General features: G+C 51.7%; 39 protein-coding genes, 1 tRNA gene, 6 pseudogenes, 1 riboswitch and 1 other annotated feature. Of the genes and pseudogenes, 17 read left to right on the top strand and 29 right to left on the bottom strand.

Annotation, left to right across the window (positions count from 1 at the left end; genetic code table 11):
- Nucleotides 1–231 precede the first annotated feature (231 nt).
- From DXH47_RS08055 to DXH47_RS08045, 3 genes and pseudogenes are all read right to left on the bottom strand, one after another.
- Nucleotides 232–1,371, bottom strand: coding sequence for a glycerate kinase family protein (locus DXH47_RS08055; protein ID WP_129032841.1), 1,140 nt, complete (start codon nucleotides 1,369–1,371; stop codon nucleotides 232–234).
- A gap of 23 nt (nucleotides 1,372–1,394) precedes the next feature.
- A pseudogene (locus DXH47_RS08050) lies at nucleotides 1,395–2,903 on the bottom strand (AMP-binding protein).
- Entirely contained in the window at nucleotides 2,839–4,059 is a 1,221-nt protein-coding gene (locus DXH47_RS08045; protein WP_129032840.1) for an acyltransferase, read from the bottom strand. The pseudogene DXH47_RS08050 and the gene DXH47_RS08045 overlap by 65 nt, the downstream one beginning before the upstream one ends.
- Before the next feature lie 325 nt (nucleotides 4,060–4,384).
- Here DXH47_RS08045 and DXH47_RS08040 point away from each other — a divergent pair, with 325 nt between their 5' ends.
- On the top strand, nucleotides 4,385–6,124 hold the full coding sequence (locus tag DXH47_RS08040) for an aryl-sulfate sulfotransferase (RefSeq protein WP_137975626.1): 1,740 nt from the start codon (nucleotides 4,385–4,387) through the stop codon (nucleotides 6,122–6,124).
- A 161-nt stretch (nucleotides 6,125–6,285) separates the two neighbouring features.
- Here the strand turns inward: DXH47_RS08040 and DXH47_RS08035 are convergent.
- The 4 genes from DXH47_RS08035 to DXH47_RS08025 form a co-directional block, all read right to left on the bottom strand.
- Nucleotides 6,286–6,357: transfer RNA gene (locus DXH47_RS08035), tRNA-Gln, on the bottom strand.
- A 98-nt stretch (nucleotides 6,358–6,455) separates the two neighbouring features.
- Complete coding sequence (locus DXH47_RS11885; protein ID WP_225423533.1) at nucleotides 6,456–6,812, bottom strand: hypothetical protein; 357 nt, start codon at nucleotides 6,810–6,812, stop codon at nucleotides 6,456–6,458.
- Between the two features lie 7 nt (nucleotides 6,813–6,819).
- Nucleotides 6,820–7,086 (bottom strand): hypothetical protein, encoded by a 267-nt coding sequence (locus DXH47_RS11880; protein ID WP_225423532.1) that lies wholly within the window; start codon nucleotides 7,084–7,086, stop codon nucleotides 6,820–6,822.
- On the bottom strand, nucleotides 7,083–7,514 hold the full coding sequence (locus DXH47_RS08025; RefSeq protein WP_170954985.1) for a MarR family winged helix-turn-helix transcriptional regulator: 432 nt from the start codon (nucleotides 7,512–7,514) through the stop codon (nucleotides 7,083–7,085). The genes DXH47_RS11880 and DXH47_RS08025 overlap by 4 nt, the downstream gene beginning before the upstream one ends.
- Nucleotides 7,515–7,711: 197 nt before the next feature.
- Between DXH47_RS08025 and DXH47_RS08020 the strand changes: the two genes are divergently transcribed.
- Nucleotides 7,712–8,719 (top strand): LacI family DNA-binding transcriptional regulator, encoded by a 1,008-nt coding sequence (locus DXH47_RS08020; RefSeq protein ID WP_129032838.1) that lies wholly within the window; start codon nucleotides 7,712–7,714, stop codon nucleotides 8,717–8,719.
- A 65-nt stretch (nucleotides 8,720–8,784) separates the two neighbouring features.
- Here DXH47_RS08020 and citC read toward each other — a convergent pair.
- The 4 genes and pseudogenes from citC to citD all read right to left on the bottom strand — a co-directional run bounded on the left by citC (nucleotide 8,785) and on the right by citD (nucleotide 12,610).
- Nucleotides 8,785–9,845, bottom strand: a pseudogene (citC, locus tag DXH47_RS08015) ([citrate (pro-3S)-lyase] ligase).
- A 26-nt stretch (nucleotides 9,846–9,871) separates the two neighbouring features.
- Nucleotides 9,872–11,420 (bottom strand): annotated as a pseudogene (gene citF / locus DXH47_RS08010) (citrate lyase subunit alpha).
- Nucleotides 11,417–12,316 (bottom strand): aldolase/citrate lyase family protein, encoded by a 900-nt coding sequence (locus tag DXH47_RS08005; RefSeq protein WP_129032837.1) that lies wholly within the window; start codon nucleotides 12,314–12,316, stop codon nucleotides 11,417–11,419. The pseudogene citF and the gene DXH47_RS08005 overlap by 4 nt, the downstream one beginning before the upstream one ends.
- Nucleotides 12,317–12,610: a citrate lyase acyl carrier protein gene (gene citD, locus DXH47_RS08000; RefSeq protein ID WP_129032836.1), complete on the bottom strand. Its 294-nt coding sequence runs from the start codon at nucleotides 12,608–12,610 to the stop codon at nucleotides 12,317–12,319.
- 172 nt (nucleotides 12,611–12,782) lie between these two features.
- Here citD and DXH47_RS07995 point away from each other — a divergent pair, with 172 nt between their 5' ends.
- Nucleotides 12,783–13,646 (top strand): LysR family transcriptional regulator, encoded by an 864-nt coding sequence (locus DXH47_RS07995; protein WP_170954984.1) that lies wholly within the window; start codon nucleotides 12,783–12,785, stop codon nucleotides 13,644–13,646.
- 67 nt (nucleotides 13,647–13,713) lie between these two features.
- Here DXH47_RS07995 and DXH47_RS07990 read toward each other — a convergent pair whose 3' ends face one another.
- On the bottom strand, nucleotides 13,714–14,679 hold the full coding sequence (locus DXH47_RS07990; RefSeq protein WP_129032834.1) for a beta-galactosidase small subunit: 966 nt from the start codon (nucleotides 14,677–14,679) through the stop codon (nucleotides 13,714–13,716).
- Entirely contained in the window at nucleotides 14,660–16,552 is a 1,893-nt protein-coding gene (locus DXH47_RS07985; RefSeq protein ID WP_129032833.1) for a glycoside hydrolase family 2 TIM barrel-domain containing protein, read from the bottom strand. The genes DXH47_RS07990 and DXH47_RS07985 overlap by 20 nt, the downstream gene beginning before the upstream one ends.
- 277 nt (nucleotides 16,553–16,829) lie before the next feature.
- On the opposite strand from DXH47_RS07985, the gene DXH47_RS07980 reads away from it, so the two are divergent.
- Nucleotides 16,830–17,537: an MIP/aquaporin family protein gene (locus DXH47_RS07980; RefSeq protein WP_129032832.1), complete on the top strand. Its 708-nt coding sequence runs from the start codon at nucleotides 16,830–16,832 to the stop codon at nucleotides 17,535–17,537.
- Between the two features lie 71 nt (nucleotides 17,538–17,608).
- On the opposite strand, the gene DXH47_RS07975 is transcribed toward DXH47_RS07980, so the two are convergent.
- Nucleotides 17,609–18,985 carry an NAD(P)/FAD-dependent oxidoreductase gene (locus tag DXH47_RS07975; RefSeq protein WP_129032831.1) on the bottom strand — a complete coding sequence of 459 codons (1,377 nt, stop codon included), beginning with the start codon at nucleotides 18,983–18,985 and terminating at the stop codon, nucleotides 17,609–17,611.
- Nucleotides 18,986–19,079: 94 nt separating this feature from the next.
- Nucleotides 19,080–19,598 (bottom strand): hypothetical protein, encoded by a 519-nt coding sequence (locus tag DXH47_RS07970; RefSeq protein ID WP_129032830.1) that lies wholly within the window; start codon nucleotides 19,596–19,598, stop codon nucleotides 19,080–19,082.
- 403 nt (nucleotides 19,599–20,001) lie between these two features.
- Between DXH47_RS07970 and DXH47_RS07965 the strand changes: the two genes are divergently transcribed.
- The 7 genes and pseudogenes from DXH47_RS07965 (at nucleotide 20,002) to DXH47_RS07935 (ending at nucleotide 28,082) form a co-directional block, all read left to right on the top strand.
- Complete coding sequence (locus tag DXH47_RS07965; protein WP_129032829.1) at nucleotides 20,002–20,955, top strand: phosphate/phosphite/phosphonate ABC transporter substrate-binding protein; 954 nt, start codon at nucleotides 20,002–20,004, stop codon at nucleotides 20,953–20,955.
- A gap of 82 nt (nucleotides 20,956–21,037) precedes the next feature.
- On the top strand, nucleotides 21,038–21,799 hold the full coding sequence (gene phnC / locus DXH47_RS07960; protein WP_129032828.1) for a phosphonate ABC transporter ATP-binding protein: 762 nt from the start codon (nucleotides 21,038–21,040) through the stop codon (nucleotides 21,797–21,799).
- Between the two features lie 18 nt (nucleotides 21,800–21,817).
- Nucleotides 21,818–22,612, top strand: coding sequence for a phosphonate ABC transporter, permease protein PhnE (phnE, locus tag DXH47_RS07955; protein WP_129032827.1), 795 nt, complete (start codon nucleotides 21,818–21,820; stop codon nucleotides 22,610–22,612).
- Nucleotides 22,612–23,402 (top strand): annotated as a pseudogene (phnE, locus tag DXH47_RS07950) (phosphonate ABC transporter, permease protein PhnE). The gene phnE (DXH47_RS07955) and the pseudogene phnE (DXH47_RS07950) overlap by 1 nt, the downstream one beginning before the upstream one ends.
- Nucleotides 23,402–24,955, top strand: a complete 1,554-nt coding sequence (locus DXH47_RS07945; protein WP_129032826.1) for a bifunctional metallophosphatase/5'-nucleotidase — start codon at nucleotides 23,402–23,404, stop codon at nucleotides 24,953–24,955. The pseudogene phnE (DXH47_RS07950) and the gene DXH47_RS07945 overlap by 1 nt, the downstream one beginning before the upstream one ends.
- A gap of 172 nt (nucleotides 24,956–25,127) precedes the next feature.
- Nucleotides 25,128–25,841, top strand: a complete 714-nt coding sequence (locus DXH47_RS07940; RefSeq protein ID WP_129032825.1) for an N-acetylmuramoyl-L-alanine amidase — start codon at nucleotides 25,128–25,130, stop codon at nucleotides 25,839–25,841.
- A gap of 213 nt (nucleotides 25,842–26,054) precedes the next feature.
- Nucleotides 26,055–26,304: a binding site (T-box leader), on the top strand.
- Between the two features lie 128 nt (nucleotides 26,305–26,432).
- Nucleotides 26,433–28,082, top strand: a complete 1,650-nt coding sequence (locus tag DXH47_RS07935; RefSeq protein WP_129032824.1) for a peptide ABC transporter substrate-binding protein — start codon at nucleotides 26,433–26,435, stop codon at nucleotides 28,080–28,082.
- Between the two features lie 145 nt (nucleotides 28,083–28,227).
- Here DXH47_RS07935 and pyrE read toward each other — a convergent pair whose 3' ends face one another.
- Together pyrE and pyrF are read right to left on the bottom strand one after the other, a co-directional pair.
- Nucleotides 28,228–28,872, bottom strand: coding sequence for an orotate phosphoribosyltransferase (gene pyrE, locus DXH47_RS07930; protein WP_129032823.1), 645 nt, complete (start codon nucleotides 28,870–28,872; stop codon nucleotides 28,228–28,230).
- Nucleotides 28,869–29,585, bottom strand: a complete 717-nt coding sequence (gene pyrF / locus DXH47_RS07925) for an orotidine-5'-phosphate decarboxylase (protein ID WP_129032822.1) — start codon at nucleotides 29,583–29,585, stop codon at nucleotides 28,869–28,871. The genes pyrE and pyrF overlap by 4 nt, the downstream gene beginning before the upstream one ends.
- Before the next feature lie 285 nt (nucleotides 29,586–29,870).
- Here pyrF and DXH47_RS07920 point away from each other — a divergent pair, with 285 nt between their 5' ends.
- Together DXH47_RS07920 and brnQ are read left to right on the top strand one after the other, a co-directional pair.
- Nucleotides 29,871–30,764 (top strand): hypothetical protein, encoded by an 894-nt coding sequence (locus DXH47_RS07920; RefSeq protein ID WP_129032821.1) that lies wholly within the window; start codon nucleotides 29,871–29,873, stop codon nucleotides 30,762–30,764.
- Nucleotides 30,765–31,363: 599 nt separating this feature from the next.
- Complete coding sequence (brnQ, locus tag DXH47_RS07915; RefSeq protein ID WP_170954987.1) at nucleotides 31,364–32,743, top strand: branched-chain amino acid transport system II carrier protein; 1,380 nt, start codon at nucleotides 31,364–31,366, stop codon at nucleotides 32,741–32,743.
- Between the two features lie 398 nt (nucleotides 32,744–33,141).
- On the opposite strand, the gene DXH47_RS07910 is transcribed toward brnQ, so the two are convergent.
- Entirely contained in the window at nucleotides 33,142–33,882 is a 741-nt protein-coding gene (locus DXH47_RS07910; protein ID WP_129032819.1) for an SDR family oxidoreductase, read from the bottom strand.
- Nucleotides 33,883–33,967: 85 nt separating this feature from the next.
- Between DXH47_RS07910 and DXH47_RS07905 the strand changes: the two genes are divergently transcribed.
- Nucleotides 33,968–34,216 (top strand): MerR family transcriptional regulator, encoded by a 249-nt coding sequence (locus DXH47_RS07905; RefSeq protein ID WP_129032818.1) that lies wholly within the window; start codon nucleotides 33,968–33,970, stop codon nucleotides 34,214–34,216.
- 2,454 nt (nucleotides 34,217–36,670) lie between these two features.
- A complete protein-coding gene (gene murI, locus DXH47_RS07900) occupies nucleotides 36,671–37,453 on the top strand; it encodes a glutamate racemase (RefSeq protein ID WP_129032817.1) in 783 nt (260 codons plus the stop codon).
- Between the two features lie 120 nt (nucleotides 37,454–37,573).
- Here the strand turns inward: murI and DXH47_RS07895 are convergent, their stop codons facing one another.
- From DXH47_RS07895 to DXH47_RS07885, 3 genes and pseudogenes are all read right to left on the bottom strand, one after another.
- Nucleotides 37,574–38,533 (bottom strand): zinc-binding dehydrogenase, encoded by a 960-nt coding sequence (locus DXH47_RS07895; RefSeq protein ID WP_129032816.1) that lies wholly within the window; start codon nucleotides 38,531–38,533, stop codon nucleotides 37,574–37,576.
- 18 nt (nucleotides 38,534–38,551) lie between these two features.
- A pseudogene (locus DXH47_RS07890) lies at nucleotides 38,552–40,072 on the bottom strand (ABC transporter permease/substrate-binding protein).
- Between the two features lie 3 nt (nucleotides 40,073–40,075).
- Nucleotides 40,076–41,011: an ATP-binding cassette domain-containing protein gene (locus DXH47_RS07885; RefSeq protein WP_129032815.1), complete on the bottom strand. Its 936-nt coding sequence runs from the start codon at nucleotides 41,009–41,011 to the stop codon at nucleotides 40,076–40,078.
- A 327-nt stretch (nucleotides 41,012–41,338) separates the two neighbouring features.
- Between DXH47_RS07885 and DXH47_RS07880 the strand changes: the two genes are divergently transcribed.
- Complete coding sequence (locus tag DXH47_RS07880; RefSeq protein WP_129032814.1) at nucleotides 41,339–41,701, top strand: winged helix-turn-helix transcriptional regulator; 363 nt, start codon at nucleotides 41,339–41,341, stop codon at nucleotides 41,699–41,701.
- 99 nt (nucleotides 41,702–41,800) lie between these two features.
- Here the strand turns inward: DXH47_RS07880 and arsC are convergent, their stop codons facing one another.
- The 6 genes and pseudogenes from arsC to DXH47_RS07850 form a co-directional block, all read right to left on the bottom strand.
- On the bottom strand, nucleotides 41,801–42,226 hold the full coding sequence (gene arsC / locus DXH47_RS07875) for an arsenate reductase (thioredoxin) (protein ID WP_129032813.1): 426 nt from the start codon (nucleotides 42,224–42,226) through the stop codon (nucleotides 41,801–41,803).
- A 47-nt stretch (nucleotides 42,227–42,273) separates the two neighbouring features.
- Complete coding sequence (gene ribH, locus DXH47_RS07870) at nucleotides 42,274–42,753, bottom strand: 6,7-dimethyl-8-ribityllumazine synthase (RefSeq protein ID WP_129032812.1); 480 nt, start codon at nucleotides 42,751–42,753, stop codon at nucleotides 42,274–42,276.
- A 6-nt stretch (nucleotides 42,754–42,759) separates the two neighbouring features.
- A pseudogene (gene ribA / locus DXH47_RS07865) lies at nucleotides 42,760–43,954 on the bottom strand (GTP cyclohydrolase II).
- Nucleotides 43,941–44,546: a riboflavin synthase gene (locus tag DXH47_RS07860; RefSeq protein ID WP_129032811.1), complete on the bottom strand. Its 606-nt coding sequence runs from the start codon at nucleotides 44,544–44,546 to the stop codon at nucleotides 43,941–43,943. The pseudogene ribA and the gene DXH47_RS07860 overlap by 14 nt, the downstream one beginning before the upstream one ends.
- Nucleotides 44,546–45,592 (bottom strand): bifunctional diaminohydroxyphosphoribosylaminopyrimidine deaminase/5-amino-6-(5-phosphoribosylamino)uracil reductase RibD, encoded by a 1,047-nt coding sequence (gene ribD, locus DXH47_RS07855; protein ID WP_170954986.1) that lies wholly within the window; start codon nucleotides 45,590–45,592, stop codon nucleotides 44,546–44,548. Before ribD ends, DXH47_RS07860 begins: the two co-directional genes overlap by 1 nt.
- A 122-nt stretch (nucleotides 45,593–45,714) precedes the next feature.
- Nucleotides 45,715–45,852: riboswitch (FMN riboswitch) on the bottom strand.
- Between the two features lie 233 nt (nucleotides 45,853–46,085).
- On the bottom strand, nucleotides 46,086–46,277 hold the full coding sequence (locus DXH47_RS07850) for a hypothetical protein (protein WP_129032809.1): 192 nt from the start codon (nucleotides 46,275–46,277) through the stop codon (nucleotides 46,086–46,088).
- Nucleotides 46,278–46,443: 166 nt separating this feature from the next.
- On the opposite strand from DXH47_RS07850, the gene map reads away from it, so the two are divergent.
- Nucleotides 46,444–47,235, top strand: a complete 792-nt coding sequence (gene map / locus DXH47_RS07845; protein WP_129032808.1) for a type I methionyl aminopeptidase — start codon at nucleotides 46,444–46,446, stop codon at nucleotides 47,233–47,235.
- Nucleotides 47,236–47,311: 76 nt separating this feature from the next.
- On the opposite strand, the gene DXH47_RS07840 is transcribed toward map, so the two are convergent.
- Together DXH47_RS07840 and DXH47_RS07835 are read right to left on the bottom strand one after the other, a co-directional pair.
- Entirely contained in the window at nucleotides 47,312–48,289 is a 978-nt protein-coding gene (locus DXH47_RS07840) for an aldo/keto reductase (RefSeq protein WP_129032807.1), read from the bottom strand.
- Nucleotides 48,290–48,313: 24 nt separating this feature from the next.
- Nucleotides 48,314–49,689 (bottom strand): ABC transporter permease (locus tag DXH47_RS07835; protein WP_137975625.1); only part of this gene is annotated, 1,376 nt, incomplete at its 5' end.

Here is a 49,689-nt window from a genome sequence, read left to right as displayed (position 1 = left end):
TCGCGAAGTTTGTCAGGAATTTAAATAATCGCCCCCGTAAGGTCTTAGGCTGGAAGACACCATCTGAAGTTTTCTTCGGTAAAAAGTTACACTTGATTTGACAATTCGTCGGATAAAAATAACCCGGGAAATGTGTCCACATTTCCCGGGTTATTTTTTCGTTTTATGGCTTGCTACCCACTACAACTAAATCAAGCATTACTCGCGGTAACAAGTCACTTGGTTCTTACTTTATTTTGCATCATCACGACTAGCCAAGTACGTCAACATGGCTTTAGCTCCCGCCGACGTCAGGAGGGCTGGCGTCTGGCGCATGGCGTCGGCCACCGGCATATCCGCCGGGGTGGACACCACCACGTCATCCACGCCAGCGGCATGAATCGCAGCGACATCACCCAGGACACTACCGGCTACTAAGGCGGTCGGAACGTTTTGAGTTCGCGCCAGTTGAACTACCGCAATCGGGGCCTTGCCCCGCAAGGATTGTCCGTCGACCCGGCCTTCGCCGGTAATCACCAGGTCGGCACCGTTTATCCGCTGCGCCATGTGGGTTAGTTGCTGGACCGCTTGGGCCCCAGATTGTAACTGACCGCCCAGAGCCAGGAGACCAAAGCCGGTCCCACCGGCTGCGCCAGCCCCCGGCGTACGACTGAGTGCTAAGGCATTTGGAATCGGGACGAAGGTGCGCAAGCGCGCCAGACCTTGATTCAAGCGAGCCACCATTTCGTGTTCAGCGCCCTTTTGTGGGCCAAACACCGCGGCGGCGCCTTCCGGTCCGGTCAACGGGTTCGTCACGTCGGTCAACCCAATCAAAGTGGTCTGTTTCAACCGCGGGTCAAGTCCCAAGAAGCTGACGTGCCCCAGGCGCATCAAACTCCCGCCACCCAGGTCGAGCTTCTGTTGGTTACTGTCGATGATGCCGGCCCCTAAGGCCGCCATCATCCCCGCACCACCATCGGTAGTCGCACTGTCACCTAAACCCACGTAGATCGTGGTCGCACCCTGGTCCAGAGCGGCACTAATCAATTGGCCCACCCCGAAGGTACTCGAGGAGACCGGGGCCAGATTAGGTTGGGCCAATGTCAAGCCCACGGCCGCCGATACTTCGATGATGGCCGTGTGAGCATCTAATAGCCCCCACTGAGCCTCAACGGGTTGGCCTAACGGGCCCAAGACTTGGGTCGTCTTGAACTGGCCTCCCACGGCATTGATCACCGTTTTCACGGTGCCCGCACCGCCATCGGCAATCACCGCTTTTTCCACGGTCGTTCCCGGAGCGACCCGGGTCACGCCCGCGGCTAAATAAGCATTGACCTCATTGGCCGTTGCACTACCCTTGAATGAATCCGCCGCAATTACTACTCGCGTCATATCGTCACAATCCTTTAATCAGATTAGCCGGCGTTCCCCTGGGCAACCACTTGTTGTCGTAACTGGGGCCGGACGACTTTACCGGTGGCGTTGCGTGGGTAATCACGGACGAACAAGACCCGCTTAGGCTGCTCATATGGGGCTAAGGTCTGCTTAGCTTGGTCCAAAATGGCCTGTTGTTGTTCCGTCTGGTCACCAGGTTGACTGATGACTACCGCGGTCACCGCTTAACCATAGAGGTCGTCCGGTGTGCCAATTACCGTGACTTCCTTAACGAATGGTAACTGACTCAATACATTTTCCACGTGAGCCGGGGCGACCTTTTCACCACCTACACTAATAATATCCTTTTTCCGGCCATTAATAAATAAGTACCCGTCTTCATCGAAGTACCCTAAATCACCGGTCAAGAACCAGCCCTTGTAAAAGGCATCGGGATGTGGATCCAGGTAAGACTGAATCACGTGGTCTCCACGAACGGCGATTTCGCCGCTGACCCGGGCAGCGTGGCTCACGTTGCCATCCACTAAGATTCCAACGTCGGTCCCCACGGGTTTGCCCACGGAACCAACTTTCGGTGCATCAAACGGATTCAATGTGCATTGGCTAGCGGTTTCCGTCATCCCATAGCCTTCAAGGATACGGGTGTGATACGTTTTTTCAAACTGCGTTAATTTGTCGAGGGGTAAGGAGAACGATGAGCAACGAACGAACCGCAAATGGGTCTTACCCGTGTAGCTCTCCCGGGCCGCCGTGTTCAACAATAGAATGTTGATGATCGTTGGCACAGCGGAGACCCAAGTCACGTTGTTCTCCTGAATTTGCGGCCAGAACCGGTGCGCCGAGAACTTCGGTGTGATGACGATTTTCCCACCAGACAAGCGGGTCGAAAGGACCGAGACCACTTGCGCGTTGATGTGGAATAGCGGCATCACAATCATTGTCGTGTCCCGTTCCGTCAACCGGTGACTGTCAATATCGTGTTGCGCCCCGTTGCGCAAAAGCTCATGGGTCAAACCGACCCGCTTAGGCTTCCCGGTCGTCCCCGACGTGTTGAGAATCAACGCCAGGTCCTTTTCGGTTGGGGTCGCGGCGGCATGCCCAGTCACATCAAGGTCCCGAATCAGACTTAGATGGGGCGCAGTATTGAGTTGTAATGCTGCCACCGTGGTGTTCCGGTCAGTCATGACCGCGTCAACTAAAGTTGGGGTCACAACACTGGCAGCGTAATCGTGTTCGGCTAGTGCCGCTTGTAATTCGGCAGCTGGCGTCTTAGCGGCGATGGGATGCATGATTGCGCCGACTTCCCAGATAGCCTGGGTCAAAACGGGGTAAAGTGCGGTGTTGGGTAAGCAGACCAGAACCACGTCACCGGATCCGACATTGAGACTCCGGAAATGGTCAGTCAACTGATCCACGTCGGCGGCTAGTTCGCCGCCGGTAAACCAACGATCTTGCGTGGTATCTTTAATGGTTTTCTGATTTGTCATTCGCTGCAATTGCTGCGTGAGGCTTAGTGTGATTTTGGACATAAGCATAAACTCCTTTCAACGGGTGCCATTGTGGCCGATCAATTAAGGCGCCAAATGGTGGGACCCGGTAACAGAACCAAGAAATAGCAAATGAGCCGCCTAATACCCAGGCATAACCCACAGGTAACAGAATCAATAAGAGCCAGGCTGGCAGATGAATCAATGGGAGCACGGCGTCAAGGACGAACAAGGGCAAGCTTTGGACCAGATACAACCCAAAGGACACTTTGGCTAAGGACCTAATGCCCCGGTCCAAACCGGCCGGCAAGCCATGCTCACGGGCATAGGCGTACCGCCGACCGATCCAGAAGACGAAGGCGATCATAAAGAGGTCGTAAACCATAATGTAAGGTTGGTGCACCGAATGCGTGGCAGCCATGCTGAGGTGCAAAATCTTTTGGTCGCCAAAGTACAGGGCGATGGTCCCCAACGCGAGAAGCCCGGTAAAGCGCCCAATCAACTTAGCGTGCGCTTTAATCCAGTTATCGACTTCGTGGTAGTGAATGGCCACGAAAGCCCCCGCCAAGAAGTAGACCTGGTAAACCAAGACGTTGTTGCCGTAGTAACGGAACAAATACCACCACTGGGTCCGATCAACCGATGGCAACCAGTACTTCAAGTAGATCAACAGGAAGAACTGGAGGGCAATACTGACCCCCATGATGACCTTGTGCCCGTCCGGAAAACATTTAAACAGGGCAATCAATAACGGGAAAATCAAGTACAGCTGGAAAGTCACTAAGATATAGTACATATAGTAGCGATTCCCATACTGAATGGCATTACCGAGATGCGACCAGTAAGCCGGCCAATTGATAATCCCCCCAGCGCCCAGGGTCGCCACCAACATAATGATGGCGTTCCACCCGACGTAAGGAATACCGACACTGATATAGCGCTTCTGCCAGAAGTACAACCAGTGTTGATCACGATGGTAGTAATTCAAGACCAGTACCAAACCGGTCATGAACATGAAACCCATCCGGGTAAAATGAAGCATCAGATGGGTCATTTCCAGAAACAAGTGACTATTACTCGTGGCCGCCAAACGTTGCGTGAAGGCGGTCGTGGTGTGGTTCAATAGCACCCCACGGATGAAGATAACTCGCATCAAGTCCACTTCATATAGGTAGGGGCGTTTCTTTGTGGAGGTCACCCACTCACCTCTTTTTCTAAACTCGTTGCTGAAAATCAAACAACATGGTTTCGTTATAGCACCAGTCTCCGGCGCCGTCTTAACGATCCTCTAAGCGTCAAATATGAATTTCTTAGAAAGCGTTACCAAAAAGTCAAGTGTTTAGCCGGTGTTGCTAAGTTTTCCTGCCAAACTTCATAACTTCATCACACTTTCTCCCCAAAAATGTCGAGCTTTTGTAATCGCTCTGATTTATAGGCATGGTATATTATATGTGTTACGGATTCTGGGGGGAGTGCGGCGAAGGCCGCAATACCCCTTTTTTTGACTCAAATTTATTAAGGAGATGGATTTCTTGCAAACAACTCATCGGCGTTGGCGGCGGCTCGTCATTGCTTCCCTCGCCCTAGTCACGGTCGGCTTAGCAGGCTGCTCTGCCAACAGTTCAGAGGCGGATAAGTCTTACGGTATCAAGGACAACAAGGTAGCGTTAAGTACGGCTCAAATCAAAAAGAACCTGGACGTTAAGGTTCTGACGACGCGACAGGACAAACAGAAGAAGGCAACCGCGACCTATAAGGCGGCGGCCCAAAATTCGAAATACACGTTGGACGACCCCTACGTCAAAGTTAATCCTTACGGAACGTCACCCCTTTCGGCGTTAGTGACGTTCAGTACGGATGACGCTGAGAAGGTTTCCTATACAGTAGTAGGAAAGACGGATCACACATCAATCACCAACACGGTTAAGGGTGGCTACACTAAGAGTCACCAAGTCCCAGTTGTGGGCCTGTACGCGGACACCACCAACAAGGTCAAGATTACGATGACCAACAAGAACGGCAACACTAAGACCAAGACGTTATCCATGAAGACCGGTGAACTTCCGAAGTACATCAAGAGCGCTAAGCTGACGGTCTCCAAGAACGATAAGGATAAAATGAGTATTGGGAAGAACAAGTTGACGATCATGAATCGGACCACCAAGGAACCTTTCGCTATCGATGCGGACGGTGAAGTTCGGTGGTACGACACGAATTACTCCCAACACACTATTGAACAATGGCAAAATGGGCACATCATGATTCTGTCCAAAAAGAATGTGAAGTCCGAAGTTTACAACGACTTGTTGGAAACCGACTACTTAGGTCGGGTTTACAAGGAATACAGTTTCTCTAGCAAAACCAGTAGTACCGATGCCGGAACTGGACAAGGCAGTAAAAAAGCAGCTAAGTCCAAAAAGGAAACTACGGTTATTCACCATGACTTGCTTGAATTACCCAACCATAACTTCTTAGCCACGGTCTCCGACGGATCGAAGTACAAGGAAGACACTATGATTGAGGTCAACCACAAGACTGGGAAGATCGTGAAGGTCATCGACATGAAGAAGCTCTTGCCGAAGTCCATGTGGTCTTCTTACAAGAAGGGATCCGATGGTAAGGTCGATTGGCTCCACCAAAACGCCGTCGATTATGATAAGAATGACAAGAGTATCATTATCTCCAGTCGGAATCAAGATATGATTATGAAGCTCGATTACAAGACCAACCACATCAAGTGGATTTACAGTGGGAAGAAGAAGTCGAGCTGGCCAAAGGCTTACCGGCAATATCTCTTGAAGCCTACTAAGGGGACGACCATCACCGGTGGTCAACACGGGTTATACCTGTTGAACAACGGTAACGGCGCCAAGGCTTCCAGCGAAAACATCATGTTGTACGATAACAATATCGATGTTACGAACGGGAACAAGAAGACGTCAGGTAAATACTCTCAAGCGGTTGAGTATCACGTTAACAGTAAGAAGATGACCATCGACCAAACTTGGGCCTATGGGAAGTCTCTGGGCAAGGACAACTTCACGTCCGTTATCGGGTACGCTGAAAAGCAACCAAACAACAACGTCTTAATCGACTTTGGATACAAGCACAAAGGTGCTGAAAGTAACGTCATCGAAGTCACCAAGTCAGGCAAGCAAGTCTTCAACGTCACGATGAAGAATGCCAGTTCCAAGGCATACGCTTACCGGGCTTACCGGGTACCGTTCTACAGCTCCAGTTACCAATTTGACGCCACAAAATAACAAGGTTCGTTAGCTCAAAAAGCTAACTAGCGCCTTAAAAAGGACCACCCGCAACTGTTGCGGGTGGTCCTTTTAGGTCTGGGTTGGCATCAGACAGCGGTTAAAAATGGCTAAAAAAAAACGCTCAAGGAATTTTCCTCGAACGGCATCTCTCGCTTTGATTGGGCTAGCTGGGTTCGAACCAGCGCATCACGGGATCAAAACCCGTTGCCTTACCACTTGGCTATAGCCCAATGAGTGTGCGTCATCACTGACCCAACAGATAATAATTTTAGCATTGAACCCATGAGTGGCGCAACCCTTTTTTGTATTTTTTTCTAAATGAGTCCCCTTAATCTTGGACCCACGCGGTCAGGCGGGGAAAATACGTCGTGATTCCATTGACCAAGCGTCCGGTGAGAATGGCGGACAACACGGTCCCTTCCCGCACGCCAATCAAGCTGTGCGCGCCCAATAACACCAACGCCACGGCCCCCACCACCATGGCCAGGTCACAGCGGACCTTCATGGTGCCAAACGGGCGGTGAGTCCGCAAGGAAACGGCCGCCGCGATGCCCTCACCGGCCATTACCAACGTCCGCGAGTTGACCTCTAAGAAGACGCCCAGGGCCAGAACTACCAGGCTGATGAGGGTAAGCCCTAGCTGTTGCCAGTAGACGACCGGTTGCAGGGCGTGAAACAACCGCATACAGCCGTCAATCAGCGTGCCGAACACTGCCGAGGGTAGTGTTCCCCCAGCCAAACTCACGGCGTAAGATCGCCCATTCTAAGGCGATAAGCACCACCATAAAGATGATGGTCACCTGACCAATCGTCAGCGGCGTCAAGAGGCTGCCCACGTTGGGGATACTTGAGATGGGCGACGTTCCCAATCCTGCCAACTTCGCTAACTCGACGCTAGCTGCCATTAAGAAGATCCCCAGTAACAATAGAATGATGTGTTTCAGATACCACCGGATCATACGTCACGCTCCCGGGCAATCAAGGTCCGATAAACCGTGGCAAGTTGTCGGTCAAGTTCCGGCGCCGCTACCCCGGCAGCTTGCATCAGTTGTTGCCACCAAGCCGTCATGGTTGTAGTCAACTGGGTCGCGACACGTTGCCCCGTCGCCGTCAGGGTGATTTCCTTGGCCCGCCCATCCGTAGTCGACGGGGTCCGGGTCACCCAGCCTTTTTGGGTCAGAACGGTCAGATCACGGGCCAATAAGCTCGCATCCACGCTCATTTCTCGAGCGATTTGTTGCTGTTGCCGTCCAGGGTGCTCCGCGATGAACATCATCAGGTCACTTTGCGTGGCGCGGATATTCAAGGCTGTCAGTTGCCGATTGGTCTCGTTTTTCGACCGCCGATAAATTCCTGCGATGTACTGGCTAAAATGCATATCCGGCATCGAAATTCCTCCTTAAATTTAATGGACTTATCCACCTTACGCGTTCCTGGCAACCATTGTCAATCCCCAGTTCCCCTGAGTTGACGTTACCGTCCTTGGCACGCTACCATAGAGGTTGTGCACCAGTGATCAACTAATACGCACTTATTTTATGCATTTTTATAATTAGTTATTATTAATAACAAGGAGGTAGTCCTATGGCACCTAAAGTCACCATTAAAACGGTCGCGGCTCAAGCTGGCGTTTCCGAAGCGACCGTTTCGCGGGCCCTAAACGATAGTCCCCAAGTCAAACCCGCGACGCGTCGACGAATCCGCCAACTCGCACAGGATTTGGGCTATCATCCCAACGGGTTGGCCCGCAGTATTCGTACGCAACGCACCAATACCTTGGGTGTGATCATTCCCGACATTCTCAACAACTTCTTCACCAAAATCAGCCGTGCCATCGAAGACACGGCTGCCCAAGCCGGATACAACGTCCTGCTGGTCAACACCGACGAACACTTGGACCGCGAAGCCGATGCCATTGATCTGATGCTCGAAAAACAAGCGGCCGGTATCATCATCGCCAGTGCGGGAGACGCCACCGACTACGCGACACGGTTGGGCACCACCCCCGCCGTCTTCGTTGACCGCATGCCGCCCGCCCAACTTGTGCCGCACTTTGACCGCATCTTAGTCGATAACATCCGTGGGACGCAAGAGCTGGTCAGCGAGATGCTAGCCCAGGGCGCTCAACGCATCGGCATCCTCAACAGTGCCGTGTCCACGACCGCGACCGAACGACTGACTGGTTACCACCAGGCTTTGAAGCGCGCCGGCATTGCGTTTGACCCCGCCATTGAGGTAGCCGCCCGTAGTGACAACAGCAACGTGGCGCAGATGACGCGTCAACTGCTAGTCAACCAACAATGTGACGGCTTGTTAGCAGCGGACAACACCATCGCTAACGGGGTCCTGCGTAAGTTGCCTGACCTCCACCTGCATGGGGTGCATCTGGGGAGTTTCGACGACCAGGACTGGTTCGATTTTCTCCCCCAGCCCATCGTCACTGCCAAGCAACCCATCGCGGCCATTGGCCAAACCGCGGTCGAACGCCTCATTGCCCGCATCAATGAGCCCACCCTAGCTCCTGAAGAATTCCGGTTAACGGCCCAAATCATTACCCACCGACTGACCGCGGACCAAGTTCAAACCGATTAAATAGACCCCAAAACGAGCTGTTCAAGACCTAAAATCCGTCTTGAACAGCTCGTTATTGTTAGTTGTTAATTTCCAGCGACCTTGGCTCCCTGGTCAATTCGGGTCGTTAGGTCAGCTTGATGGGCTTTAATGAAACTTAGTGTCGTAGGCGGAACCAACTGGTCTAATCCCGTCAGATTATGTGCCGCAATGGCCCGCCGCACTTGAGTTGCTGTGATGATTTGCTGACTTGTTTGGGTCGTCTGACGCTCAACGATTTTCACCGCCACTTTGGGGGGCAGTTCCCGTTGAAGGACCTGGTTATAAGTCGCCGTGGTCGTTGAAAACGGCTCGGCACCCAGATACCGGGTGGTGATATTCAAGGCTGGCGCAATCTCATCCCGAAAGAGGCGCGCATCCAAGGTCGTCTGGTAAGTGACCGTTTGGGTCGTCGAAGGTAGGAAGTACGCCGGAAAGGTGGCGTAACTCACCATGTAGTCCCCACCGTTGACGACTACGACGTTATCAAACGCCGCGGTGCCTTGCTGGACGAGCTTGACCCGCTCAGTGGTCCGAAACAGGGACGCATCCGTGTTGACCACGAAAACGTAAACCAGGTCATTTTCGTGGGCGGCTTGATCGATTAGGGCATAGTGCCCGTAGGTAAAAGGGTTGGCATTCATCACGATGCCGGCGACCTTAGCCGTTTTGCTCAACGACGCCGGGGGACGCTCTGCAGGTAATCCTGCACGGTGGGACTACCGGTCTCCAATAAGGCGGCTACCGCAGAGTGCGTTAGCTCGGTGAAACCCACGTGCTGAAAGCTCTGCGAATACTTCAACTTTGTGAAGACCATCAGGTGGAAGATTCCCCGCCGAAAGAGGCGGGTCGTCAGTTCACTGACGATTTGGTTGAAACGCGCCCCGTTGGTCACATCCTGGTTGCAGACGCCGATGTATTTCAAGACGTTGCCCGCTGCAGAGCCCGTCGCGACTAACCGGTCCCCCTCGTAAATACCAATGGTGAAATCGATCTGCTGGACCTCTTTGGCCGAAAAATTCGTAATCCCCAACGATGTGAGAAACGTTTGCCACTCGTTTTTCACCGCTGGATCGGTCAAGAAGAGATCTACGGTACTTGCTGCCATTTTCTAATTCCTCCCGTTCAACGGTCTTAATCTAAGCTTTTCGGTTTCCGAATCGCATCGATGATGGTCCCGTCACGGTATTCGACTAAGGCAACGACCTGGTCGGTAAATTCGACTGGCTTTGGCTTTGCCGGCATATTGGTAAGCCAAATCACGCAGTTCTTCGATGGTCTTCAATGGAATGTTGGTATCCTTGAAGGCGGCTAACAAATCCTTGCGCCGTGGGTTGACTGCAACCCCGTAGTCCGTGACCACGATGTCGATACTTTCACCTGGCGTGGTGACAGAAGTCACCTTGTCCCGCACCGTTGGCATCCGGCTCCGAATCAAGGGCGCAACGATGATGGAGACTGAAGCCCCGGCAGCCGTGTCTGGGTGACCACCTGGAGCGCCCCGTAAGATGCCGTTGGACCCTTGAACCACGTTGACGTTGAAGCCCGTATCAATTTCCAACGCCCCTAAGATGACGAAGCTTAATTGGTTAACGAACGCGCCCTTGTTGAATGGGTTGGCGTACTGAGACGCCGAAATTTCAAAGTGATTTTGCGTGTGGGCCGAGGCAACCGCCGCCAAGTCAAAGGACTGGTCGTCCAAGATTTCATTGACGTAGCCGGCTTTGAAGAGGTCTACGATGGGTTCAGTGACCCCACCCATGGCCCAACCGCACTTGATGTGATCCTTTTCCATGTATTGCTTGAGGAAGGTCGTCGTGGCGAGTGATGGGCCACCGGCACCGGTCTGGAAACTAAAGCCGTCTTTGAAGTAGCCGGAGTAGTATATGCATTTCGCCACTTCTTTGGCCATGTTGAGTTCTCGGGTGTCCTTGGTCAACCGCAGGGCACCGGTCGCAATCTTTTCGGGATCCCCGATGGAGTCGACCTTGACCACGTAGTCCACGTCGACACCTTCGATGCTGGCTGGGAAGTTCGGCCCATCGACCAAGGTATCGGTGATGACCACGACCTTATCGGCGTACTTGGCATCGCCGTCCGCGTAAGCTAAGACCCCGGTATCAGACTTACCACCTTTCCCGCTGGCATTACCGTACGCATCACTAGTCGAGGCCCCGATAAAGGCCACGTCGATCTTGACGGTGCCGTCTTCAATCGCGCGGGCCCGACCACCGTGCGACCGGATCACAGCCGGGTGTTTGAGCTTACCTTCGGAGACCACTTCCCCGATTTCGTCACGAATCCCACTGGTGGAGATGCCCGTGACCGTGCCATCTTCAATGCAGGTGACTAAGTAATTATGCGCTTTCCCTAAACTCGTGGCACAAACGGTCAGGTCCTTGATGCCTAACTTATGGATTTCCTTCATGACCATGTTGACCACGTAGTCCCCATCACGTAAATGGTGGTGGAATGAAATCGTCATGCCGTCCTTTAAACCGGACTTCACAACGGCATCATGGATCGAGTCGACCAACTTGTTGCCATCAGGCTTAACGTAGGCCCGAACCGTTGGTGCCGCCTTCTTGTATTGATAACCGTCACGGTAATAGATGCCTTGGAACGGTTCCACACCATTCTTTAAATATTCATCTGGGATGTCGCGTCCGATTTTGTTAATCATACTAGTGCCCCCTTGTAAATGCCGGCCGCTTTAGCCAGCTTTAAGTTCCGTTGTGCACCTTCGACCCATGCCACGTCGACCATCTTGCCGTCGACCGTTAAGACCCCGACACCATTTTCCTTGCTGTCGTTGACCGCTTGTAACACGTGTTCCGCGTGCTTGATCTCGGCAGCCGATGGGTTGAAGATTTCGTGGGTGATTCCGATTTGCTTGGGGTTGATGCAGGATTTACCATCAAAGCCCATATCCTTAATCAGTTGTAATTCTTTCTTGAAGCCCTCTTCGTTGTCGGTATCGGTGTAGACCGTATCGAAGGCCATGACCCCGGCTGCCCGAGCGGCAATCAACATCTGCGAACGGGCGCCAAAGAGTTCGGTCCCGGCAACGGTCCGCTTAGCGTGCATGGTCCGGGTGTAGTCCCCGGCACTGAGCGCGATCCCCATCATCCGGTCATCGGCCGTGGCGATTTCGTAAGCGTTCATCACGCCTAATGGCGATTCCAACGCCGCCATCAGCATGGTACTGCCGACTGGCCGGTCAAATTCTTTTTCGGCCGCGGTGATCTTTGCGGACGCTTCTTTGACTTCCGCCGCCGTTTCGGTCTTCGGTAACCGAATCCCTTCGGTTCCCCCGGCAACGGCCGCGCGAATATCTTCATTGACGAGGTCCGAATCCAACGCATTGACCCGCACCCAGCGTTCAACACCCTGATAATCCACGTGCTTCAACGTTTGGTAAAGTTGGATCCGAGCTGAATCCTTTTCTCCTTCAGCCACAGCATCTTCCAAGTCGAAGATGACACAGTCCGGATGGTAGACGAACGCGTCCTTAACCAGGGCTGCCCGTTGGGTATTCAAGAAAATCATGGACCGGCGAATACGATTTGTTACAGCCATTTAGAGCACCTCCCAAGGTAAATCAGCCGTTTGGCCTGTCATCCGGTAAAAGGCCGTTTCAATCCGGGCCTTAATCGTGCAGTCCAACGCCCCTTTATCGACAATCTTAATCAGGCCATCTTCCAGGCCCAACGTCTTCGCCGTGTCCTTGGCGAGTGCGATGATGTGATCACCGTACTGGTCAAACACGCTACTGGTCAATTCCACTTTCACACTTCCGGAATGCGGTAAAATCATGACTTGTGCGTCACTTGATTCCAGCGTTCCAGCAATGGCTTGCGTCGTTACTTTCATCTTGTTCCCTCCCAAGTTAATTTCTTTACAACTTTATCTTAGCCACCGGTCGTTGCTGCTGTAAAAGGTTAAAAAAGCATTGGCGCCATGCACAAACCGCCTGGCGGTAAAACTTGATTAGGCCGATTTGCAATGGCCGGGTATAATGAACCATAAGAAGGGATGGGTTTGTATGGATGCTAAAGATATCGAAATGTTGCTGGCCCTCGATCGGACCCACAGCATTACCCGCGCGGCCGAGTTGCTCTTCATCAACCAATCGTCACTCTCCAAACGCCTCAAGCACTTGGAGACCAGTCTCCACCGAACATTGGTCATCCGGTCGAACCAGGGCATCACGCTGAGCCCCGCGGGAAACTTAGCGGTCAAAACAGCGAAGCAAATGCGCCAACTCGATACCGAACTACGCCAGACTTTAGCGACTCCAAACGACCTGCCCATGCAAGGGACTTTAAATCTAGGGTGTTCCGTCAATTATGCTCAATATGGGTTACCAGACCTGTTGGTAGCGTTTCGGCGGGCCTATCCGCAGGTACAATTGAACATCACCATTGACTACAGCCGAACCATCTTTCAACGGCTGCAGGCCGATGACATCGACATCGGCATCGTACGCGGCGAATTCACGGGGCACCTCTATAAACAGGTGATGACCCGCGAACCCATCGCCCTGATCTGCAAAGAAGAACGGGACCTGACCCGGTTGGGAGAGCTCCCGTTCATCCACCGAAAAACGGACTACCATTTCCAAGGCCAAATGCACCGTTGGTTGGCGGCCCATCACATTTCCGCCATCACCCACCAGACCATCACGGTCGATAGCCTGTCCTCGTGCGTGGCGTTCGTGGCCCACGGTCTCGGTTGGGCTTTGGTCCCAAACATTGCGTTGCACCACTTCACCGGCTACCGTCAAATCCTCACGTTAGATGGCCAACCCTTCACCCGGCAGACCTACTTGATGGTCAAACCGGCCCGGGCCAACACGCCCATCGTGAGTGCGTTTCGCGCCCTCGTCCCCCCGGTCTCAGCGGGTTAATCAAAAAAGCTGCCACCTCTCATGCGTTGATACGCGTGAGAGGTGGCAGTTTTTACAAATAAGAGGACTAGTCTTTAGGCCCCATGATTTCAAATTCAAAGTCGTAATCCCGGTCGGCGGGCAACCGGTACTGCGGTTCGATGTCGGCGCCCCAACTGTCGATGCCGCCAACACCCCGGACGGCCCCGAAAACGGTCAGAACCGTCCGCCGCAGCGGTGGCAATTCCTCGATATGGGTCGCATTTTCCAATTCTTCGGCCGTGTACGGCAAACAACTGAAATTGAACGGTTGACTGGTCTGTTGCACGGTCAGGGTAAATGGGTCGTCATCCGGATCCGCGTTGTTCAGCGTGGTCGTCCGGGTCACCGTGACCTGACTGTTGGTCATGTGCATCCCGCATTCCTGCGGCACTAAGTAAGGCGTGACCGGTAAACCCGTGACGTCATAAGTCCCAGGTTGGCCGCCAGCTAGCCGGTCCGGGTAGGTTTCTCCAGACAGGCCCTGGTACTGAAAGCCCTGAGCAGCGGTCGGCATGATGACTCGCAACCCTAACGCCGGTAACGCGGGCAAGCGGTCTTGCCCCGTAAAGTGAGCGTGGACCACGATAGTTCCCGTCCCATCGACGCGGTAGCTGACCGTCATGGTGGTCTGCGGTTGGGTGGCCGTGGTGTAGGTGAAGGTCACGGTCACGCTGTTGGCTTGTTCGTGGTCGGTGTACTGGTTGTTGACCGGCGCAATCGGCAGTGGAATCGGTTGATCATCCACGGCCACCTCGACTTTAGTGCAGGTGCTGAACAAGTCCGCTCCCAGCCACATTGCCGAGGTCTCCGAGAAATGGTTGCCGCGGTCATTATCGGTCGTGGCCCGCCAAAAGGTCGGCTTGGGCACCCGGTAGAGCCATTCCTTGCCGTGGTGCTTGAGCGACTCCAAGCCACCCCGTTCATAACTGAAAATGTACTGGAATCCGGAACCGTTCAATCCCAGGGTCCCATCACCATAAACCACGTTCACTTTAGCGGTCGTATTTGCCATAGTAGTAGCTCACCTCCTGCAGTGCGGGCTTGGGCGTCCGGTCCGCAAATAATAAGCCATCGCCCGAAAATTCATAGTCGGAGTGCCGGTCGTCGAAATCCCCGCCGTAACGCAGGACTGGCCGCCCGGTCACTTCATCGTCAATCAATAATGCTTGATCGATATAGTCCCAGATGAACCCGCCTTGATACATCGGATACTGGTCAATCAGATCCGTGTAACTATTCATACCACCTAAGGAGTTGCCCATGTCGTGCATGTACTCACAGTTGACGAACGGCTTTTGCGGGTCGTGGTCGAGGTACTCGCGAATGGCCTTGGGTGGATCATACATCATACTTTCCATGTCCGAGATGCGGTCCTGGTAGACCCGGTTGCGGCAAACGCCTTCGTAGTGGGTCAAACGTGTCTGGTCATGGTCGTGGTAGTACTTATCCATCGCCGCGATGTCATCGCCGGCATAGGACTCATTGCCTAATGACCAGAAGAGGATTGCCGGATGATTCTTGAAGGCCTGGTAATTACTCCGGGCCCGGTCCAAGACCGCCCCCTGCCATTGTGGCAGTGACCCGGGAACGTTATCAGAAGCTTCCACGGCGCCCATTTTTTGCCAGGTCCCATGGGTCTCCAAATTGTTTTCGGCCATCATGTAAATACCGTTTTGATCACACAGGTAGTACCAGATAATCTGGTCCGGATAATGACAAGTCCGCACTGCGTTGATGTGGTGGGCCTCAAAGACTTGCAGATCGTATCGCATATCGGCCAAGGTCACACTGCGACCGCGCTTAGCATCCCATTCGTGGCGGTTGACGCCGTTTAAAATAATGCGGTGACCATTCAACTGCATGACCTTGTCCTTGAGTTCGACACGCCGGAAACCAACACCATAGGGGATGACCTCTAAAATCTTTCCCGTGGCGTCCAGGACTTCCAGACGTAATTGGTAAAGGAATGGATCCTGATGGTCCCATAAATGAACGTTGGGGACTGAGACGTGGTCGACGTGCACTTCGGCCTTGACGGGCAGCGTCTGGTCAATGACCACGTGGTCGTCAGTTTGCAACATGACTCTGACCTGCGCCTGAGCTTGCGCCGCATCATCATTCAACTTGAGGCGCAAATTAAAGTCTCCGGTCGTCAGATCGTCCAACACGTTGGCTCGAATCGTCAGGTCGTTGACGTGTACGGTCGGTTGGGCAACTAGCCGCACGCTGCGAAAAATACCAGAAAAACGGAAGAAGTCCTGGTCTTCCAAGAAGGCCGCGGTACTGCGCTTAAAGACCTCGACCGCGAGTAGATTTTTGCCGGCTTGTAAGTACGGCGTCAGGTCAAATTCCGACTGGCTGAAACTGTCTTCGGCATAGCCGATGAAGTGACCGTTGAGCCACAGGTACATGGCTTCTTCGACCCCGTCGAATTGAATGACCACTCGGTGTCCCTGGAGCTCGGGGTTCAGGGTGAAGGCTTTGAGATAGGCGCCGACCGTGTTGTCAGCCCCCTGGCTAAACATCCCCGGCATCCCGGTGGTGTCACCTAAGGTGTAGGCCGGACGTCGATAAGCCTTTCCTTCCCACGGGTACAGCGTATTGGTGTAATGGAGCTGACCATAACCGGCTAACTCGATGTGTCCCGGCACCTGGATCTCGTTAAAATCATGATGGTCATAATCCGGCTGTTCAAAACCTACCGGCCGCTCGCTGGGCGTTTGCGCAAAGGCGAAACGCCAGGTCCCGTCCAGGCTTTGAACAAAGCTGCTTTGCTGCGCCTGCACTTCAGCCACGGACCGGTAGTAGCGGTGGTCACTGTGCGCGGGTAACTGGTTGACCCGGTAAGTCTGCGGATCATCTAACCATTTCAAATCAGCTTGCAACAATAAGACCTCCTTTTCAAGTTTATAAAGCGTTTACATTTACTTCCATGATTATTGTACTACAGGCGACCGGTGATTGTCGCCACCGGTCGGTATTTTTCGTCTCCTGGCCCCCAGCCCCTTAATTTTCACAAAGAAGCGCTTTAGTTTGAAAATATTGCTGAAAACGCCCGGCATTAAGCGTATGATTAGAAATGCTGCTGTTTCACCCACGCTTTCTCACGAAAACGCTTGTTCACTGAGTGGTAGAAAAAATTAAATGGGGTTTAAATTGCACATGCACTATTCATTATTGATTCGCTGTTTCGCCGAGTTCCTCGGGACTGCTATCATGGTCGGTTTAGGAAACGGATCCGTAGCTAACGTTGAGCTCAAAGGTACCAAGGGTTACCACGGTGGCTGGGTCTTGATCGGCATCGGGGTCATGATTCCGGCGCTGATGTTCGGCACCATCTCTGGCGCCCAAATCAACCCGGCCATGACCATCGCCCAAGCGGTAGTCGGCAACTTTGCCTGGGGTGAGGTCCTTCCCTACATAGTGGCGCAACTACTCGGCGCCATCGTCGGCCAACTGGCCATCGTCTTGGCCTACAAGCCGTACTACGACAAGACCGAAGATGCCGAAGCCATTCTGGGCACCTTCGCCACCATCGACGCGGCCGACAGTAAACTGAACGGGTTTATCACCGAATTTATCGGGACCTTCCTTTTAGTCTTAGGGGCGGTCTTCATGACGGCCGACAAACTCGACCCGCGCGCCGATTTCATCGGCCTGGGCTTTCTGGTGATGTGTCTGGTCATCTCCTTCGGGGGCCCGACCGGACCCGCCTTGAACCCAGCCCGGGACTTAGGTCCACGCCCGCTACACGCGTTGTGGCCGTTCAAGTATAAGGGTGGTTCGCAATTCGGTTACAGTTGGGTGCCCATCGTGGCGCCAATTGCTGGAGCCACGGCGGCCACGTTACTCTACCAAGTATTTAGCTAATCGAAAAGGATGCTTAGTGACTACCTCCGTAGCCACTAAGCATCCTTTTTAATGTGTCCTAAAGTTAAATTTTAGTACGTGAAGGGTTCCTCACCTAAGGCATGTTGGGCCGCCAGGTTCAAGAGGCTCCATTGCCGGTCGAAGCCTGGTTGGAAGAAGAAGTCGGCTTCGGCTAAGTCTTCTAGCCGCAGACCATGTTGCACGGCTAAGGCAATCACGTTGCCTTGAGCGGTGATGTCGTAAGAGGATAAGACGGCACCCCCTAATAACACGTGCGTCGTTGGGTTGAAGAACAACTGAACGTAAACGTCCGGGTTGCCCTTGTCACTTGGCACGTACTTTGGCCGCAAGGTGGTGTGGTAGAAGTCCTTGGCCAACGTCACACCAGCGCGCTTGGCGGTAAAGGAATTCAAGCCACTTTCGGCAAAGTGGTCGTCAAAGACACTCAAAGCGGAGGAACCAACTAAGCCCTTGAAGGGTTCAGCGGGTTGCTTCTCGAATAAGTGCTTGACCACGTAACGGGCTTCACGCCGCGCAACCGTAGCCAAAGCAATCGGCACCTTGGTTTGGGCCGGAATCGAGTACGCTAACGTGGCGTCCCCGATGGCGTAAACGTCGGGTAAGTTCGTCCGTAAGTAGTTGTCGACCTTGATCCAACCACGGTTGTCCAAGTCGATAGTGCCCTTCAACCAGTCGGTGTTTGGTTGGACACCGGCCGCTTGAATGACCACGTCACTGGCAACGTCGCTGTCGGTGGTTTGGACCGTTTGCACGGCCTTGTCACCGGTGTAGGCGGTAATCTTAGCATTCATTTGTAAGTGAATGCCTTCGTCGGTCAACTTTTTGGCCAAGATGTCGGTCATTTCGCTGTCCAGATAAGTCCCCAATGGCCGGTCGATGACGTCCATTAAGGTGACGTTCTTGCCCGCCTTGCGACTGGCTTCGGCCGCTTCGATACCGATGTAGCCGGCACCGATAATAGTCATGTTCTTAACGGCTGGGTCGGCCAGTTTTTCTTTAATCTTTAAGGCCCAATCCTTGCCCCGCATCAGAAAGACGTTGTCCAGGTCGGTCCCCGGAACGGGTAAGGATTTGGGTGTCACGCCAGAACTCAAGATCAACTTGTCATACGGTTGGTCCAGCGTTTCGTTCTTGGCGTGGTCCACTACCGTCACGGTCTTTTGATCAGCGTTGATCTTAGTGACCTCATGCCGGTCTAAGACGTGGACGTTCGGCTGTGGAAAGTCATCAGCGCTGAAATTACGAACGTCGTTAACGTCGGTCACGCTGTTTTCCAAGTAGAGTTCCATCCCACATGACATGAAGGAGATGAAATCCCCCGCTTCAAATAACGTAATGTCAACATCGTTGTAACGACTGAGTGATTCTAAGATTGCTTGGTGGCCCCCATGGGAAGCACCCACAATCACGATTCGTTCTTTTGACATCAAAAGCCTCCTCTAAATTAGAATGATTCTTAACTGACAGATTAAGAGTACCGCAGTTGCCACGAAAATGCAAACCAATTTGACCAGCGAAATTTTAAGAAAATAGAGCTTGCACCATCGGTTGGCGGCGTTGCCAGTCGACCTGCCGTTGGAGGTTGTAGGGCTGCTGAGTTAGAAAAGTCAATAGGTCGGCTCGTTCCGGCTGGTCTAAGCGTAGATAGCCCCGCGGAATGGTCACGGTCGGCACCACGGCGCGCAGGTCGGGCAGCGTCACGGTGTGGGCGAGTCGATACGTGGCCGTGATAGGAATTGCCAGGCCACTGGTTTTGTCTTGAAAGTACCCCATGGTCGCCGCGAAGGTGTCGTGTTGCATCATATTGCCAAACTTCGCCAACGTCGCCGGCGTCCCTTGGTGGGCTGCGTCGCAACGCATGAAAAATTGCACGCCGCGACCAGTGGTGTAGACGAAGGCCTGAAACGCCTGCGGGAAAAAGCGTTTGCGAAACTCGACAATCTTATGACCGGATAACACGGCCGTAGTGGCTTTCGGATGCAGTGCCATCAACAGCGTTGGCACCTGGGGATCATAAATCGTTGTAATCGGTTGGGTCACAAAAAAACTCCTTTAATCGCGGTAGCGGGTCCTGCCCGCACCGCGTTTCAATAGTACAGTCTTCTTTATCATAGCGCACTTGCCCCGATTTTTCGGCCCCTAAGTTTCGAAATAACCTGCGACTAAGTGGCTATAAGCATTTTTATTATTAATAATTAAATTATCAATCGGTTTGATTTTGGGCAAACTGACCTGGTCAAGCCACTGATTATAAATATATTTATGCAAGGGATTTCTTAATGTTCTAGTTTTACGTTTTACTAGTGACTACAAAGTCATTTTTTGCAATATAATTAAATAAATATCGAAATTTCTAAACGAAAAACGTTGAAATCGTTCGGTTATTTGCTAAACTTAATGAGAATCAAGCTTTACTACACGACATATTTGAGGAGTGAGTCACATGCAGTTACGTGGTCAGGCCAAACATCTCGTTTTAGGCTTAGCCCTATTAGCCCTGCCCCTAACCTTGTTCGGGTGTGGGAAAACAACTAGTGCCACCAGTTCATCCAGTTCGGCGGGCTATAGTCCCAAGCAACTGACGGTCGAATTCGTGCCGTCCCAAAACGCCGGCACGCTGGAAGCCAAAGCCAAGCCCTTGGAAGGCCTGTTGAAGAAACAACTCGGCATCCCCGTGAAGGTCAGCGTCTCCACCGACTACAACACTATCGTGGAAGCCATGGGATCCAAAAAGGTCGACGTCGGCTTCTTACCACCTGACGCCTACGTTCTGGCTCACAAGCAATACAAGGACAAGGTCCTATTACAAGCCCAACGGTACGGGTTGAAGGAACCTAACGACCAGACGACCAAGCAATTGGTCAACTACTACCGGTCTGAAATCTTAGTGCGCAAAGATAGCGGCATTAAGAATTTAAAGGACTTGAAGGGCAAGAAGATTGCCGTGCAAGACACCACGTCGACGTCGGGTTGGATCTTCCCGGCCGTTGAAATGTTGGAACACGGGGTCAACATCAACAAGGACCACATCAAGACCGTGCAAGTGAAAGGGCATGACCAAGGCGCTCTTTCCGTCTATAACAAGAACACCGACGCGGCCTTTGTTTTCCAAGGCGCCCGAGCCATCGTCAAGAAGGATGCCAAGGATATCTACCAAAAGCTGACACCCATCTACACGACTGGTAAGATTCCTAACGACACTATCACCGTCCGTGGCGACATGAACGCCAAGTGGCAACAAAAGGTGGCCAACGCCTTTAAGGCCATCGCCAAGACCAAGAAGGGCCACGCCATCATTTCTAGCGTATACTCCCACGAAGGTTACGTTGACTCTAAGGACAGTAACTTTGATATCATCCGTCAATACGATAAAAAGGCCGCCGAATTAAACAAATAAGCGGCTCACTAAAAGTAGCGAAGGGCCCGTCCCTTGGCTACTTTTTTACCAGGTTCCCATTATTTTTCAAGGAGGCAACACCATGGCAGCCACGCAACCCGCTACCGATTCAATCATTTCGTTTCGTCACGTCAACAAGGTTTACGCCAACGGCACCGTTGGCTTAAAAGACATCAATTTCGACATCCCCCGCGGCCAATTCTTAGTCGTCGTCGGCTTATCCGGGGCCGGGAAAAGCACCCTGCTACGGACTATCAACCGGCTTCACGAGATTTCCTCCGGCGAGATTCAAATCGACAACGAAGCCATCAGTGCCTATAAGGGCAAGGCCCTGCGACAGTTACGTTGCCACATTGGCATGATTTTTCAAAACTTCAACTTAGTCAAACGTTCCAGTGTGGAAAAAAATGTCCTGTCCGGGTTGGTCGGCTACTACCCGACTTGGAAATGTGTGCTAGGCCTCTTTAGTGCCCACGACCACCAACGCGTCGTCCAAGCCCTCGACCGGGTCAGTCTGACGCCCAAGATCTTTGCCCGGGCCGACGAACTGTCCGGGGGCCAACAACAACGGGTCGCCATCGCCCGCACCCTGATGCAAGACCCGCACATCATCTTGGCCGACGAACCCGTGGCCTCACTAGACCCGCGGACGTCTAAGGACGTGATGGATACACTCAAACGCCTGAACCGCGAAGACGGCATCACGGTCATCGTCAACTTGCACTCGGTCGCCATTGCCCGTCAATACGCGGACCGTATCATTGGGTTACGCGCCGGTGAACTGGTCTACGATGAGCCCATCGCCAACGTCACCGAAGCTAACCTCGACCAAATCTATAACTAACCTTTAGGAGGGTTTTGCATGGCAAATCCAGAAGTGCCCCACCGCCCCTGGACCCAACGCTACCACGTGGCGGCGATTGGGTGGAGCGCCCTGTTAATCGCGCTACTCGTGGCGTCATCCATCATGACGGGGGCTAACTTTAGCATCTTCTTAGCCAATATCGATCAATTCTTTGCCTTACTGGGTCAAATGTCGCACCCCACCTGGGCTTATACCAAAATCATTATCCAACCGCTTTACGAGACCATCCAAATGGCGCTGTTGGGGACCACGATTGGGGCCGCACTGGCGGTGCCATTTTCCTTACTTGCGGCCAGCAACTTGGTCACTAACCAGATTTTACGTAACCTGATTCGGTTTTTCTTGGACCTGGTGCGGACCCTGCCCGATTTATTAATGGCCGCCATCTTCGTGGCCATCTTCGGCATCGGGTCCACCGCCGGGGTCGTCACCTTGGCGATTTTCTCGTTCGGGATGGTCTCCAAACTCTTCTACGAAGTCATCGAGACCATCGACATGGGGCCGCTGGAAGCTTTGAAATCCGTGGGCGCCAGCAAGGTGACCTTGATTTGGTACGCCGTTTTACCGCAAATTTTGAACCAATTCGTCAGCTACTTCCTCTACACCTTAGAAATCAATGTACGGGCCTCGACCGTCCTGGGGTATTTAGGGGCCGGGGGAATCGGGGTCTACCTCCAACGCTCGCTGGGCGAATTCAACTATGGTGCCACGGCCGTCATTATCCTGGCGACGCTGGTCGTCGTCTTGATTATCGACGGCTTGAGTAACCACCTAAGGAGGGTTCTGTTGTAATGCAAACCACACTCTCGCACCATCCTTTGCCCAACAATCTTTGGCATCGCTGGCGCTGGCTCTTGTGGCTGGTCCTCGTGGCCATCGTTTACGGCTGGGCCGTTGGCGGGCTACACTTCACCGGGATTCAAGAATCGGCCGGGAGCGTCTCCCGCTCGATTCTGGCCGGCTTAGCCCACCCCGATTGGGCCTACGTCTATAACGGCAGTGGTGAAGACCTGGTGTCTTTGATTATCCAAAGACCTTCGTGTCGGCTATCATCAGCGTGCCGTTTGCCTTCTGGTCCGCCCGAACCGAGCACGAATGGGCCCACTTACGCTCCGGGAGTGGTAAGGTCGTTTTGACCCTGATTCGGACCTTCCCGGAAATCGTCTTAGCCATCATGTTCATCAAGGCCGTGGGGCCGGGATCCTACGCCGGGGTCTTGGCCGTCAGTATCCACTCGATTGGGATGCTGGGCAAGCTCTTCAGTGAATCGCTAGAAAACATGGACCGCGGCGCCGAAGAAGCCATTTTGAGTTCCGGGGGCAATCGCAGCGAGATCTTTACGCTGGCGACCATGCCGACCATCATGCCCGAGTTCATCTCGTACACTCTCTACCGGTTCGAAATCGCCGTGCGGTCCGCTTCCATCTTAGGGATGGTGGGTGCCGGCGGGATCGGAACGCCCATGATTTTTGCGATTCAGACCCGGAACTGGCCCCGCGTGGGGATTATTCTTTTAGGGATCATCGTTATGGTTTTATGCATTGATTCGTTATCCGAACAACTACGAAAGAAGTTGATTTAATGACGCGTTTAAAGCTCATTTCGACCAGTGATGTTCACGGGTACCTCTACCCAACCAACTATAGTAGTCCCGCCGACCGCCGTCCTTATGGCTGGTTACGGGCGGCAACGTTGATTCGTCAGCTCCAGCAAGCCGACCCGGACGCGGTCACGTTGACGCTAGACTTAGGCGACTGGATCCAAGGCTCGTCCTTTGCCAGCTACCTGGCCACCCAGGCGCCCCAACAAGCCCCAATCTATGCCAAGTTACTCAACGCGTTGCACTACGATGCCAGTATCTTGGGCAACCACGACTTCAACTACGGGTTACCCTACCTGCGGGCCAGTCAAGCGGGACGCGACTTTCCCGTTCTAGCGGCCAATATCGCGGGCGCTCACGACCAAGACATCAGCGATGCGCCCTACCAGATTTTCGAACAAAAGGGCTTGAAAGTCGCGGTCCTGGGCTTGACCACCACCTATGTCCCCGTCTGGGAAGTGCCGAGCCACATTCCCGGACTAAACTTTCAATCGGCCGTGGCCACGGCGCAACGCTGGGTCTCGAAACTTCATGATTTGGCCGATGTGGTCGTGGTGGCCTACCACGGCGGTTTTGAAGCCGACCTGAAGACTGGGACCCCGACCGAACGGGATACTGGCGAGGACGAAGGTTTTCGATTATTGACCCAGGTCCCCGGTATCGATGCGCTGTTGACCGGTCACCAACACCGGCAAATCGCTGGCGTCTACCACGGTGTGCCGACCACTCAACCGGGCGACAAGGCCGTGGCGGTGGGTGAAATCACCCTCGAGGTGGTCGACCACCACGTCGTTTCCAGTAGCGCCACGCTCCATTCAACGGCCGCTGCCGTGCCGGACCCGCTGATGAGCGCCCAAACGATTGCGCTGGAGCACCACGTCCAAGACTGGCTCGACCAGCCCATCGGCAAGTTGACCGGCGCTAGCATGGCCGTGACCGACCACCTGGCCGCCCGGCTTCACGGCCACCCGTATTTGGAATTCATCAACCGAGTCGAAATGATGGCCGGTCACGCCGACATCGCCGCGACCGCCCTCTTCAACGACGACGTTTTAGGCTTACAAGCCACCGTGACGCGCCGGCAATTGTTGAACAGTTACCCGTACCCCAACACTTTGGTGGTTGAACGCATCACGGGTCAAGACCTCCGCGCGGCCCTCGAACGCTGCGCCAGTTTCTTTACGGTCCAGCCGGATGGACGCGTCGAAGTCACACCGTCATTCATCCATCCCAAAACGCAACTTTACAACTACGACGTTTACGACGGCATCGACTACACCTTCGACCTCCGCCAACCCGTCGGTCACCGGTTAGTGCGGTTACGCTACCACGGTGATCCGGTTCGTGCCGACCAGGAACTGACCATCGTCATGAACCAGTACCGCGGTCACGGCGGCGGACAATACCCGATGTTTCAAGCCAATAAAATCATTCGGGAAGTCAACTCGGACATGGCCGCGTTAGTCCAAAACTATTTCCACGACCATCCCGTGGTGACCGGGATTACCCCGAAAAACCTGACCGTGCACGCCTAAAGTCAATATTCTCTTAAACCGCCACCGCAAGCGTCTACTCGGTGGCGGTTTTTCGGGCAATTGACCCCACGCTTTGCGGTTTTTATCAAAAGAGATTATAATTAATTGTCAGTATAGTTTAGATTAAGTGATATTTTGTTCGTTAAATGTCATCCCATAGGAGCGCGCCAACATGAAAAAATGGAAACCAATCGTCGTTGTAGCCAGCCTGTTACTCCCGCTGATCGCGGGATTTGCTCTCACCACCACCGCCCAAGCCGCAACGACCGCCACTAAGACCACGACCACTACGAAAAAGGTCAAAAAAGCCGTGAAGAAGTCAACCAAGAAACCGCACCATTACCTCATCGTCATGGGACACGGTGCCGGCGATCCAGGGGCTCGGGGAAACGGGACCACTGAAGCTAAGGCGTTGCGGAAAGTCTTATTACCGCAACTCCGCAAGTACGCCAAGCAGGTCAAGCATAGCAAGGTCACCTTTTACAATCCGAAAAAGAATCTGGTCTCGGACACCCTTTATCATCACAAGGGATCGTATAAGATCAACAAACATACCACGGTCATCATGTTCCATCTGGATGCCGCTGGGGGCCAGGGCGGTCACGTCATCATCCACAAACGCCATCCCAACAAACGGGACAAACGCTTAGCCCAGGTCATCAAAAAATACATTGGTTTAAATCGTGCCTACCGCGGCTACAGTTTTCGGACTGACTTACACAACTGTAACGTCTTACGACACCGCGGCATCGACTACAGTTTGGTCGAATCCGGATTCATCACCAGCAAACACGATTACCGCAACTTAAAGAAACATCGCGCGAAGCTGGCCAAGGCCTACATTGAAGCCATTACGCACGAGAATTTGAATACCAAAAAGAAATAGTGGGTTTACTTGCCACTGAAAATACGTACACTGCCGTGTTGGGCAGTGTACATATTGTTATTAATAACAGAAAACACTTAATTCATCTTTGAAAAAACTTTCGTCAGTTTCTTTCTATATAGGCCCCACATTTTTCTCATCAGCAGTTAATTTTATCCCTTGACACCCCCTGATTTCCGGGGGTACACTAGCCTCAATTCAAGAATCGTCCGAAACAAACCATTGAAGTGGAGATCAAGCTGATCATGCCCGTTTAGAGAGCCGTCGTTGCTGCGAGTACGGCCGGAGACTAGTCAGTAAATGGACCACCGAGGGCTTTCCCGAAAGGTTATCGAGTACGGAAAGACGTGCGACATACGTCAGTTGTCAGGGAGATGTTGGTCTCCTGTGAGGGGGACGGTGGCTGGGTGACCAGTCTTCGTCCAATTAAGGTGGTACCGCGGTTAAATTGACCGTCCTTAACGCATTGGCTGTTAAGGACGGTTTTTGTTTACCCTTATTAATCGAGGAGGACTTTACATATGATCAAACGATGGCCAAGCTCACTAATGTTGTTTACGCTACAGTCACACCTATTTGGAGGTAAACATTATGAGCATCTTAACCAAACGTTCCACTTTAGTTTTAGCCGGCCTCATCGTGGTTCTTGGCGGGGTCTTCGCCGTTAGGGCCCACTCGCAAACCACCAAGTCCACCGTCGCCCAGGACTTGAATCTGTACGAAGCGTCTCCCATCACCAGCTTAGATGTCGCCCACATCACCGACAACGTCTCCAGCGGCCAGCTGGCCCAGGTCGGCGAAGGGTTGTTTCGGCTCAACGCCAAGAGTCAACCGGAAAACGCCCTGGCCAAGAAGACCACGGTCTCGCATGACGGGACTGTCTACACCATCGACCTCAAGTCGACCGGCCGTTGGAGCAACGGCGATCCCGTGACCGCCCAGGACTTCGTTTATTCCTGGAGACGAACGCTTGACCCCAAGTCGAAGTCCGAATTCACCTACCAGTTCTCCAAAATCAAAAACGCGAATGCCGTTGCGGCCGGAAAGAAACAACCTAGCGCTCTTGGCGTTAAAGCTACGGGTAAGCACCAACTTAAAATTACCCTAGCCCAACCGACGTCGTACTTCAAAGTCATTTTAGCCAGCACGACCTTCTATCCGCTCAACCAACGTGCCGTGCAAAAGTACGGCAAACGCTACGGCTCTTCCGCCCAAACGACCGTCTATAACGGGCCGTTTAAGGTCACCAAGTGGAACGGAACCGGTGACACCTGGACGCTCAAAAAGAACCCGACCTATCGCGACAAGCAGGCTATCAAACTCAACCAGCTCAACTACCGGGTCATCAAGTCCAGCGCCACGTCGTATAACCTGTTTCAATCTAAGAAGTTAGATGCCGTGACCCTCGACGGCGAACAGACCCGCCAAAACCAACACAATAGTAACCTCAAAACGCTGGCTTCCGGCCGAATCGGCTTCATCCAGTACAACCAGCAGGACACCACCGCCGCCAACCGCAATCTGCGGACCGCCATTTCTCTGGCCATCAACCGACAACAATTGACCCAAAAGTTCCTGCGTAACGGGTCGTTGCCGGCCCACACCTTTGCCGTGCGGCACATGCAGACGGCGCCAAAAACCGGCCACGACTTCACCCAGGACGCCACGGTCGCTCAAACCGCCGACTACGCGCCCAAGCAAGCCCAACAACATTTCCAAACGGCCCTGAAACGGTTGCACCGTTCCAAGATTAACCTGACCCTGATCTGCGCCGACGATGACACGACCAAGCAACTGGCCGAATTCATCCAAGGGACACTCAACGATAAGTTAAAGGGCCTCAACGTTGACGTCAAGGCCGTGCCGTTCCCGTCCATGTTAAGCGCCGTTTCAAAGGGGAACTTTCAAGCAAACCTGACCAGTTGGGGCATGGACTACGCCGACCCAATCGAGTCGCTGCAAATTCTGAAATCGGATAACAATTCCAACATGGGCCACTACCACAGCGCCACCTACGACGCAGCGTTGACCAAGGCCGAGGGCGCAGACGCCTTAAAGCCCGCCCAACGCTACCAAGACCTGGTCAAGGCGGCCCAAACCGCCATGCACGACCAAGCCGTCACCCCACTGTACGACGCACGTACCAATATCCTGGTCAATCCCCAGGTTAAAGGCGTCGTCTACAACCAGTTTGACGGGTCCGCCGACTACCGCCACGCCTATGTCGCTCAAAATAACTAATTAGTCGTTAATTAAGTCACGCCATTTTAAAAATGGGTCATCCAATCTATGTCCCGGGAAATTTTATGCACGAAAAAGCCGTGTGCCCCGCCGCCTTATTTCAGGCAGTGGGGCACACGGCTTGGTGTTATCGCCAATTTTTTAGTTAGCCATTCGTGGTGCCAATCCAGTGCCAGGGGTCCTCGTGCCAGGCCCGGAGTGAGGCAATTTCGGCCGCCGTGAATTGATCGGTCGCTTCGGCCACCGCCACTAAGTCATGGTAGGTCGTCAGCGTGGTCAACGTCAGTCCCGCCGCTTGAAAGTTGGTGACGCTGTCCGGCAAATCATAGGAGAAGATGGCGACGATGCCTAGGACGGTAGCGCCAGCTTGCTGGACGGCCTTAGCCGCCCCCAAGACACTGCCCCCGGTCGAAATCAGGTCATCAATCAAGACGACTTGGTCGCTAGCGGACAATTCGCCTTCAATTTGTTTGCCCGTCCCGTGGTCCTTGGGCTTGGCCCGCACATAAGTCATCGGCAAATTCAGCCTCTCAGCGACCAGCGCCGCGTGAGGAATCCCGGCGGTCGCCACGCCGCCAATCACGGTGGCGTCAGGATAGTTATCGTGAATCAGCTCTGCCAGACCGTCCGCAATGTGGGTCCGCACCTTGGGAAAGGCGATGGTCCGCCGATTATCCGTGTAAATGGGCGCATGTAAACCACTGGCCCACAAGAAGGGCTGGCTGGGCCGCAAGGTGACCGCCTGAATGTCTAGTAAGTCCGCTGCAATTTGTGCTGCGCGTGTTGTCATTGAATCGCTCCCCATTCTTGTAAAATTTGGTGGTACGCGGCCAATGGATCCGCCGCTTGCGTGATGGGTCGCCCCACCACGAGCCCGTTACTGCCCAATTCGGCTGCTCTTTGCGGGGTGACCACCCGTTGTTGGTCATCGGTCGCATTAGTCGCCAAGCGGATGCCCGGGTTGATGCACCAAAAGTCCGGGCTGGTCGCATCGTGGATGGTCGGGTCTTCGAGCGCGGCGGCGATGACGCCGTCCGCCCCGTTTTGCCACGCCAAGTGCGCCAGGTGTTTGACCGACGTGAGTAAATCCGTGGTGACCAGTTGTTCGGCTTGCATCTGCGCTTCCGACGTCGAGGTCAACTGGGTGACCGCCAGCAACTTGGCGGGCGCCACGCCAGCGTCTTGACTGCCGGCCAAGAGTCCGCGTTTTGCGGCTTGGATCATCGCCGCCCCACCAGCGGCGTGAATCGTGACCATCGCCACCCCCTGGCGGCCCAACTGTCGCATGGTCTGTTCCACAGTATGGGGGATGTCGTAACATTTTAAATCCAGAAAGACTTGAATCTGCCGGTCCCGGAGTGCTTGTAAAATCTGGGGACCCGCCGTGTAAAACAGTTCCATCCCCACTTTCACGAACAGGTTCGGTGTCGCGGCGAACGGGTCTAAGAACTCTAACGCCCGTTGTTGGCTGGGAAAATCTAGTGCAATGATGACTGGTCGCATCGAAAAACCCCTTTCTGGCCTCAAAAAAAGACCGTCTAGCCCTAGCGCTAAGCGGTCTTTGCCCCCATTTTTCAGGTGGCGCCGTTCCTCTTCTTAGCCTCACGGGACTAGTTTAAAGACGATATATTGTGCTTGAGTTTACGCGCAAATCCGACTCTCGTAAACCTCTATTTTTCGGTAACCCCAAAATGTTCCACGTGAAACAACTTTAGTCACAACACCCGTTTTATGCCGGGATTAACGGTATAATGGGGTAACGACTCAATCGAGGAGGCACGTTAAAACATGCGTACAGGGATCAAATGGGGACTCACGTTGCTCTTCGGGGGCCTGATTTTGGGCGGTGGGGAGACCGCTCAGGCTCAAACGGAGGTACCGGGATCACTCGTCAAAGTTGGCAATTACACGGCCAGCACGGATTATCTTAACTTAAGCCAGTATTATCAAACGACGCGGACCACCAAGGTGACCGCTCAATTTCGACCGACCTACCATCTTGGTAAAACCATCCAGCGACAATTGACCTTACCCAAGGGCACCACGGTAGCGGGCTACCTGACCACCCAAAAAAAGGGAAGCCATCTCAAACAAGCACTTCTGATTTACACGTCGCGGCTCAGTTACCACCTGTTGAAAACGGTCCAGCCCAAAGGTTACACCGTCGACCCTGTCGCCGACACCGACGCCACCCCCACGGTCATCACGGGCCAGCACCTGTCGGCCTTCACCCGGGTGCACTGTCCTAAATACATGATTGCCTATAGTCACGGGGACATGTATCTGGGCGGTGCCGCGGCGGCCATCAGTCCCGCCGAACCTACCCAATCCAGCATCCGCATCACGCCGGACGGTTACATAGAACTCCTGACGTACGACGCCCACACTCAAGCGAACCTGGGCTTTTACCAAAAACCGTACACCCAGGCCAAAATCACGCTGACTGACTTCCACGACCCCTACCGCGACCTGTACTTTGCCCACGACTTGAAGGGCTTTGATCTCCAGCGGGTCAACACCACCGGGAACGTGCAGTACAAATTGACCATCACCAACCAGCACCAACCCCAACATATCCGGGGAAACTCGTTGAAAAACATCGCGGGGACCTTCGATAGTCTTTACTTGGTCAACGGCATCCCCTATTACACCTTCATCGGTTTCGATGGGGCCAGCAATTAAATTGGTTTAAACTCAGGTCATCCACTGCGACTAGTTAGTGGGTGACCTTTTATGGCGCCCATTTACACTTGTTTGTCTTCTCATTTATTTTTCATTTAAAAGCTAATAAAATTCATTCCCACTATACGCCGATGGTTTATCCCAGTATAAATACCGCTAAATCAACAATAGTCTATCGATTGCGGACGGCCAAGTCCCGATGAACAATTAAAAAAATCTCATTTTAGGGATTGACATTCGCGCAAAAGCGCTTATGATAAAGCACATAGAAATTATTTAAATATTTTTGAAAGACGATGCGTAGCAGAGTAAGTGATTGCCAGATTCACAGCGAGCCCCCACCTGGATGAAACGGGGTAATCGACCAATCACCGAAAGTAGGCTACAAGTCGTGACCGCGACGAATGTCGAAGTGGTCACTGGGAATGCGCCCATTACAGCAATGGAGTCTCACCGTCGATGTGCGCAGTCGGTGGCGGTACTCTTCGAGCCGATCATCGTGAGGTGGTCGGAAATTAAGGTGGTCACACGTCGATAACGTCCTTAGCAAAAACTTGCTAAGGGCGTTTTTTTATCGGTCGCCCCACTCACAGGAGGTCATTTTTATGAAACAAACGTTAACGAAACATCAATATCTGATTCTAGGGTCGTTACTGTTCGGCCTGTTCTTCGGGGCTGGCAACCTCATCTTCCCCATTCACCTGGGCCAACTCAGCGCGAGTAACTGGGGGCCAGCTACGATTGGGTTCTTGTTGACCGCCATCCTGTTACCCCTACTCTCCATTCTGGCCATCAGCCTTACCCGCAGCAATAGCGCCTACGATTTGGCCGCGCCGGTCGGTAAACGATTCGCGCTCTTCTTCCTGATCTTGATTCACTTGACGCTAGGCATTCTGGTTGCTTCCCCGCGGACCGCGACCACGACCTTCTCAATCGGGATTCAACCGTTTCTGCCCCAGCGCTTCGACCAAATCGGCCTACTGATTTTCTCCGCGTTGTTCTTCGGTATCGCCTACCTGCTGGCCTACAACCAAAGTAAGATTGCCGATTATGTCGGCAAACTGCTCAACCCGATTCTATTAGCCCTGTTAGCCTTTATCTTCTTTATGGCCTTCGTCATCAAGGGCGACCTGCGCCACATCTCCTTACTGCCCACCACTAGCGGTGCCGGCAGCAACCTGATCAACGGCTTTTTGCAGGGGTACAACACCATGGACGCCCTGGCCGGCCTAGGCTTTGGCGTCACCATTATCGCCGCCTTGAAACTCTTCGGCTTGACCGACAGTGGCCAGCGGTCCCGCGCCGTGGCTAAAGTTGGGACCATCAGCATGGGCCTCGAAGCCATCATCTATATTTTCCTGATTGCGTTGGGAGCGTCGAGTTTGAGCTACCTGCACCTCTCTTCCGAAGGCGGGACCGCCTTCACCCAAATCATGACCCACTACACCGGGTTGGCCGGCACCGCCATCTTGGGGGCCGTGACCTTCTTAGCCTGCATCACCTCGTGCATCGGCATGATGGCCGCGCTGTCGCAGGACTGGGGCGAACGCTTCCCGAAACTGGGCTACCATTTCTTCTTGACCATCAGTTGCCTGGGCGCCTTCATCATCGCTAACTTCGGTCTGGCCCAAATCATCCTCTACTCGACGCCACTGTTGAGCTTCATTTACCCGTTTGCCATGGCGCTGATCTTCTTGGGCGTTCTGCATCCCCTGATTGGTAAGGACCCGCTGATTTACAAAACGACGATTCTCTTCACGTTAGTGCCTGCCATTCTCGATGCCATCCACACCTTGCCGCCCTTCTTCGCCAACCTGGGAGCCTTCAAGGCCATCGACGCCTGGGCCAGCAACACGATTCCGCTGTTCAGCGCGGGCTTAGACTTCTTCCCGTTCGTCTTAGTGGGTTTCTGCGGCAGTCTAGCTTGGCGCAAGCTCGTTGCTCACCGCCTGCCCGCTACCAGTTTGACCAAGAAATAGCCTTGGCTGGCTTGGCGCAATGGACCTGGAAATTGCTCAACCGGCGTTGCCAAAATTAAACCGATGAGTCAGGTTAAAGAATATAGGGGATGGGTTAGGTAACGAAGGTCTTCGTTACCTAACCCATCCCCTATTTCTTATTAAGCCCCTCCCCACTTCAGCTTCGCTAAAGTGGTAAATTGGGTCGATATCACTTTACACAATGTTCCCCTTTCTTCATCAAAAGGAAAACGAAAAAGCCCCATCAAAGGGCGCATAAAATAGACATGAACACTTCTTTGTATGGTTAGTCTCGGTATCTTAATCATACAGATGTCATGCATTTTAAGCTTGTATACATTAAAACCCCAGCGAACTGGGGCTTTTTAGCTATTCAACTCTCAACCGCTAATTATTTTCTATAATTCTGCGGTTGGACGAATAACTAATTCATTGATGGACATGTTTGCAGGTGTATCGATGACAAACGCTACTGTTTTAGCAATTTCTTCAGGTTTAAGAACGGTCATCGACGGTTGCTTAATATCAGATGAAATCTTGTCACGCAAGGCTTTATTATTAATCGAATTCCCAAGTTCAGTTGCAACTTGGCCAGGATAAATGGTTGTGGACTTAATCCCATTCTTACCTTCTTCCTGACGAAGTCCCTCCATGATGGAGCGAATAGCTGCTTTGGTGCCGGCATAAACCGCAAATTTAGCATGGGTGACTAAGCCAGCAATGGAATCCGTTGAAATAATATGGCCTGAACCTTGTTTAATCATTGTTGGGAGAACCGCATCAATGCCATTGAGAACGCCGTGGATATTAATGTTGATTAGATTATCCCATTCTGTCCGGGCACTGTTCCGGAGCTCATTGACGGGCATTATTCCAGCGTTATTCCACATAACATCAACTCGGCCATAGGTCGCAACGGTTTTGTCAACGACTGATTGAACGTCATCAATGTTAGTGACATCAGCTTTTATGGTCAGAATATTAGCTTCAGGATTATTAGCCTTTATTTCATCTAAGCGTTCTAATCTCCGTGCAGCAAGTGTCAATTTAGTGCCCTCTTGGGCCAGTAGGTTAGCCGTAGCAGCGCCCATACCACTTGATGCCCCCATGATAATAACGACTTTATCTTTTAAGCTCATATTGACTTCCTCCAATCTACTTGATTATAATACAGCATACATGTTAAAGTGCACTTTAACGCAAGCATAACGGGGTGTATTTATTATGAAATTTTATGGAATCAACGAAGTAGCCCAAAAGTTTCATCTGACCAAACCAACAATCCGCTACTATGATCAACAGAATCTTATTCCTAATCTAAAAAGAAATAATAATGGTGAAAGAATTTTCAGTGCATCTAATATTCATACTATCCAATCAATTGAATGTTTAAAAAGGACCGGTATGCCGATCAAAGAAATAAAGAAGTATATTCACTTGATTGAACAAGGTGATTCCACGCTAGAAAAATGACTTGAATTCTTCTTAGAAAGAGAAAAACAAGTCAATTCTCAAATTGAAGATTTGCATAAAACTTTGGACGAAATAAGATGGAAATGTAACTACTATAGAGAAGCGATTGCTGATGGAACTGAAAAATATGTTCAAGAAAAAGTTGAATCATGATGAAATCCTTCAAGAAACTCAGAAGCAATTTTTATTTGTCTTTGAATGGATCACTGTGGGACGGACCCAGGAATTTATCAACCGGCGTTGCCAAAATTAAACCGACGAGTCAGGTTAAAGAATATAGGGGATGGGTTAGGTAACGAAGGGTTTCGTTACCTAACCCATCCCCTATTTCCGATCACGCCCCACTTCTCAATACCTTGAAGCCCCTAAACGCGAAAAACTAGTGACCACGAAGAACGGTAATCACTGTCAAAACAGTGTCAATTTGGGATTATAAGAAAAGGTGGTAATTGCCAAAAACCGGCAATTACCACCTCATGATATTTCTAGAATCGAGGTTTTGTCTCAGACTCTTTTAGGAGAAAAATTTTTAGTTTAAAAGGGACGAATAGTCACTTTGATCTGGATGATTTGTCTTTCATAATAATCCAGCTACCGAATAGAACATTTACAATCACCAGAATGTAACTACGACCTTGAGTAAAGTATATTGTTACCGAAAGGATTCCAAGAACAACGATATTCAGCCACATATTGTTGAAGATACTCAGATGAGAGCGATAGAAGTCATCTAAGTATGCCTTGCCAAACCACATTGCAAACACGAACAGTAACGGCCAAAAGTCCCATAAATTGATAGTTCTCACCCCTAATTAATCAATAAAATGTTTAGTCATGCCAAACGGCAAAACTGTACTGTAATACTTCGTTGACATCCATATTAATCTTACTTTTTGAATGGTTCGTATTAATAGTGACGAAGATCACTGGCCATTCCAGTAATAGACCAGGCGCTGACACCAGCGAAGATGTTCGCAGTCCCATCAGCAATAATTCCTGCAGCCATTAATGTATGCGAGTGTTGGTCCAAGTCATGAGCAAAATCTTTAACTGCTCTATTCGAGCGGAAAATATGCCGTACTCCCTACCAGTACCCTCGTACTTCGTGTGACTTTCGCTTTGCTAGGTCTCCACGAAAAAAGACTTGTTTACTAGAGGGGTCAATCACACCATGATGTGCCATGATTTATGCGTTAACTGTCTCAACACTAGTCTTAATAGTTTCAATGGTCGCTTGCGGTAATGAACCGTCCGTCGGTTGGCTAAAAAAACTGGTTAGCCTTAACTTGTACATATTGATCAGCAGCTTGTCAGTCTGAAATATCATTTTTAGGAGCATTAGATGTCAAATGACTAACAAAGGTGCTGGAGGTACTTGGGGACACTACGTCAGCACTCGCAGTGGTATTACTCATAACTGCTAATGTTGAAAACGAAAGCATTGCAATACCTAATTTCAAAGTTGTACTTGCTCTCATAATATAAGCCATCTTCTTTCTTTTTTGGTATGTTTTAACCAAACTTACATACCCTATACTGAAGTATGCGCAAGCTAAAGTTATCAGTCAACACATTAAATACCAAGAATCAAAAGAAGAAAACGATTTTTACCGTAATTGATTTTTCATAATAATTACTATATTTTAACCATATTTGACGGGTGTTAGCTTAGAGGAGCAGCGAAATTTCGAGCTTGGCTGACCAGCCAACACTTTTTAATATCAGAATACACGTTAAACTGTGCCTCATTCCAACTGGCACGATGCTTTATTTGGCCAAATTCGTCCACATCTTCAATAAAGTGGTGAATCGGGCCGATATCACTTTACCCATCGCCTCCAAGGGTCAAACCCGGCATGTCTTTCCTTTTATCAAAAGGAAAACGAAAAAGCCCAATCAAATAGTCAGTTTGCTTGCCGCAACTGCCTGTGTGATGCAGCTTAAGATACAGGTATCAATTCTAAAATTATTTGACTATTTGCCAACTTGTCTCTAAGCAAACTAAACTGACAATCCCGTAATCGTACCAGCTAAAGATAGCTCCAGACACACCTAAACTAAGCGATATCATGAGTAACAAAAATATAATCCCTACACTTAAAGGGAGATAGGTTAACTTGTGTGCGGTTAGCCATTGCTGAGAAGGCGTAATTATAGGCAATACTAAACATAAGATAATAATGATTACTGTACCCATCTTCATGAAAAATTCTCCTTCTAAAGGATTACCGAAAGAGTAACACACCAGCAATATAGACGTAAAGCTGTGGCGTGCCAGGCTTCAATTTAGTCTCTTTCGTCAGTCATTTTGAGTATTTGCTGCATATAGCTGCCCCAACTGTTTTGGTTCACTACTTTTCTGTAGAACCAAACGGGAGATCCTTTTATTTTTTAGTCCAGACTTGCGGAAACGACCAAAAGGGGCTTTAATGGAGGCTTAGGAGGAAATCGCTTATGTCAAAGTTACAAGCACCCATCGGCGTCTTCGATTCCGGCGTCGGGGGCATCAGTACCCTACGCACCCTGGCGCGTGTCCTGCCCCAGGAAGACTTTATTTTTTACGGGGATTCCGCTAACGCCCCGTACGGTGAAAAGAGTTCAGCGGAGGTTTGCGTCTTAGCCAGCCAAGTCATGGTCCAACTTAAAGCCCACACGGTCAAGGCCGTCGTGATCGCCTGCAACACTGCGACCAGCGCAGCTAAGCAGCAACTCATCGCCGCTAACCCAGACATGCCAATCTTAGGCATCGAACCGGCCTTAAAACAGGCGTTCGATGCCGGCAAGCAGCACATCTTGGTTATGGCCACGCCGCTGACCATCAGCCTGCCCAAATACAAGGCCCAGGTCGCCCGCTTCGAGGAGCGCACCCACGTTTATTCGTTGCCCTGCCCCGGGCTAGCCGACCGCATCGAACTAGGCCACGACGGGATTGAACAGATTCAAGAACTGGTCGACCAATTGATGGCCCCGGTCTTAAACGACCCCATCGATGCCATCGTCTTGGGTTGTACCCACTACCCATTCATCGCCGACATGATTCAAGCCAAGTACGACCACCCCGTCACCATCTACACAGGCTACGAGGGCTTGGCCAACAACCTGGCAGCCCAGCTCAAACAACGTGGGTTACTGCGTACGGAAAATGCCGACCAACACATCGACTTTCTCAGCAGTCGCAACACCCCCGATGAACTGGCGTTGTACCAACATTTGTACGATTACGGCATCACCCAGTAACGACAAAAATCCTGATTACCAACTTGAATTGCGTTGGTAATCAGGATTTTTTAGTGCACCCTAATCACTTTAATTATCTGTATCGACAGTGGTTTGGACCAAGCACCTCACAAATATTGGCTACATCACGATAACAACTTTGCCGAAGCTCTCATGGCTACTTAAATAGGCATGAGCTTGTCTTAAGTGGTCAAAAGAAAAAGTCTTGGCCGGCTGAACATCAACTTGATACTTAGCCAAGAAATCTAACATCTCTTGAATACTCGTTTGCGAAACATCGCCCGAATAAAAACTGGTTAGGTAGCGGTTATTAGGAATCGCGGTGATGGGATCAAAATCATCTAAAGTCCACACGCCACCCAATTGCCCAGTAGAGTTAAGAATCCCAAATTCTTTAAGGTGTTGCAGGGCATCCGGCACACTGAGTGGACCAATTAAATTCACTATTTTATCAAATGCCCCACAATTTGCGGGTAATTCTCGACTATTAGGCGCAACGATAACTTTATCAAATCCCGCATGCAATAACTGATTTTCTTTAGCCGCTGTTCGACTAGTACCCGTCACCTTAACATGCGCATTAAATGCTTTGATGAGCCGACACACGGCAATCCCTACCCCGCTTGTTGCCGCTTGAATAAGAACTTCATCGTTTGCTTGAATTTGAAGACTTTTGGCTATTCCAAATGCTGTGTAGTAGGTCTCCGGGATAGCTGCTAAGTTAGCAATGGATAACGTCGTTTGGACCGGGTAAACTTGGTCATTCGGCAACAGGACGTCTTCTGCATAACTCCCATCAAATTGTCTTCCCATTTCACCCATGATTGAAATGACGGTCTGACCGGGTGTCAATTGTTGTGGAACCGAACTGGCTACAATTTTACCGACCACTTCAATCCCCAAGATTCGTGGAAATTTAACGCTTGGTGACTTGCCTTCCCTTGTAAAAATTTCGGAATGATTGATGCCAAAACCTAGAACTTTGACCAAATTCCAACCTGGTTTGACCTTTGGAGTTGCCACATCTTTTAGTTCCAACACTTCAGGACCACCCGGGTGTTCCACAACGTAAGCCTTCATCAAACACACCCGCCTTTCTTATTTCAATAAACCATGGGTTTTTAAATACGTTTTCGCTACTGTAGCCGCCTTTTCGTGGTTAATCGTAACGCGGTAATTCATTTTTTGCATATCTTTTGTACTGATTTTATTTACCAATTTGTTCAAACTTTTAACGATTTGCGGATTTTTCTTCGCAAAAGACTATTTCATTAACGGTGCACCTTGGTAAGGTGGGAAAAAATGTAAATTGTCTTTTAGAAGGGTCAAATGATACTTAGGAATCTGTGGATCCGTTGTATACGCATCAGCAACTTGGACACCCCCCCGAGCAAGTGCCTTATACCGTAGGGAGGGTTCCATTGTCCTGACACTATTAAAGTTTAATCCATATACCTTTTGCAATTCCGGATAACCATCCGCTTGTTGGAAAAAGTCAGGGTCAAACGCTGCTTTAAAATTCCGATGTTTTTTTAAATCAGAAAAATTACGTAGGTTATATTTTTTTGCAACACTGGTTTTCACGGCTATCCCATACCCATTTTGATATTTCATGGGGGCCAAAAAACGCATGTTAAACTGATTTTTTAATGCTTTTTTAGCAGTCTTATATGCAGAATGGGCATTGGGGTTCACTTTTGTATGTCCTTTAACCAGGGATTGGAGTACTGTTCCCGTAAATTCTGGATAAATATCGATTTTATTGCTTTGTAAGGCCTTGAACAGAAAACTGGTCCCACCAAAGTTTCGCTTTAAGTTTACCTTGATATTGGGGTTATCCTGTTGAATCAAATCCTTATACATATTAATTAAAATCTCGGGTTCGCCTCCCATTTTCCCCGCGATAGTAATCGTTTGTCGCTGCGGCGTGGCTAATTTAACGGCAGCCGTACCGATACCACCTATCAAGACAAGACTGACCAGGCCAATAATTGTCTTTTTGAAAGAAACCTTGGAAAGCACCCGAATCACGCCACTCACAATCAACGCGAGCAACGCTGATAAGATAGCCCCCACGATTAGGGCGTTATTATTGTTAGTTTGGATTCCCAATAGAATATAGGTCCCAAGGCCGCCGCCCCCAATTAACGCGGCTAGTGTTGCCGTCCCAATGACCATGACACTCCCAATCCGAATACCAGAAATAATCATGGGCATCGCCAGTGGAAACTGAACTTTGAACAGTTTGAAACGCCTTTTCATCCCAAAAGCTTCTGCCGCTTGAATTAATAGAGGATCAATCGAAGTCAATCCAGCGTAAGTGTTTTGATAGACGGGCATAATGGCGTATAACACTAAAGCAATGATAGCTGGAATCGTTCCAATCCCCACAAAGGGAATCAAAATCCCTAAAACGGCTAAACTAGGAATGGTTTGAATGACACTTGTCACCTGAAGCACGACTTCTCCCCATTTCTGATGATTCATAAGGATTACCGCCAATGGAATAGCAATGACAATGGTAATCAGAATTGCAATCAATGACAGTACAATATGTTGCCCCAAAGCCCCAATAATCTGCTGACTATTGTGTTGAAGATATGTTTCTAACGAATCCATGAATTAGTGGTCCCCTTTCTTCATAGTTGCAATGTATGCAGGAAAATCTGTTGGTACCAAAACAACGTTGGCAACTTCAATCAACGCCGCAGGGTTGCGGTGTAAAATAGTTGCCCAATCCATAATCGTGTCAGTTTGCTGCAAAACAAGCGCCTTTTGGTGATTTTTTGGTTGACCAAGTCCCGATTCAATGACCCGGGCTAAAAAAGCTTTTTGTTGAGAAGCATCGCGGAAAAAATTTTTAACAAAATCATTGGTTGGTGCCGCTAAGATCTCGTTGGGCGTACCAATCTGTTGAAGCTCCCCATTATGAATAACTGCCAGATGGTCTGCCAATTTAATGGCTTCCTGCATATCGTGAGTCACGAAGACGAAAGTGGTCGCCAGTGTTTGGTGCAACTGCAATACTAAATCTTGCAGTTGTCGCGTCGAAACGGGATCAAGGGCACTGAAGGGCCCATCCATCAGCACAATCATGGGGCTTGCTGCTAATGCACGAACGATTCCCACGCGTTGCGCTTCGCCACCAGACAATTCGTGCGGCATTTTCGTCATAAATTCTTTGGGAGGTAATCCGACCTCGGTTAGGAGTTCTGCAACCCGGTCATGTTGCTTTTCAGGTTCCCAGTTTAAGTTGGCCAGTTGAATAGCAGCGTTTTGGAAAACCGTCATGTTGGGAAATAAAGCACCAGACTGTAAGACATAACCAATGTTTTGGCGCAGTTTTGTCAGATTAAGATCATTAACATTTTTATCATCAATGCTGACACTGCCAGAAGTCGGCGTTTCTAACCGGTTAATCATTTTTAGTAACGTGGTTTTTCCAGAGCCAGAGGGTCCAACCAGCACAAAAAATTCATGGCTCTGGACTTTTAGGCTAAGTTGATTTAACGCTAATTTATCCGGATATTGTTTGGTGATTTGATTAAAAGTAATCATCTATATTCCTTCTTTTTAATTTTTTAAATACAGGCTACGGCAAGAATAGGCGACTTTGTCGTTGCTTAATCATTTGTAGGAATAGTCATTCGGTTATATTATTTTTCTAAGGTAGTCCTCCGCACAAAACTGCTACTAGCACTACACGTAAAAAGAGTCACTGGTCCTACTAAAAATTATTAATTTCATCGCCAATTCTCGCTTTTCAAATTGTATTTTCGACCATCACTAACTATAATATCCTTATGGTCTATTTTGAAGTAGGCGCTTTAAAGTTTTCTAGTAACTTTAAGTTACAAATGAGTTTGATAGGAATGGGGTGCTTGAATGTCAAGAAAATTACTAGAACAAAATGGGATTTGTCCCGTTGCAACCACGATTGATTTATTAAGTAGCAAATGGAAAGTTTTAATTGTCCGCGACCTATTAACCGGTACAAAGCGTTATTCTGAATTAAAGCAGAGCGTGGCGGGAATCAGTCAAAAAATGCTGACGCAAAGTTTACGCGAAATGGAAAGCGACGGCTTGGTCACTCGTCATGCTTATGCCGTCATCCCCCCCAAAGTCGAATATCGCTTATCTGACCTTGGTAATAGCATGCGACCCGTTATTGAGACGATGGCTAATTGGGGTAGTGTTTATCTTGATCAAAATCCGGATAAACGAAAAAAATTGGCCCAATCTGAGTGAAACATAGACTCGAACAACAGCTCCCGATAACGATAAAAATCCTGATTGCCAACTTAAATTGCGTTGGTAATCAGGATTTTTTTAGTCTATTTTGACCCGTTAATCAGATGTGGCGGTGGTCTGCGCCAAGTCCTTTAAGCGGTCAATCAGGTCATCGCGAACCGCGCGAAAGACCGTTAGTCGTTGGGCCAACGACCCCGTAGCCTGGGCGGGGTCACGTAACGGCCAGTGTTGGTGCTTGACCGTCGGTGGCGTCACTGGACAACGGTCGCGGGCGTCGCCACATAACGTGACCACTAGCGTGCAGTGTTGCAGGTAATCGGGGTCGATGACCTTGGAGGTCTGCTGCGAAATGTCGATGCCAATTTCGGCCAGGACCTGCACGGCCAGCGGGTGGACGCCGTGGGCTTCGATCCCGGCACTGGCGATGCGCCAGTCAGGGCCTAGAATCTTTTTGGCGAGGCCCCCCGCCATTTGGCTACGGCACGAGTTACCGGTACATAGGAAGTAAACTTGAGCGGGCATAGTGGTCACCTGTCTCTCCGATGTTTCACATGAAACATTCGTTTCTCTTAGTGTACCGCATCGGCGGTGAGTTGGCGCTGTAAATTAATCATCGCAATCACACCGCTGGCACAATCGCTGCCCTTATTGCCGACCTTGCCACCTGCGCGGTTCAAGGCCTGGTTCAAGTCGTCAGTGGTCAAAACGCCAAACATTACGGGGACTGGCCCGGCGGTCGAGACTTGCGATAAGCCGCGGGCCGTTTCGTCACAGACCACGTCGTAATGACTGGTTTGGCCCCGGATGACGGCCCCTAACGCGATGATACCGTCCACGCGACCCGAGTCCCCCATCAGCCGGGCGGCCCGGGGGAGTTCTAAGGCGCCGGGAACGTTGGCCGTTAAGATGTCATTGGTGGTCACGCCGAGTTCCTGGAGCGTCGCCACGGCCCCCGCGGTCAGCTTTTGCGTCACAACCTGGTTGAATTGAGCCGTCAGCACGCCGATGCGTAAGCCTTGCCCCTGTAAAGATGTTGGTAATGCTGTCATATTGACTTAAACCTCCTTGAGTAGGTGATGGAACTTTTGCTTTTTGGTGAATTAGATAGTTGCGGTCCGTTTTCTGCGGTGCCACTTCCAGGGATTCGCGGGTCACCTGTAAACCTAAGTTCTGCAATTGAGTGACCTTGTCTGGATTGTTGGTCAAAAGTTTCACGGTGTGGACCTGCTTTTGGTGCAAAATCGCGGCCACTAAGCCATAGTGGCGTTCGTCAGGTTGAAAGCCCAGTTGCTCGTTGGCTTCGACGGTGTCGTAGCCGTCTTCTTGCAGCTTGTAAGCCCGCAACTTGTTAGCCAGCCCGATGCCGCGGCCTTCTTGGCGCAGATACAAGACGGCCCCGTGGCCTGCTTGCTCGATAGTCCGCAAAGCCAGTGCCAGTTGTTCGCCGCAGTCACAGCGTTGTGACCCGAAGACGTCGCCCGTCAAACACTCCGAATGGACCCGCAACAACAGCGGTTCGTCGGGGGTAATCTGACCCTTGGAAATCAACAGTGTGGGTTCGCGGCCATCGTTAGTCGCAAAGGCTTCGAGTTGGAAGTCGCCGTACTTGGTGGGGAGGTGGACCTGGGTGATGGATTGGACCACGTCGATATTTTGTTGGTACCGGTAGCTTTGGATGTCTTGAATCGACAAAAACGGCATCTGAATCCCCTCGGCAAAGGCCTTCAATTGCCGTTTGCGCGCCATGTGACCGTCGTGCTTCAGGATTTCACAAATATAAGCGACTGGTCGCGCCCCCGCCAGCTTGGCCAAGTCGACGGCGGCTTCGGTATGACCCCCGCGTTGCAGGGTGCCGTGTTCCTTGGCAATCAACGGGAAGACGTGGCCCGGGTGGTAAAAGTCACCAGGACGAGACTTCGGGTCGGCCAACTGCCGAAGCGTGTCGGCCCGGTCGACGGCGGAGATCCCTGTCGAGGTGGTCTTGGCGTCGGCACTGACCGTAAAGGCGTCGTTACCGTGGGCGACCATCGGGGTCAACCCTAGGCTGGTCGCAATGTCTTGGCTCATCGGGGCACACAGGAGGCCCCGGGCGTTGGTTACCATTTTATTGACCGTTTCGACGGAGACGAATTGGGCCAAGCCCACCATGTCCCCTTCAGCTTCGCGGTGGTCGTCGTCGGTGACGATCACCAAGCCACCCCGCTGTAACGTGGTCAGGGCGGTCTCGACACGTTGTTTAATTGTGCTCATGTTTAGTTCCCTCCAACTGGTTTAAGTACTTGCCTAAAATATCGGTCTCTAAGTTCACGCGGTCGTGGGGCCGCAAGTCGGCTAGAATCGTCTGGTCCAAGGTGTGCGGAATCAGGCTGACGCTAAAGCTGTCGGCCGTGATGGCACTGACCGTGAGGCTGACGCCGTCTAAAGCGACCGAGCCTTTGAAGACCACTTCGTTTTGGCACTGTGCCGGTAACGTAAACGTCAGGACCACCGCATTTTCGTCGGTCTCCCGCTTGAGTAGCCGCGTGGTGGTGTCCACGTGCCCCAAAACGAAATGACCGTCCAGACGGTCCATGACACCTAGGGCCGGTTCAAGGTTCACCCGCTCACCGGTCGCCAGGTCGCCCAGCGTACTGCGGCGGCTAGTCTCCGGCATGATGGTCGTGGTAAACCCTTTTGGCACTAACTGCGTGATGGTCAAACAAACGCCGTTGATGGCGAGACTGTCCCCCACCTTGCTGTGGCATGTCGCCGGTAAGGACGTTTCAAACGTCAAATCGGCGTGGGCGGCCGTGCGGTTAATTTTGGCGACGGTGCCGACATCTTGAATAATTCCTGTAAACATTAGCTTACCCTCCTAAAAGTCAAGCGGACATCGGGTCCGAGAACTTGCGTGTCGGTCAGGCGTAAAGGTAATTGTTTTCCACCAGCGCCACTGACGGCCGGTAACGCTTGGCCACCTAACAAGGTCGGGGCCACGTAGGTCACCACTTGGTCGACCAGACCGGCCGCCACGAATTCGGCGTGCAGGTGACTACCGCCCTCAACTAAGAGGGCTTGAATGCCTTGGTCGGCCAAAAACGCCACAATTTGTTCCGGCGTCCAGGCTTGACCGGCCGTCACGGTGACGAAATCCGGCCAGGTCCGGTGGCTAGGTTGGCGGCTCAAGAGCCACACCGGCGTGGTGTCCTGAAAGAACCGGTTGGTTAAGTCGAGCTGGTCGGCAGCGTTGACCACCACGACGCGCCGGGGCGCCACGGCTAACTTTTGGTCGCGCACCGTCAGGGCCGGTTGGTCGATGGTTAAGGTCCGTTCACCAATCAGGATGGCTTGTTGGCAGGCCCGTAAGGCTTGGCTATCGTGCCCGGCCAGCTCACCAGTCAAGCGGGTCCGCTGCGCGGTAGCGGCGTTCAACTTGCCATCGGCGCTGACCGCCATCTTGAGGGTCACGAACGGGCGGTGGTGGTGATAATAAAAATTATAGGTGGGGTTCAATCCCTCCGTTTGGTCGAGGACCGTCACGGCGATGCCCGCCGCCTCTAAGATGGCGATGCCCTTACCCGCGACCAGCGGGTTGGGGTCGCGTTGGCCGATGACCACCCGGGCAATGCCCACGGCCACCAGTTTGCGGGCACACGGTGGTGTCTTACCGTAATGGCTGCAGGGTTCGAGCGTCACGTACATCGTGGCCCCCTGCGCTTGGGCAACATCGTCCAGTTGGTTTAACGTGTCGATTTCAGCGTGAGCTTGCCCAAACCGGTGATGGTAACCTTGCGCTAAAATCTGGTTGTGTTTGACCAGAACGGCCCCCACAATGGGGTTCGTCCAGGTCTGATTGCTGCCGTGACGGGCTTGCGCCACGGCGAGCGTCATATAATCTTGGTCTGTGATCTTGATTCACCTCGCAAAAAAAAGGCCCCGCAATGTAGCTGCGGGGCCATGATTGAAAGCTAAATAAGATCTCCGAGTTGGGGCCATGCTTAAAGCGCCCCCATACAGGTCGAAAGTCAAATTTATTTCTTCTCCCATCCAGACTTTACTGTCGGTCCCAGACTTGCACTGGGTCCACCGCTATACGCGGGTCACGGACTTCAACACCACCTGGCGTTGTCACCGTCGGTCGGGAATTTCACCCTGCCCCGAAGAAATGTATTCAGTTAACACTTTTAGGCTACAGCAGATTTTCGCGGGGTACAACCCAAAATTACAAAAAAATCGCTCATTCTATGTTATTAATAATCATTGATAACATGATGTGAGCTGGCCCGCCTAGTCTTGCACGGGTTGAAACATCTGCGGGTCCAACCGGGTCACATTCCCCGACTGCCGCAACGGACCCGTGGCCTGTTGAACCCGATAGATGTGATTACGAAAAACCACTAATTCACCGCGTCGATAGTGGCGACTGGGGGGAATAACTGCTGGCTTCTTGGGCCGTTTTTTCCGTGGAACTCGCTGGTTGGACCGTCGTGACCCAAGTCAACAGCCCCACTGCTCCCACCGTCAGAACTAAAATTTTGATGACATATCGCCCTAATTGTCGCACGCTCGCACCATCTCCGTTGATTTTTGACACTTATGCCTCCAAGGTTATCGCTTTCATCGCTAACTGGCCACCCACAATCATTTCGTTTTGTGACGACTTACCGACTAAATCATTGCGCCGTTGTCCCCTGCGTCTGGATATCCAAGCGCAAGTAGTGTACATTTAAACCCGTAGAGAATAATTAGGAGGTTCAATTTTGATTACCATTAAATCACCACGTGAAATTGAAAAAATGAACGCTGCCGGCACCTTACTGGCCAACATCCATTTAGGCTTACGGAACCTGATCAAGCCCGGTATCGATAGCTGGGAAATCGAGAAGTTTACCACCCAGTACTGCGCCGACCACGGCGCCATTCCGTCCGAAAAGGACGTCGATGGCTACCACTACGCCACTTGCATCAGTATCAACGACGAGGTCGCCCACATGGCGCCACAAAAGGGTCGTCTGTTGAAGAACGGTGACCTGGTCAAGGTCGACATGACCGTCTCTTTGGACGGCTACCAGGCCGACTCCTGCTGGGCTTACGCAGTCGGCGACGTCAGCGACGACGTCAAACGTTTGATGGATGTTACCCGCAAAGCCCTGTACCTGGGCATCGACCAATCGGTTATCGGTAACCGCATCGGCGACATCGGCGCGGCCATTCAGGACTACGTCGAGACCCAAAACCACATGGGTGACGTCCGCGACCTGATTGGCCACGGGATCGGCACCGAAATGCACGAAGAACCCGACGTTCCCGCTTACGGTGAAGCCGGCCACGGTATCCGGTTACGCGAAGGCATGGTCATCACCATCGAACCGATGGTCAACTTGGGGACCTTCGAACTGACCGACAAGCTCGACAAGGACAACTGGGAATACTATGTCTCCGCTGACGGGTCGTTATCCTGCCAGTACGAACACACCCTGGCCATCACCAAGGACGGGCCAAAGATCTTGACGTCGCAAGACCCGGACATCGACGCCAAGTACCTGCTCTAAACTTAACTTTATTGCGTCAAAAAGCGCCCACCACTCGTTATCGTGGTGGGCGCTTTTTAGGTTAGTTGTCAAAATTTTACCAGAGGTAGTGAACCGGATTCTTCACGTACTGGTCGTAAACGTCACGGACGATGGCCATCTGGTCCGGCGTCAACGCAGGCAGGTCGGCGGCGCTGGTATTGCGCTCGATTTGCGTCGGGTTGCTAGCCCCTGGAATCACGGCGGAAACCGCGTCGTTCATCAAGATGTAGCGTAACGCCGTAGCCGCCAGGTTGTCCGTGCCCAACCGCTTTTGCAGTTCAGCCGCGGCCTTGACGCCCGTCAGGTAATCGACCCCAGAGAAGGTTTCCCCTTTATCGAAATGTTCCCCGTTACGGTTGTTGGCCCGGTGATCGTCTGCCGCAAACTTAGTGTCAGCGGTAAACTTCCCGGTCAGTAAGCCACTGGCCAAGGGGACCCGGGCCAAGATGCCCACGTGTTGCTTCTTGGCGAGGTCAAAGAAGAGGTCCGCTGGCCGTAAGCGGAACATGTTGAAGATGATTTCGACGGCCGAAACGTTGTAGTCCAGCGCCTTAATGCCCTGTTCGACCTTTTCCACGCTGACCCCGTAGTGGCGAATCTTACCGGCCTGTTTCAGCCGGTCCAGTTCGAAGAAGGTTTCGGGACTGTAGTACACCTCAGTCGGCGGACAGTGTAGCAATACCATGTCCAAGGCGTCGACGCCCATGTTTTGCCGGGACGCATCGACGTATTGGTCCACGTGTTGCGGGTCAAAACGTTCGGCCGTTAACGGTTCTTCTTTACGACCCAATTTCGTGGTGAAGTGCACGTCCGGGTGGGTCTGCAAGAACTTTCCCACGGCCTTTTCACTGAGACTGCCCTGGTACCCATCGGCGGTGTCAAAGAAGTTCACGCCCTGGTCATAGGCTTCTGCCAGGGTGTCCAAGGCATCTTGTTCGTCAAACGGCGCGCCCCACTTGCCACCGAGTTGCCAGGTCCCTAATGAGACCTCGCTGATGTCAAACCCCGTGTCACCAAATTTTCGATAATGCATCTTGACTCCTCCTTCTATTTCCGGCTAATCAACTGATTTTAACGCGTCCAACATGTTGACCCGTTTGAGCTTGACGTGCATGATGCCCATCACCAGCAAGCTAAAGGCTAGCGTGAGCACGGCCGCGTACAAGTAACTCACGGGGTGAATCCCGGGCGAGAACATCAGCGCGTTGGTCTCCGCCGTCTGTAAGATGTAGGCGTGGAGCCAATCCCCTAAGAAGCACCCGACCAGGATCCCCAGGACCGTCAAAATCAGGTTCTCCCGGAAAATATACATCGTTACCTCGTGGTCGTAAAAGCCCAGGACCTTGATGGTCGACAATTCCCGAATCCGTTCGGACACGTTGATATTAGTTAAATTATACAATACCACTAACGCTAAAGCACCTGCTGAAATCACAAAGATCAACACGACCAGATTCATGCTATCCAGCGACTTGAAATTGGTCTCCCGCTGGGCGGCCATCAACGTCACGTTTTGAATTCCCTTGTGCCGTAACAAGCGGTCGGCAAAGGCGTTCCCTGCCTTCTCACTGGTCTTATGCAACTTCACCAAGTTTCCATTGTAGACCGGTGCCTGGTGAAAGGCTTTGCGATACGCCTGGGGGCTCAAGTAGATGAAGTGGTTGATGTAGTTTTCGGCGATGGCCGCGACCTTGACGTGGCGGGTCTTTTGGCCGGCCGGTTTAACGGCCAACTTGTCGCCCACTTCTACGTGGTACAGCTTGGCGAGTTTCTCGTCGATGACGGCGCCCGTCTTTGGCAGGGTGTAAGCTTTGTGAGTCTGGCGGTTACGCAAGGTCACGAATTGGCTCAACCGCTTCGGTGTCTGCGGGACGCTCAACGTGACGGTCTGCTCGGCCACGCCGCTTTGTTTCGCCGCGACCTGGGTCGACTGGAGCGTCAAACTTCCTTTATAGTTAGTCGCCTGCTTCAACGCTCGTTTTTCACTGGCGGTCTGGTCGCCGCTACGCGTCACGATGGCGTCGTAGTGCCAGAGGTCGTTGAACTGCTTGGTGCTAATGTCGCCAATCGAGTCCTTCAAGCCGAACCCGGTGATCATCATGGCCATACAACCGGCAATCCCCAGCACCGTCATGATCAACCGTTGCTTATAACGGAACAGGTTCCGCAGGGTGATTTTGTGGTTAAAACTCAACCGGCGCCATAGCCCGGTCCACCGTTCCAGCCACAGAGTCTTTCCTGCTTTAGGGGCCTTGGGTTGGAGTAGCTTGGCGGGCAAGCTGCGTAGGTCGACCCGTAAGACCACCAGCGCACTGCCCAAGGTGCAGGCCAAGGCAATCACTAAGGCCACCACGATGTCGACCCAAAGGTATTGGACCCCGATGGCCGGCAGGTTGTACATGCTGCCGTACGCCTGGGCGATAAACCGCGGGA

The organism is Levilactobacillus suantsaii (genome assembly GCF_004115745.1).
Taxonomy (GTDB): Bacteria; Bacillota; Bacilli; order Lactobacillales; family Lactobacillaceae; genus Levilactobacillus; species Levilactobacillus suantsaii.
Note: the sequence above shows the minus strand (reverse complement) of the source record. Positions and strands in the feature narration are given on the sequence as shown.

What these genes read in the sequence shown, in the direction of transcription:
- DXH47_RS08055 (WP_129032841.1), bottom strand. Translation starts at nt 1,371, where the DNA reads ATGACGCGAGTAGTAATTGCGGCGGATTCATTCAAGGGTAGTGCAACG.
- DXH47_RS08040 (WP_137975626.1), top strand. Translation starts at nt 4,385, where the DNA reads ATGGATTTCTTGCAAACAACTCATCGGCGTTGGCGGCGGCTCGTCATT.
- DXH47_RS11885 (WP_225423533.1), bottom strand. Translation starts at nt 6,812, where the DNA reads ATGCGGTTGTTTCACGCCCTGCAACCGGTCGTCTACTGGCAACAGCTA.
- DXH47_RS11880 (WP_225423532.1), bottom strand. Translation starts at nt 7,086, where the DNA reads ATGATCCGGTGGTATCTGAAACACATCATTCTATTGTTACTGGGGATC.
- DXH47_RS08025 (WP_170954985.1), bottom strand. Translation starts at nt 7,514, where the DNA reads ATGCCGGATATGCATTTTAGCCAGTACATCGCAGGAATTTATCGGCGG.
- DXH47_RS08020 (WP_129032838.1), top strand. Translation starts at nt 7,712, where the DNA reads ATGGCACCTAAAGTCACCATTAAAACGGTCGCGGCTCAAGCTGGCGTT.
- DXH47_RS08005 (WP_129032837.1), bottom strand. Translation starts at nt 12,316, where the DNA reads ATGGCTGTAACAAATCGTATTCGCCGGTCCATGATTTTCTTGAATACC.
- citD (WP_129032836.1), bottom strand. Translation starts at nt 12,610, where the DNA reads ATGAAAGTAACGACGCAAGCCATTGCTGGAACGCTGGAATCAAGTGAC.
- DXH47_RS07995 (WP_170954984.1), top strand. Translation starts at nt 12,783, where the DNA reads ATGGATGCTAAAGATATCGAAATGTTGCTGGCCCTCGATCGGACCCAC.
- DXH47_RS07990 (WP_129032834.1), bottom strand. Translation starts at nt 14,679, where the DNA reads ATGGCAAATACGACCGCTAAAGTGAACGTGGTTTATGGTGATGGGACC.
- DXH47_RS07980 (WP_129032832.1), top strand. Translation starts at nt 16,830, where the DNA reads ATGCACTATTCATTATTGATTCGCTGTTTCGCCGAGTTCCTCGGGACT.
- DXH47_RS07975 (WP_129032831.1), bottom strand. Translation starts at nt 18,985, where the DNA reads ATGTCAAAAGAACGAATCGTGATTGTGGGTGCTTCCCATGGGGGCCAC.
- DXH47_RS07965 (WP_129032829.1), top strand. Translation starts at nt 20,002, where the DNA reads ATGCAGTTACGTGGTCAGGCCAAACATCTCGTTTTAGGCTTAGCCCTA.
- phnC (WP_129032828.1), top strand. Translation starts at nt 21,038, where the DNA reads ATGGCAGCCACGCAACCCGCTACCGATTCAATCATTTCGTTTCGTCAC.
- phnE (WP_129032827.1), top strand. Translation starts at nt 21,818, where the DNA reads ATGGCAAATCCAGAAGTGCCCCACCGCCCCTGGACCCAACGCTACCAC.
- DXH47_RS07945 (WP_129032826.1), top strand. Translation starts at nt 23,402, where the DNA reads ATGACGCGTTTAAAGCTCATTTCGACCAGTGATGTTCACGGGTACCTC.
- DXH47_RS07940 (WP_129032825.1), top strand. Translation starts at nt 25,128, where the DNA reads ATGAAAAAATGGAAACCAATCGTCGTTGTAGCCAGCCTGTTACTCCCG.
- DXH47_RS07935 (WP_129032824.1), top strand. Translation starts at nt 26,433, where the DNA reads ATGAGCATCTTAACCAAACGTTCCACTTTAGTTTTAGCCGGCCTCATC.
- pyrE (WP_129032823.1), bottom strand. Translation starts at nt 28,872, where the DNA reads ATGACAACACGCGCAGCACAAATTGCAGCGGACTTACTAGACATTCAG.
- pyrF (WP_129032822.1), bottom strand. Translation starts at nt 29,585, where the DNA reads ATGCGACCAGTCATCATTGCACTAGATTTTCCCAGCCAACAACGGGCG.
- DXH47_RS07920 (WP_129032821.1), top strand. Translation starts at nt 29,871, where the DNA reads ATGCGTACAGGGATCAAATGGGGACTCACGTTGCTCTTCGGGGGCCTG.
- DXH47_RS07910 (WP_129032819.1), bottom strand. Translation starts at nt 33,882, where the DNA reads ATGAGCTTAAAAGATAAAGTCGTTATTATCATGGGGGCATCAAGTGGT.
- DXH47_RS07905 (WP_129032818.1), top strand. Translation starts at nt 33,968, where the DNA reads ATGAAATTTTATGGAATCAACGAAGTAGCCCAAAAGTTTCATCTGACC.
- murI (WP_129032817.1), top strand. Translation starts at nt 36,671, where the DNA reads ATGTCAAAGTTACAAGCACCCATCGGCGTCTTCGATTCCGGCGTCGGG.
- DXH47_RS07895 (WP_129032816.1), bottom strand. Translation starts at nt 38,533, where the DNA reads ATGAAGGCTTACGTTGTGGAACACCCGGGTGGTCCTGAAGTGTTGGAA.
- DXH47_RS07885 (WP_129032815.1), bottom strand. Translation starts at nt 41,011, where the DNA reads ATGATTACTTTTAATCAAATCACCAAACAATATCCGGATAAATTAGCG.
- DXH47_RS07880 (WP_129032814.1), top strand. Translation starts at nt 41,339, where the DNA reads ATGTCAAGAAAATTACTAGAACAAAATGGGATTTGTCCCGTTGCAACC.
- arsC (WP_129032813.1), bottom strand. Translation starts at nt 42,226, where the DNA reads ATGCCCGCTCAAGTTTACTTCCTATGTACCGGTAACTCGTGCCGTAGC.
- ribH (WP_129032812.1), bottom strand. Translation starts at nt 42,753, where the DNA reads ATGACAGCATTACCAACATCTTTACAGGGGCAAGGCTTACGCATCGGC.
- DXH47_RS07860 (WP_129032811.1), bottom strand. Translation starts at nt 44,546, where the DNA reads ATGTTTACAGGAATTATTCAAGATGTCGGCACCGTCGCCAAAATTAAC.
- DXH47_RS07840 (WP_129032807.1), bottom strand. Translation starts at nt 48,289, where the DNA reads ATGCATTATCGAAAATTTGGTGACACGGGGTTTGACATCAGCGAGGTC.